The organism is Nonomuraea sp. NPDC003707, assembly GCF_053587055.1.
Genome location: NZ_JBSFNK010000019.1, coordinates 169,960 through 226,643, shown reverse-complemented (window position 1 = coordinate 226,643; position 56,684 = coordinate 169,960). Strand labels below are relative to the sequence as shown.

General features: G+C 68.7%; 52 protein-coding genes and 1 tRNA gene (1 of these 53 running past the window's edge). 23 read left to right on the top strand and 30 right to left on the bottom strand.

Going from position 1 to position 56,684, the window contains the following annotated elements; all coding sequences use genetic code 11:
* Window positions 1–89: 89 nt before the first annotated feature.
* A complete protein-coding gene (locus ACWDRB_RS39615; RefSeq protein WP_449902655.1) occupies window positions 90–2,852 on the bottom strand; it encodes a WD40 repeat domain-containing serine/threonine protein kinase in 2,763 nt (920 codons plus the stop codon).
* Between the two features lie 170 nt (window positions 2,853–3,022).
* Here ACWDRB_RS39615 and ACWDRB_RS39610 point away from each other — a divergent pair, with 170 nt between their 5' ends.
* The gene (locus ACWDRB_RS39610) at window positions 3,023–3,673 is read left to right on the top strand and encodes a hypothetical protein (RefSeq protein ID WP_350739655.1); all 651 of its coding nucleotides are present in this window, start codon (window positions 3,023–3,025) and stop codon (window positions 3,671–3,673) included.
* 42 nt (window positions 3,674–3,715) lie between these two features.
* Here ACWDRB_RS39610 and ACWDRB_RS39605 read toward each other — a convergent pair whose 3' ends face one another.
* Window positions 3,716–4,327, bottom strand: coding sequence for a response regulator (locus tag ACWDRB_RS39605; RefSeq protein ID WP_449902652.1), 612 nt, complete (start codon window positions 4,325–4,327; stop codon window positions 3,716–3,718).
* Complete coding sequence (locus ACWDRB_RS39600) at window positions 4,324–5,439, bottom strand: GAF domain-containing sensor histidine kinase (RefSeq protein ID WP_449902650.1); 1,116 nt, start codon at window positions 5,437–5,439, stop codon at window positions 4,324–4,326. Before ACWDRB_RS39600 ends, ACWDRB_RS39605 begins: the two co-directional genes overlap by 4 nt.
* 94 nt (window positions 5,440–5,533) lie before the next feature.
* Between ACWDRB_RS39600 and ACWDRB_RS39595 the strand changes: the two genes are divergently transcribed.
* The 4 genes from ACWDRB_RS39595 to serB all read left to right on the top strand — a co-directional run bounded on the left by ACWDRB_RS39595 (window position 5,534) and on the right by serB (window position 9,227).
* On the top strand, window positions 5,534–6,190 hold the full coding sequence (locus tag ACWDRB_RS39595) for an SDR family oxidoreductase (RefSeq protein WP_449902647.1): 657 nt from the start codon (window positions 5,534–5,536) through the stop codon (window positions 6,188–6,190).
* Window positions 6,187–7,197 (top strand): S-adenosylmethionine:tRNA ribosyltransferase-isomerase, encoded by a 1,011-nt coding sequence (locus ACWDRB_RS39590; protein WP_363976884.1) that lies wholly within the window; start codon window positions 6,187–6,189, stop codon window positions 7,195–7,197. Before ACWDRB_RS39595 ends, ACWDRB_RS39590 begins: the two co-directional genes overlap by 4 nt.
* Before the next feature lie 101 nt (window positions 7,198–7,298).
* A complete protein-coding gene (locus tag ACWDRB_RS39585) occupies window positions 7,299–7,835 on the top strand; it encodes a hypothetical protein (RefSeq protein WP_449902645.1) in 537 nt (178 codons plus the stop codon).
* A 168-nt stretch (window positions 7,836–8,003) separates the two neighbouring features.
* Window positions 8,004–9,227 (top strand): phosphoserine phosphatase SerB, encoded by a 1,224-nt coding sequence (gene serB, locus ACWDRB_RS39580; RefSeq protein WP_350739638.1) that lies wholly within the window; start codon window positions 8,004–8,006, stop codon window positions 9,225–9,227.
* Between the two features lie 122 nt (window positions 9,228–9,349).
* On the opposite strand, the gene ACWDRB_RS39575 is transcribed toward serB, so the two are convergent.
* The 4 genes from ACWDRB_RS39575 to ACWDRB_RS39560 all read right to left on the bottom strand — a co-directional run bounded on the left by ACWDRB_RS39575 (window position 9,350) and on the right by ACWDRB_RS39560 (window position 14,939).
* The gene (locus ACWDRB_RS39575) at window positions 9,350–9,823 is read right to left on the bottom strand and encodes a SixA phosphatase family protein (protein ID WP_397372685.1); all 474 of its coding nucleotides are present in this window, start codon (window positions 9,821–9,823) and stop codon (window positions 9,350–9,352) included.
* A 566-nt stretch (window positions 9,824–10,389) separates the two neighbouring features.
* Entirely contained in the window at window positions 10,390–12,705 is a 2,316-nt protein-coding gene (locus tag ACWDRB_RS39570; protein WP_449902642.1) for a sodium-translocating pyrophosphatase, read from the bottom strand.
* Window positions 12,706–14,167: 1,462 nt separating this feature from the next.
* Window positions 14,168–14,587 (bottom strand): ATP-binding protein, encoded by a 420-nt coding sequence (locus ACWDRB_RS39565; protein ID WP_350739630.1) that lies wholly within the window; start codon window positions 14,585–14,587, stop codon window positions 14,168–14,170.
* Window position 14,588: 1 nt separating this feature from the next.
* Window positions 14,589–14,939, bottom strand: coding sequence for an STAS domain-containing protein (locus ACWDRB_RS39560; protein WP_043629845.1), 351 nt, complete (start codon window positions 14,937–14,939; stop codon window positions 14,589–14,591).
* 409 nt (window positions 14,940–15,348) lie between these two features.
* On the opposite strand from ACWDRB_RS39560, the gene ACWDRB_RS39555 reads away from it, so the two are divergent.
* A complete protein-coding gene (locus ACWDRB_RS39555; RefSeq protein WP_449902639.1) occupies window positions 15,349–17,802 on the top strand; it encodes a DEAD/DEAH box helicase in 2,454 nt (817 codons plus the stop codon).
* A 272-nt stretch (window positions 17,803–18,074) separates the two neighbouring features.
* Here the strand turns inward: ACWDRB_RS39555 and ACWDRB_RS39550 are convergent, their stop codons facing one another.
* On the bottom strand, window positions 18,075–19,760 hold the full coding sequence (locus ACWDRB_RS39550) for a hypothetical protein (protein ID WP_449902637.1): 1,686 nt from the start codon (window positions 19,758–19,760) through the stop codon (window positions 18,075–18,077).
* Window positions 19,761–20,442: 682 nt separating this feature from the next.
* Between ACWDRB_RS39550 and ACWDRB_RS39545 the strand changes: the two genes are divergently transcribed.
* Window positions 20,443–21,183, top strand: a complete 741-nt coding sequence (locus tag ACWDRB_RS39545) for a class I SAM-dependent methyltransferase (protein ID WP_449902635.1) — start codon at window positions 20,443–20,445, stop codon at window positions 21,181–21,183.
* 29 nt (window positions 21,184–21,212) lie between these two features.
* Here the strand turns inward: ACWDRB_RS39545 and ACWDRB_RS39540 are convergent, their stop codons facing one another.
* From ACWDRB_RS39540 to ACWDRB_RS39520, 5 genes are all read right to left on the bottom strand, one after another.
* Window positions 21,213–21,569, bottom strand: coding sequence for an Rv3654c family TadE-like protein (locus ACWDRB_RS39540; protein ID WP_397372731.1), 357 nt, complete (start codon window positions 21,567–21,569; stop codon window positions 21,213–21,215).
* Between the two features lie 37 nt (window positions 21,570–21,606).
* Window positions 21,607–21,903 carry a TadE family type IV pilus minor pilin gene (locus tag ACWDRB_RS39535; RefSeq protein ID WP_449902665.1) on the bottom strand — a complete coding sequence of 99 codons (297 nt, stop codon included), beginning with the start codon at window positions 21,901–21,903 and terminating at the stop codon, window positions 21,607–21,609.
* Window positions 21,904–21,995: 92 nt separating this feature from the next.
* Complete coding sequence (locus tag ACWDRB_RS39530) at window positions 21,996–22,481, bottom strand: DUF4244 domain-containing protein (protein ID WP_449902633.1); 486 nt, start codon at window positions 22,479–22,481, stop codon at window positions 21,996–21,998.
* Between the two features lie 329 nt (window positions 22,482–22,810).
* The gene (locus ACWDRB_RS39525; protein WP_449902630.1) at window positions 22,811–23,143 is read right to left on the bottom strand and encodes a hypothetical protein; all 333 of its coding nucleotides are present in this window, start codon (window positions 23,141–23,143) and stop codon (window positions 22,811–22,813) included.
* 1,174 nt (window positions 23,144–24,317) lie between these two features.
* Complete coding sequence (locus ACWDRB_RS39520) at window positions 24,318–24,722, bottom strand: nuclear transport factor 2 family protein (protein WP_449902628.1); 405 nt, start codon at window positions 24,720–24,722, stop codon at window positions 24,318–24,320.
* Window positions 24,723–25,205: 483 nt separating this feature from the next.
* On the opposite strand from ACWDRB_RS39520, the gene ACWDRB_RS39515 reads away from it, so the two are divergent.
* The 3 genes from ACWDRB_RS39515 (at window position 25,206) to ACWDRB_RS39505 (ending at window position 28,973) form a co-directional block, all read left to right on the top strand.
* Window positions 25,206–25,925, top strand: a complete 720-nt coding sequence (locus ACWDRB_RS39515) for a hypothetical protein (protein ID WP_449902626.1) — start codon at window positions 25,206–25,208, stop codon at window positions 25,923–25,925.
* A 318-nt stretch (window positions 25,926–26,243) separates the two neighbouring features.
* Window positions 26,244–26,891: a hypothetical protein gene (locus ACWDRB_RS39510; protein WP_449902624.1), complete on the top strand. Its 648-nt coding sequence runs from the start codon at window positions 26,244–26,246 to the stop codon at window positions 26,889–26,891.
* Window positions 26,892–28,571: 1,680 nt separating this feature from the next.
* Window positions 28,572–28,973 (top strand): hypothetical protein, encoded by a 402-nt coding sequence (locus tag ACWDRB_RS39505; RefSeq protein WP_449902622.1) that lies wholly within the window; start codon window positions 28,572–28,574, stop codon window positions 28,971–28,973.
* 464 nt (window positions 28,974–29,437) lie between these two features.
* On the opposite strand, the gene ACWDRB_RS39500 is transcribed toward ACWDRB_RS39505, so the two are convergent.
* The 5 genes from ACWDRB_RS39500 to ACWDRB_RS39480 form a co-directional block, all read right to left on the bottom strand.
* Entirely contained in the window at window positions 29,438–30,232 is a 795-nt protein-coding gene (locus tag ACWDRB_RS39500; RefSeq protein ID WP_449902619.1) for a type II secretion system F family protein, read from the bottom strand.
* A 667-nt stretch (window positions 30,233–30,899) separates the two neighbouring features.
* Complete coding sequence (locus ACWDRB_RS39495) at window positions 30,900–31,607, bottom strand: type II secretion system F family protein (protein WP_449902617.1); 708 nt, start codon at window positions 31,605–31,607, stop codon at window positions 30,900–30,902.
* 22 nt (window positions 31,608–31,629) lie between these two features.
* Window positions 31,630–32,814, bottom strand: a complete 1,185-nt coding sequence (locus ACWDRB_RS39490; RefSeq protein ID WP_449902614.1) for a TadA family conjugal transfer-associated ATPase — start codon at window positions 32,812–32,814, stop codon at window positions 31,630–31,632.
* The gene (gene ssd, locus ACWDRB_RS39485; protein WP_449902612.1) at window positions 32,811–33,851 is read right to left on the bottom strand and encodes a septum site-determining protein Ssd; all 1,041 of its coding nucleotides are present in this window, start codon (window positions 33,849–33,851) and stop codon (window positions 32,811–32,813) included. Before ssd ends, ACWDRB_RS39490 begins: the two co-directional genes overlap by 4 nt.
* Window positions 33,852–35,104: 1,253 nt before the next feature.
* Window positions 35,105–35,887, bottom strand: a complete 783-nt coding sequence (locus tag ACWDRB_RS39480) for an oxidoreductase (RefSeq protein ID WP_449902609.1) — start codon at window positions 35,885–35,887, stop codon at window positions 35,105–35,107.
* A gap of 311 nt (window positions 35,888–36,198) precedes the next feature.
* Between ACWDRB_RS39480 and acs the strand changes: the two genes are divergently transcribed.
* A complete protein-coding gene (gene acs, locus ACWDRB_RS39475) occupies window positions 36,199–38,172 on the top strand; it encodes an acetate--CoA ligase (protein ID WP_350732726.1) in 1,974 nt (657 codons plus the stop codon).
* Between the two features lie 174 nt (window positions 38,173–38,346).
* Here the strand turns inward: acs and ACWDRB_RS39470 are convergent, their stop codons facing one another.
* Window positions 38,347–38,478 (bottom strand): hypothetical protein, encoded by a 132-nt coding sequence (locus ACWDRB_RS39470; RefSeq protein WP_350732724.1) that lies wholly within the window; start codon window positions 38,476–38,478, stop codon window positions 38,347–38,349.
* Between ACWDRB_RS39470 and ACWDRB_RS39465 the strand changes: the two genes are divergently transcribed.
* From ACWDRB_RS39465 to ACWDRB_RS39455, 3 genes are read left to right on the top strand one after another with little or no spacing between them, the layout of a single operon-like run.
* Window positions 38,477–38,917: a phage holin family protein gene (locus ACWDRB_RS39465; protein ID WP_449902606.1), complete on the top strand. Its 441-nt coding sequence runs from the start codon at window positions 38,477–38,479 to the stop codon at window positions 38,915–38,917. The two genes, ACWDRB_RS39470 and ACWDRB_RS39465, sit on opposite strands and share 2 nt — an antisense overlap.
* The gene (locus ACWDRB_RS39460; protein ID WP_363976932.1) at window positions 38,907–39,827 is read left to right on the top strand and encodes an alpha/beta fold hydrolase; all 921 of its coding nucleotides are present in this window, start codon (window positions 38,907–38,909) and stop codon (window positions 39,825–39,827) included. Before ACWDRB_RS39465 ends, ACWDRB_RS39460 begins: the two co-directional genes overlap by 11 nt.
* Window positions 39,824–40,267 (top strand): DUF309 domain-containing protein, encoded by a 444-nt coding sequence (locus tag ACWDRB_RS39455; RefSeq protein WP_355202715.1) that lies wholly within the window; start codon window positions 39,824–39,826, stop codon window positions 40,265–40,267. The genes ACWDRB_RS39460 and ACWDRB_RS39455 overlap by 4 nt, the downstream gene beginning before the upstream one ends.
* A 10-nt stretch (window positions 40,268–40,277) precedes the next feature.
* On the opposite strand, the gene ACWDRB_RS39450 is transcribed toward ACWDRB_RS39455, so the two are convergent.
* Window positions 40,278–41,468, bottom strand: coding sequence for a MarP family serine protease (locus tag ACWDRB_RS39450; RefSeq protein ID WP_350732719.1), 1,191 nt, complete (start codon window positions 41,466–41,468; stop codon window positions 40,278–40,280).
* Between the two features lie 81 nt (window positions 41,469–41,549).
* On the opposite strand from ACWDRB_RS39450, the gene ACWDRB_RS39445 reads away from it, so the two are divergent.
* Complete coding sequence (locus ACWDRB_RS39445; protein ID WP_350732717.1) at window positions 41,550–42,062, top strand: HEAT repeat domain-containing protein; 513 nt, start codon at window positions 41,550–41,552, stop codon at window positions 42,060–42,062.
* On the opposite strand, the gene ACWDRB_RS39440 is transcribed toward ACWDRB_RS39445, so the two are convergent.
* Complete coding sequence (locus ACWDRB_RS39440) at window positions 42,059–42,706, bottom strand: NUDIX hydrolase (RefSeq protein WP_397372667.1); 648 nt, start codon at window positions 42,704–42,706, stop codon at window positions 42,059–42,061. The two genes, ACWDRB_RS39445 and ACWDRB_RS39440, sit on opposite strands and share 4 nt — an antisense overlap.
* Before the next feature lie 40 nt (window positions 42,707–42,746).
* Window positions 42,747–43,469 carry an endonuclease III gene (nth, locus tag ACWDRB_RS39435; protein ID WP_350732715.1) on the bottom strand — a complete coding sequence of 241 codons (723 nt, stop codon included), beginning with the start codon at window positions 43,467–43,469 and terminating at the stop codon, window positions 42,747–42,749.
* Between the two features lie 85 nt (window positions 43,470–43,554).
* Here nth and ACWDRB_RS39430 point away from each other — a divergent pair, with 85 nt between their 5' ends.
* Together ACWDRB_RS39430 and ACWDRB_RS39425 are read left to right on the top strand one after the other, a co-directional pair.
* Window positions 43,555–43,995, top strand: a complete 441-nt coding sequence (locus ACWDRB_RS39430) for a hypothetical protein (protein ID WP_350732713.1) — start codon at window positions 43,555–43,557, stop codon at window positions 43,993–43,995.
* Between the two features lie 167 nt (window positions 43,996–44,162).
* Entirely contained in the window at window positions 44,163–44,843 is a 681-nt protein-coding gene (locus ACWDRB_RS39425; RefSeq protein WP_185069893.1) for a Crp/Fnr family transcriptional regulator, read from the top strand.
* Here the strand turns inward: ACWDRB_RS39425 and ACWDRB_RS39420 are convergent.
* Genes ACWDRB_RS39420 through ACWDRB_RS39405 form a run of 4 tightly spaced genes read right to left on the bottom strand, consistent with a single transcriptional unit; the run spans window position 44,825 to window position 47,045 of the window.
* Window positions 44,825–45,613, bottom strand: a complete 789-nt coding sequence (locus ACWDRB_RS39420) for an MBL fold metallo-hydrolase (RefSeq protein ID WP_449902598.1) — start codon at window positions 45,611–45,613, stop codon at window positions 44,825–44,827. The genes ACWDRB_RS39425 and ACWDRB_RS39420 overlap by 19 nt on opposite strands.
* Window positions 45,610–46,428, bottom strand: coding sequence for an NUDIX hydrolase (locus ACWDRB_RS39415; RefSeq protein WP_449902596.1), 819 nt, complete (start codon window positions 46,426–46,428; stop codon window positions 45,610–45,612). Before ACWDRB_RS39415 ends, ACWDRB_RS39420 begins: the two co-directional genes overlap by 4 nt.
* A gap of 6 nt (window positions 46,429–46,434) precedes the next feature.
* On the bottom strand, window positions 46,435–46,893 hold the full coding sequence (locus tag ACWDRB_RS39410) for a RidA family protein (RefSeq protein ID WP_355202730.1): 459 nt from the start codon (window positions 46,891–46,893) through the stop codon (window positions 46,435–46,437).
* Window positions 46,890–47,045 (bottom strand): hypothetical protein, encoded by a 156-nt coding sequence (locus ACWDRB_RS39405; protein WP_211370275.1) that lies wholly within the window; start codon window positions 47,043–47,045, stop codon window positions 46,890–46,892. Before ACWDRB_RS39405 ends, ACWDRB_RS39410 begins: the two co-directional genes overlap by 4 nt.
* A gap of 149 nt (window positions 47,046–47,194) precedes the next feature.
* On the opposite strand from ACWDRB_RS39405, the gene ACWDRB_RS39400 reads away from it, so the two are divergent.
* Window positions 47,195–48,196 (top strand): ArsA-related P-loop ATPase, encoded by a 1,002-nt coding sequence (locus tag ACWDRB_RS39400; RefSeq protein ID WP_449902593.1) that lies wholly within the window; start codon window positions 47,195–47,197, stop codon window positions 48,194–48,196.
* Window positions 48,193–49,320 carry an ArsA family ATPase gene (locus ACWDRB_RS39395; protein WP_363976962.1) on the top strand — a complete coding sequence of 376 codons (1,128 nt, stop codon included), beginning with the start codon at window positions 48,193–48,195 and terminating at the stop codon, window positions 49,318–49,320. Before ACWDRB_RS39400 ends, ACWDRB_RS39395 begins: the two co-directional genes overlap by 4 nt.
* Window positions 49,321–49,371: 51 nt before the next feature.
* On the opposite strand, the gene ACWDRB_RS39390 is transcribed toward ACWDRB_RS39395, so the two are convergent.
* Window positions 49,372–49,668: a WhiB family transcriptional regulator gene (locus ACWDRB_RS39390; protein WP_090771382.1), complete on the bottom strand. Its 297-nt coding sequence runs from the start codon at window positions 49,666–49,668 to the stop codon at window positions 49,372–49,374.
* A gap of 243 nt (window positions 49,669–49,911) precedes the next feature.
* Here ACWDRB_RS39390 and ACWDRB_RS39385 point away from each other — a divergent pair, with 243 nt between their 5' ends.
* Window positions 49,912–52,158: a transglycosylase domain-containing protein gene (locus ACWDRB_RS39385; RefSeq protein ID WP_449902590.1), complete on the top strand. Its 2,247-nt coding sequence runs from the start codon at window positions 49,912–49,914 to the stop codon at window positions 52,156–52,158.
* Window positions 52,159–52,391: 233 nt separating this feature from the next.
* Here ACWDRB_RS39385 and ACWDRB_RS39380 read toward each other — a convergent pair whose 3' ends face one another.
* Window positions 52,392–52,847, bottom strand: coding sequence for a GatB/YqeY domain-containing protein (locus ACWDRB_RS39380; protein WP_350732699.1), 456 nt, complete (start codon window positions 52,845–52,847; stop codon window positions 52,392–52,394).
* 98 nt (window positions 52,848–52,945) lie between these two features.
* Here ACWDRB_RS39380 and ACWDRB_RS39375 point away from each other — a divergent pair, with 98 nt between their 5' ends.
* From ACWDRB_RS39375 to ACWDRB_RS39365, 3 genes are all read left to right on the top strand, one after another.
* Entirely contained in the window at window positions 52,946–53,809 is an 864-nt protein-coding gene (locus tag ACWDRB_RS39375) for a metallophosphoesterase (RefSeq protein ID WP_449902663.1), read from the top strand.
* Between the two features lie 64 nt (window positions 53,810–53,873).
* Window positions 53,874–53,947: transfer RNA gene (locus ACWDRB_RS39370), tRNA-Pro, on the top strand.
* A gap of 1,086 nt (window positions 53,948–55,033) precedes the next feature.
* A complete protein-coding gene (locus tag ACWDRB_RS39365; RefSeq protein WP_449902587.1) occupies window positions 55,034–55,186 on the top strand; it encodes an LxmA leader domain family RiPP in 153 nt (50 codons plus the stop codon).
* Between the two features lie 53 nt (window positions 55,187–55,239).
* Here ACWDRB_RS39365 and ACWDRB_RS39360 read toward each other — a convergent pair whose 3' ends face one another.
* Both ACWDRB_RS39360 and ACWDRB_RS39355 read right to left on the bottom strand, forming a co-directional pair.
* On the bottom strand, window positions 55,240–56,559 hold the full coding sequence (locus tag ACWDRB_RS39360; RefSeq protein WP_449902585.1) for a M16 family metallopeptidase: 1,320 nt from the start codon (window positions 56,557–56,559) through the stop codon (window positions 55,240–55,242).
* A gap of 9 nt (window positions 56,560–56,568) precedes the next feature.
* Window positions 56,569–56,684: the 3' portion of a M16 family metallopeptidase gene (locus ACWDRB_RS39355; RefSeq protein WP_449902583.1), read on the bottom strand. 1,141 nt of this gene lie beyond the right edge of the window; the window shows 116 of its 1,257 coding nt (coding positions 1,142–1,257); its start codon lies beyond the right edge, outside the window — the gene reads right to left on this strand; the stop codon is at window positions 56,569–56,571.

Genomic DNA, 56,684 nt, shown 5'->3' with positions numbered 1-56,684 from the left:
GGCTCCGGAACGCAACCTAGGCTCCAGACATCTCGATGGCCATCGAAGCATGGATGCACGGCCGGTCAAGATTCACTTTGTTAGGACCTCTAAGAGCCGCTCGCGATCTTCCACAGCCTGACCACCTTGTCCTTGCCCGCGGACATGATGACCGCGTCCCCGTCGAGTGGGACGATGCCCACGGCGTACACGCCCTTCTTGTGGGCCTTGACCGGTTTGCCGAGCGTCTTGCGGGTCTCGGGGTCCCAGAGCCTGATCGTGCCGTCGGTGCCGCCGGACAGCAGCACCGTGCGGCCGTCGAGGGTGCCGAAGGAGAGCGAGTAAACGATCTTCTTGTGGCCGGAGAGGGTGGCGACGGTCTTGCGGCTCTTCGGATCCCAGAGCCTGATTTTTCCGTCTTTACCGCCAGATGCCACGACCACCTTCCCGCCCACCTTGCCGACCGCGACCGAGTACACGCCCCTGGAATGGCCCTTGTACGCCTTCCCGTACGCCTTGCGCCGGGCCATGTCCCACATGCGCACCGTCTCGTCCTCGCTGGCCGAGAAGGCGACGGCCCGGTCGCCTATGTGGGTGGCGCTGAGCCAGTTGACCGGCTTGCGGTGGGCTCTGATGATCTTGCCGGTGGACTTGCGCTTCTTCAGGTCCCAGAACCTCAGATAGCCGTCGGCGTCGCCGGTGACCGCGACGTACTTGCCCTTCACCTTGGTGACGGCGACCGAGTAGACGGCGTCGCCGTGCCAGCCGAGCACCTTGCCCTTGTGGGTCTTGAGGTTCCACAGGCGCACGCTGCCGTCGTACCCGCCGGAGACGGCCATGGGGGTCTTGCCGACCATCACGCAGGCTACGGCGTACACCTCCTCGCTGTGGCCCTTCATCGTGGCCAGCGACTTGTGCCCGGCCAGGTCCCACAGCCGCACCCGGCCGTCCTGCCCGCCGGTGACCAGCCACGCCTTGCCGCCCGCGGAGATCGCGGAGATCGTCTGGACGCCCTTGGTGTGGCCCTTGAATGACTTCCCGTCCTGCTTGCCGAGAACGGGGACGACCTTCTGCGTGGGGGTGACCGTCGGGGTCGGGGTGACCTGGGTCGGTGTCGGCGTCGGGGTCTCGGTCTGCGTCTGGGCCTGCGTCCGAGCCGGGCCCGCGCTCACGGAGGTGGTCGCCTGGGCCGCGTTCCCGCCAGTCGGCGCGCCGGTGCCGAACATCTTCGGCCCGAAGTACAGCACGCTCCCGGCCAGGGCCAGCGCCACGACGAGCGCGCTGGAGACCATGGCGGCCCGCCTGCGCCTGGCATGGGTCTCGTCGGGCCGTTCCTCTGCCTGCGCATGCTTGAAGAACGCGTCGTTGTCCCCCCGCCCGCCACCCTCCCGCGCCAACGGCTTCCGGGACGGGGACGGCTGCCCCTGCCGGGACGGGGACACCTGCCCCGGCCCTTGCCCCTGGCTCCCTTGGCCCTGGCCCGGCACCGACGGCGCACGCCCGGGCGGCCCCTCACCGCCCGCAACCGCCTCCGACCCCGGCGCCACCGGGCCAGGCGCCACCGGGCCGGGCGCCGGTGGACGGGGCGCGGCCGGGTGGGGCGTGGCGCTCATCGGATAGGGCGGCGGCACCTGTGACGGACCCGACGGAGGCTGCTGCCGAGGCACATAAGGCACACCATGCGGCCCGCCTCCAGGCTGCGGCCCACCTCCGTAGCCGGGCGTCGCACCCTGCCCAGGCGCGCCACCCTGCCCAGGCGCGCCACCCCGTCTCGGCCCGCCGCCCTGTTGCGGTGGCACGTACGGCGCCGCAGGTGGCCCGGCCGCTGGGCCCTGGGACGGCGGATATGCCTCCCCCGACGGGTTCGCCCACCCGTACCCGCCAGGAGGGGCGGACGACGGAGGGCCACCGGGATTCGCCCACCCGCTGCCGCCCGGCGGAGCCTCGGGCGCGGGCCCGTGGGGGCTCGCCCAGCCGGCGGCGGGCGAGGGCGGATCCGGCGGGGTCTGCTCGGCCGCGAGTTGCGAGCCCGTGTTGAGCGCGTCCTCGGGCCGCGGCGACTCACCCTCGTTCGCCAGCAGCGCGAACAGCACGTCGGCCGCCACGGGCCGCTCGTCGGCCCGCTTGCGCAGGCACGACCGCACGACCGGCCGCAGGGTCTCGGGCAGCGCCGAGAGGTCGGGCTCCTCGTGCATCACCCGGTAGACGACCGCGGGCAGGCTGTCCTGGCCGAACGCGGGCCGTCCCGTGGCCGCGAACACCATGGTCAGGGCCCAGCTGAACATGTCACTGGCCGGCCCCACCCGCTCGGCCGAGATCTGCTCGGGCGACATGTACGCGGGCGTCCCCACGACCCCGCTGCTGATCGTCATGGCCGAGTCCAGCGCCCGCGCGATGCCGAAGTCGATCACCCGCGGCCCGTCGTGGCCGAGCAGCACGTTGCTGGGCTTGAAGTCGCGGTGCACGATCCCGGCGCGGTGGATGGCGGCCAGCGCGGTGACCGTTCCGACGGCCAGGCGGTAGAGCGCGCCGCCCGTACGAGGCCCGTCCCGCTGCACCACCGCCTGCAGGGAGACCCCGTCCACCAGCTCGCTGACGATGTACGGGTGCTCGCCGTCCATGTGGGCCCCCAGCACCTGCGCGGTGCAGAACTGGGCCACCCGCCGCGCGGCCGCCACCTCGCGCAGGAAGCGTTCGGAGTCCAGTCCGGGCTTGTCCAGCCGGGTGCTCAACAGCTTGATCGCCACGCGCCGCCCGTCGGGCGACTCACCCTCGAAAACGATCCCCTGCGCCCCCTTGCCCAGGCGGCCGAGCAGCCGGTATTCGCCCAGTGTTCGCGGATCGGTCGGCTGTAAGGGGTGCGTTTCCGGCACCTGGCCCTCCCCGTTGTGCTAGACCCCCGTTCACAAGTGGGATAGGCGCGGGCAAAAACCCACAAACCACCCCAGGTCACGAAAGATCATCGCTCTTTGCGAAAAATTTGCCCTACGCAATAATCGTGGAGATGATCGGGGATTTCCAGCACCGTACGGGGAGCCGTCATATGCGCAGAAGCTTCAGCCTGTTCTTAGCCGGCGGTCTGGCCGCCGCGCCGCTGGCCGTACCCGCCCCGGCGAGTGCCGCCGCCGCTGCCTCCCCCACCACCGCGGCGGTCGCCCGGGTGAAGCCGTACTCCAGCTTCAAGATCTCCGTCACGCCCAGCGGCCGCACCAAGCGCGGCGGCAAGATCACGTATTACGTCCGCGCCAAGAACCTGGGCCCCTACTACGCCGACTACTACTGGATCGGCGGCCAGGTGCCCAAGGGCGTCGTGCCCACGCTGCGCTGGGGCGCCGCCAAGGGCACCAAGTGCACCTGGGAAGGCCGCTGGTTCTGGTGCTGGGGCCCGCTGCGGCTCGAGAAGGGCAAGACCGACTGGCTCAACTTCCAGGTGACGCTGAAGAAGGGCACCAAGGGCACGGCCACGGCGCGGCTCGGCGTGATGTCGTTCGACGTCGACCAGGGCATGGAGAACATCGACGAGGAAGAGCTCAAGCGCCTCGGCATCAAGGGCTACTACTGGCTCAAGAAGGTCAACACCAAGATCGTCTCTCCGCCGCGCCGGCCGGGCCGTAGCTGGTCGCCGCCCCCGCCGGTCAAGACGTACAACCCGCCTGCCAGCCACGAAGAGAGCAACAAGAAGAAGGACACCTGACCTTCACCCCAGGCCGCCTCCGCGGAGCGGAGGCCACAAGCACTACCCCAGGCCGTGCCGTACGGCGTACAGCGCGGCCTGGGTGCGGTCCTGAACGCCCAGCTTCATCAGCACGTTGGAGACGTGGGTCTTGACCGTCTTCTCCGCGACCGCCAGGCTCCTGGCGATCTCCCGGTTGGACCGGCCGGCCGCGATGAGCGCGAGCACCTCGCGTTCGCGGTCGGTCAGCGGCACCGGTGCCGGGCCGTCCGGCGCCGACAGCATCGCCTCGGCGGCCTCGGGCGCCAGTAACACCTGCCCTCCGTGCACGGACCGCACGGCCTGCACCAGCGCGGTCGGATCGACGTCCTTGTAGAGGAACCCCGACGCCCCCGCCCGCATGGCCGGGCCGACGTCGGACCGGTCGCTCACCGACGTCAGCACGACCACCCTGGTCGCCGACCCGGCCAGCCGTTCGAGCGTGCCGAGCCCGTCGAGCACCGGCATCTTCAGGTCCAGCAGCAACACGTCGGGCGACAGCTCCCCGACCAGCTCGACGGCCTGCGCCCCGTCGCCCGCCTCACCGACGACCGTGATGTCGTCCTGCAGGTCGAGGAACGTACGCAGCCCCTGCCGCACCACCGGATGATCGTCGGCGATCAGCACCCGGATCAAACGCCCACCTCCACACGTACCGTGGTCCCCCTGCCGTGGGCCGACTCGACGGTCATGGCCCCGCCCACGGACTCCGCCCTGTCGCGCATCGACACCAGGCCCAGGCCGCGCGACTCCGCCTGTTCGAAGCCGTTGCCGTCGTCGCGCACGATCAACACCAGCCTGCCGTCCGCGTACGCCAGGCGCACGGAGACGCTCGCGGCCTCCGCGTGCCTGAGCGCGTTGTGCAGCGCCTCCTGGGCCACTCTGAGCACCGCCACCTCGACCGCCGGGTCGACCGGCGGCAGCTCCACGCACTCGAACGTGACCAGGGACGGGTGGAGCCGGTCCAGCAGACGCACGTGCTTGCGCAGCGTCTCGGCCAGGCCGTGCCGGTCGAGCTCGGCAGGCCGCAGCTCGACGATCACCGCCCGCAGCTCGGACAGGGCCTCCCCGGCCAGGCGCTGGACGCGTTCGAGCTCGGCGGCGGCCTGCTCGGGCGCCCGGTCGAGCATGGCGGAGGCGGCCTGCGCGGTGAGCCTGAGCGAGAACAGCTTCTGCGTCACGGCGTCGTGCAGTTCGCGGGCCACCCGGTTGCGCTCCTCCAGCATGGCCAGCTCGCGGCCTCGCTCGTAGAGCCTGGCGTTGGTCAGCGCGATGGCCGCGTGCGCGGCGAACAGCGTCAGCAGCTCCTGGTCGGCCTGCGTGAAGCCGCCCGGCATGCGCTTGTTAGCCAAGAAGATGATGCCGAGCACCTGGTCGCCGTCGCGGATCGGGACGCCGAGGAAGTCCTTCATCACCGGGTGGGCCTTCGGCCACCACTCGAACCTCGGGTCCTTGCGCAGGTCGGGCAGCCTGACGGGGCTCCCCTCGCGGAGCATCGCGCCGAGCATGCCATGCTGTCTGGGCAGCGGCCCGATCGCGTCCCACTGCTTGTCGGTGATGCCCTCGGCGACGAACTCGCCGAACGACCCCTCGTCGTCGGGCACGCCGAGCGCGGCGTAGCGGGCGTCGAGCAGCCGTTGCGCCGAGCGTACGATGACCTGCAGCACCTCCCGGACCGACAGATGGCGGGTCACCGCGAGCACCGCGGAGCTCACCGCCTGCAGGATCTCGTCTCGGTCGGAGGTCACGGGACCCAGCTTATGGTCCTAGGACGATGTGCCCAGGCGGCGGCGGGACTTCGGCCCGATGTGCGCAGCCCGCGGCGTTCCTAACGTCGGCACCATGACGAACACCGCACTCATCACCGGCGCTTCCCGCGGTCTCGGACTCGCCCTGGCGAGGTCTCTGGCGGGCGCCGGCTGGGACCTCGTGCTCACCGCCCGCGGCGCGGACGACCTGGAGCGGGCCGCGGCCGAACTGGGCGCCGTCGCGATCCCCGGCGACGTGACGGAGCCCGCGCACGTCGAGCGGCTGGCCCGGGCGGCGCCCGAGCTGGACCTGCTGGTCAACAACGCCGGCGACCTCGGCGTGACGCCGCTGCCGCCGCTGGCGGGCTACCCGCTGGAGGCGTTCAGGGTGCTGCTGGAGACCAACGTCACCGCCCCGCTGGCGCTGATCCAGGCCACGCTGCCCGCCCTGCGCGCGGCGGGCGGGGCCGTCGTGAACATCACCTCGGACGCCGCCACGGGCGCGTACGAGGGGTGGGGCGGCTACGGCGCCACCAAGGCGGCCCTGGAGCAGCTCTCCAACGTGTTGTCGGCCGAGGAGCCCGCGGTCCGGGTCTGGTGGGCCGACCCCGGCGAGATGAACACCCGCATGCTCGCCGACGCCGTGGGCGCCGACGAGGCCGCCGGCGCCACCGACCCCGCCAAGGTGGCCGCCGCGCTGCACGACCTGGTGCGGTCCCGTCCGGCCAGCGGCAGAGTGAGCCTGCAATGACCGTCGCGCTCGACTTCGCGCTGCCGCCGGGCCTGTCGGCGAGCGAGCCGCCCGAGGCGCGGGGGATGTCCAGGGACGCGGTACGCCTGATGGTCTCGCGCGGCGACCTCGCCCCCTCGCACCACCACTTCGTCGACCTGCCGGGGCTGCTCGACCCCGGTGACCTGATCGTCGTGAACAACTCGGCGACCCTCCCCGCGGCCGTCCGGCTCGACCGCCTGGCCGTGCACTTCTCCACCGCCAGGGAGGACGGCACCTGGCTGGTCGAGCTGCGCCGCCGTACCGCCACCGCCTCCGAGCCCTACGGCGGTGGTGAGCCCGGCGAGTGGCTGCCGCTGCCGGGGCGGGCCACGCTGCGGCTGATCGAACGCGAGACGCCGCGTCTGTGGCGGGCGTCGCTGGACCAGGAGGTGGAGCCGTACCTGCGGGCGCACGGGGCGCCGATCCGCTACTCGTACGTGAGCGGGGACTGGCCGATCGAGGCGTACCAGACCGTGTTCGCGACCGTGCCGGGGAGCGCGGAGATGCCGAGCGCGGCGCGGCCGTTCACCGCGGAGCTGGTGACGGCGCTCGTGGCGCGCGGGATCGGGATCGCGCCGATCACCCTGCACACGGGGGTGGCCTCGCCGGAGAAGGACGAGCCGCCCTACGCCGAGCGGTACGAGGTGCCGGAGGCCACGGCGCGGCTGGTCAACCTGGCGCGCGAGAGCGGCAACCGGGTGGTGGCCGCGGGCACCACCGTCGTACGGGCGCTGGAGACGGCCGTGGGGGCGGACGGGCTGGTCAGCGCGGCCGCCGGGTGGACCAGGCGCATCGTCACGCCCCAGAGCGGCGTACGGGCCGTCACGGGGCTGATCACCGGGCTGCACGAGCCGCGCTCCAGTCACCTGCTGATGCTGACCGCGATCGCGGGCGAGACGGCGCTCGCGCGGGCCTACGGGGAGGCGCTACAGAACGCATATCTGTGGCACGAGTTCGGTGACACGCACTTGATTCTGAAGAAATAGTCTTTACATAGATTTTGCCAACATGATAGGAACAGCGGGCATTTACGGGGGCTTCAAGTGTGTGCGCCTCCCCGTGACCACTTCCTCACCGGAGACGTTTAATGCGTAACCTGACCAAGGCCGCGTCGCTGGCATTGCTGGCGGCGGCCCTGCTTGTCCCGGCTGTTCCTGCTTCCGCTTCCGCCACGACGGCCGCCGACGAGCCGTTCTCGGTCTTCGACGTCAAAGTGAAGGCTGCCAAGACGGCCAAGGCCGGCGGCAAGCTCAACTTCAGCATCGTCGCCACCAACAAGGGGCCCTACCAGGCCGACGCCTACTTTGTCGGCGGCGAGTTCCCCAAGGGGGTCGACCTCAGGCGGATCATGTACCGCACGAGCGTCAAGGGCACCGAGTGCGGCCTCGAGGGCCGTGCGTTCTTCTGCTTCCTGCCCAAGATCCTGGAGAAGGGTGACGCCATCTCCCTGATCTTCGAGACCAAGCTCAAGAAGACGGCGACCGGCACGCAGACCGCCAAGCTCGGCGTGATCTCCTACGACGTCCAGACGGGCATGGAGAACATGAGCAAGGAAGAGCTCGACCGGCTCGGCATCCCCGAGCACGGCTACGTGAAGACGGTCAAGACCAAGATCGTCCGCTAGCCCGACGCTCTTCGTGTCCCTTGGAACGTTACGGCCGATGAAATGTTGTCCGTACGTCCGCGGGACATTCACCTAGGCGTCACCTGCTAGGACACCACGGTCGCGCCCGCGCCCGAATGCCCGCCCTGCTTCGCGAGCATCGGGCCGGGCGCAGTACCGTGGCTGGATGTGGACCAGCGCAGCCTCCTGATCACCCTGACCGGCCCCGACCGGCCCGGCGTCACCTCGCGGCTTTTCTCCGTTCTTTCTGCCTTTCCAGTGACTGTGGCGGACATCGAACAGGTCGTCATTCGCGGCCGGCTCACGCTCGGCGTGCTCGTCACGTACGCCGGCGGCCCCCCGACAGGCACCGGCACGACCCTCGGCGCCATGTGGACCGCGGTCGAGCAGGTGGCCGAGGACCTCGGCATGGAGGTGGAGCTCTCCACCGGCTCCCAGACCAAGGAGCAGCGCCGCCGCGGCCGCCTGTCGGTCAGCGTGCTGGGCGCCACGCTCCAGCCCGCCGCCATCGCGGGCATCGCCGGGCGCATCGCCGCCGCCGGCGCGAACATCGACCGCATCGAACGCCTCGCCCAATGGCCCGTCACCTGCATCGAACTGTCCGTCTCCGGCGCCGACCCCAGCTCGTTGCGGGTCGAGCTGGCGGCAGAGGCGGCCGTCCTGGCGGTGGACGTGGCCGTGCAGCGCACCGGCCTGTCGCGGCGCGCCAAGCGGCTGATCGTCATGGACGTCGACTCGACCCTCATCCAGGGCGAGGTCATCGAGCTGCTCGCGGCCCACGCCGGATGCCTGGACGAGGTCGCCAAGGTCACCGAGCAGGCCATGCGCGGCGAACTCGACTTCGCCGAGTCGCTGCGGCGCCGGGTGGCGCTGCTTGAGGGGCTGCCGGCCGAGGTGTTCGAGGAGGTGCGCAAGGAGGTCGTGCTCACGCCCGGCGCCCGCACCCTGGTTCGCACGCTCAAGCGGCTCGACTACCGCTTCGCCATCGTCAGCGGCGGATTCACGCAGATCACCGACGGGCTCGTGGAGGAGCTCGGGATCGACTACTCGGCGGCGAACGTTCTCGAGGTCATCGACGGCCGGCTGACCGGTCGCGTCGTGGGCGAGATCGTGGACCGGCCGGGTAAGGCGCGGGCGCTGGAGCGGTTCGCGAAGGAGGCCGGCCTGCCGATCTCGCAGACGGTGGCCATCGGGGACGGGGCCAACGACCTCGACATGATCGCCGTGGCCGGGCTGGGAGTGGCGTTCAACGCCAAGCCGGTGGTGCGGCAGGCGGCCGACACGGCGGTCAACACTCCCTACCTCGACTCGATCCTCTACCTGCTGGGGATCTCCAGGGACGAGGTGGAGGCGGCGGACGCAGAGGACGGCGCCACCCTCACCGCAGGCTGACCCTCACCCGACAATGCCCATCCTGGGGCCCCAGGATGGGCCCTCCGGCCCTCCAGCCGGGTCCAGCACCCCCTGGTGGGCCCTCGGTGCTCCTGTGGGCCCTCCGTGCTCCTTGGGGTCCTTCAGCCCTCGTGCTCCTTAGGGTCCCAGAGCGTCACCAGGCGCCCCTCACCCATCCAGAGCTCATCCCAGTCGGGCTCCACCTCGATCACCGCGAACGCGCCCGGCCGGAACACGTACTCCCCTCCGGCCAGCCCCACGGCCAGCTCGTGCACGCCCGGGTTGTGCCCGCACAGCACCACGGTGCTCGCCTCGGGATCGACCCGGCGGACCAGCTCCAGCAGCTCATCGGGATACGCCTCGTAGATGTCCCGCTCGTAGCTGATCTCCACCTCGGGAAAGGCGATCTCGGCGGTGCGCTTGGTCCTGAGCGCCGGCGAGCACAGCACGACGTCCGGATTGAGCCCGGCCGCCCGTATCTCGTCGCCAGCCCGCTTGGCGTCCCGCTCGCCCCGCCCGGTCAGCGGCCGCTCCCGATCGGCCAGCCCGGGAACGTGGGCGGCCTTCGCATGCCGCAGCACAATCAAGGTCCGCACCAGATCACCCCGTCCTCGAAGCCCAGACGGCCAGCCCGACGATCACGGCCAGGATGACGAGCATCCCCAGCAGAATGAGGCCCAGGGTCTTCCCACCGCTGGGCTGGTTGTCACCTTTCACGCGCCCAGTTTCCCACCGAGCCACCCCGCCCCCACGCCCGCCTTCACCCCCACCACCCCACCCCCGCACGTCCTGCACGTCGGCACCCCGCAGACCCGGCACGCCGCACCACCGCATATCGCGCACGTCCTGCACGCCCGCACCCCGCGATACCTGCACGCCCGCCACCAAGACGCCCACTGTCCACGCGCCGCAGACCGCACCCACCCCGGCCCCGAATCGCCCGACGAGCCCGCTCATCCCGTCCGTCCGGGCAGGTCCCACATCGACGTCCGAGCCCTCACCTCACCTCATCCCACCCGACGAGACACCCTCGACCGCGTCGCCCGCCGCAGGAGCCGACGACCAGCGGCCCGGGACGTCCGAAGGCCCGGAGGACCCCGGAAAGACGAGACGCCCGCCCCTACGCAGTAGGGCGGGCGTCTCTCCAGGGTATTGCGGCGTGCTACGAGGCCACGGGCTGGTGCTCGCGGTTGTCGTTGTTGGCCGCTTCGTTGGTCACGGAGCGCCGCTTGGACACCATGATGGCCCCGACCACCACGGCCACCGCCACCACCGTGACGCCGATCCGCAGGACCGGGTTGCCCGCATACAGCACCACCGAGGGCGCGATCAGCAAGGCCACCAGGTTCATCACCTTGATCAGCGGGTTGATGGCAGGCCCGGCCGTGTCCTTGAACGGGTCGCCGACGGTGTCGCCGATGACGGTGGCGGCGTGCGCCTCCGAACCCTTGCCGCCATGGTGACCGTCCTCCACCAGCTTCTTGGCGTTGTCCCAGGCGCCACCGGAGTTCGACAGGAAGACGGCCATCAGCGTGCCGCACGCGATGGCCCCCGCGAGGAAGGCGCCCAGCGGCGCGTACCCGAGGGCGAACCCGACCGCGATCGGCGTCATGACCGCCAGCAGACCGGGCGTGGCCAGCTCGCGGAGCGAGTCACGGGTGCAGATGTCCACGACCCGGCCGTACTCCGGCGTCTCCGTGCCGTCCATGATGCCCGGCTTGTTGCGGAACTGGTCGCGTACCTCGAAGACCACACGCATCGCGGCCCGTCCGACCGCCATGATCGCGAGCCCCGAGAAGAGGAACACGACCGCGGCCCCGATGACCAGGCCGACCAGGACGTTCGGCTGGTCGACGCCGAGGGTGAAGGTGGAGAACGCGCCGAGCGCTGACTTGACCGCCCCGTCCGCCTCGGCCAGCGCGCCCTCCACCGCGGTGCGGAAGGCGCCGAACAGCGCGGTCGCCGCCAGCACGGCGGTGGCGATCGCGATGCCCTTGGTGATGGCCTTGGTGGTGTTTCCGACGGCGTCGAGGCTGGTGAGCACGCGGGCGCCCTCGCCCTCGACGTCGCCCGACATCTCGGCGATGCCCTGGGCGTTGTCGGAGACCGGCCCGAACGTGTCCATGGAGACGATGACGCCGACCGTGGTCAGCAGGCCGGTGCCCGCCAGCGCCACCGCGAACAGCGCGATCGTCACGTTCCCGAACCCAAGCAGGAACGCGCCGTAGACCGCGCCGCCGATGACCAGGGCGGAGTAGACGGCCGACTCCAGGCCGACGCTGATGCCGGCCAGGATGACGGTGGCCGGGCCGGTGGCCGAGCTCTCGCCGATCTCGCGTACGGGACGGCGGTGGGTCTCGGTGAAGTAGCCGGTCAGCAGCTGGATGGCGCTGGCCAGCACCAGGCCAATGAGCACCGCGCCGATGGCGATGAGCCGCGGGTTGGCGTCGGACTGCTCGGTGGCGCCGGTCAGGGCGCTGAAGCTGTCGGGCAGATACAGGAACGCGGCCACGGTGACGAGCACCGCGGAGATCGCGGCCGAGATGAAGAAACTGCGGTTGATCGCCGACATGCCGCTGCGGTCGCGGTCGCGCATTCCGGTGACGAAGATGCCGATGATCGCCGTGATCACGCCGATCATGGGGACGATCAGGGGGAAGATCAGCCCCTGCTCGCCGAAGGCCACCTTGCCCAGGATGAGGCTGGCGACCAGCATGACCGCGTACGACTCGAACAGGTCGGCCGCCATGCCCGCGCAGTCACCGACGTTGTCGCCCACGTTGTCGGCGATGGTCGCCGCGTTGCGCGGGTCGTCCTCCGGGATGCCCTGCTCGACCTTGCCGACCAGGTCGGCGCCGACGTCAGCGGCCTTGGTGAAGATGCCGCCGCCGACTCGCATGAACATCGCGAGCAGCGCCGCCCCGAACCCGAATCCCTCGAGCACGCCAGGGGCGTTGCCCTGGTAGATGAACACGACCACGGCCGCGCCGAACAGGCCGAGGCCCACGGTGAACATCCCGGCCACGCCGCCGGTGCGGAACGCGATGCGCATGGCGCGCTTCTCGCCCGAATCGTTGGCCGCGGCGGCGACACGGACATTTCCGCGCACAGCCAGCCACATGCCCATGAACCCGGTCAGCGCGGAGAAAACCGCACCGACCACGAAGAAGATCGAACGTCCGACGACTACGTCCGTTTCCCCCGGTAGCAGGAGCAACAGGATAGGTATTGCGACGACGAAGATCGCCAATGTGCGAAACTGGCGCGCCAGATAAGCGGCGGCGCCTTCTTGTACGGCACGCGCGATGTTCTGCATGCGCTCCGTGCCTTGGCCGGCGGACAGCACTTCGCGCACCAGGCCGCCGGCGACGGCTAGTGCGATCAGTGCGACCGCGGCGACCACGATCACGATGGTGAGATTGTTTCCACTCAGGGCCAGATTGGACGCTGGCTCCGCTGCCAGCATGTGCCTGCTCATCGTTCTCCTCGGCAAGACCGGTCGTCCTGCCCGGGCGGTGCTGCAGTTTTCCTCGGCGGGTGTTGCGGCACCATCCGGGTTGTGGGTGCCGCTTCCGGTTGAATCCGCGTTCCGCCGGATCACCTTGGCCGGTGCCGGGAGTCTACGCAGGCACTGAACGGATATGAAGGCTCTCGAGGTGGCTATTTGTGCGCGCGTCCAGTAATCCCCTGACAGCGGGCCGGTTTGCGGCCTGACAGGCGAAATTTCCCCGGGTTTAAGGTCATGAAAACCTCCGGATAGTGCCGGACCGAAACTTGGGCCGCCTGGACCGATGCTGGAGGGACCTGAGAGGCGGAGGCCGACCACCGAAACGACCGCCCACCATGGTCACCGCCACCTGCCACCGCCACCCGACCACGGCACCACCGCCCAGGACACGGCACGCGGGCCCTCTACCCGCGACCACCCCACCGGGCCCCTGCGGACACGGCCACATCAAGGGCCCGCCCGCGCCGCGAACCGCACCTCATCCGACGACCGGAATCGCCCACCGCTCCCGTCGCCTGGACCCGCCACGCGACGACCGGAACCGCCGTCCGCCTTGTGCGCTCATTCACCCACATGGCCACCCACACCGCGGCCGCGTTCCCGCCACAGGCTCCATTCACCCCACATGACCGCCCACGCCACGGGCGTGTCCACGCCATACGACCCCCCACGCTGCGGGCGTGTTTCACGCCATATGACCGTCCATGCCGGGACCGTCCACGCCGGGAGCATGTTCTCCCCATACGACCGTCCACCCCAGGGGCATGTTCATCCCACTGACCGCCCCACGCCATGGGCGTGCTCACGCCATACGACCGTCCATGCCATGGGCGTGTCAGCCCCAGGAGCCGGTCCACGCCGCTGGGGCCTTCGTTCCGCGCGGCCGTCCGCGCTATGGCCGGCCTCGTCGCATCCCGCAGGGCCGCTCGCCTCGCGAACCCGCTTGCCACGCGACCGCCCCACCACGAACCTGCCCACTCCGCGAAGCCGCCTGCCCGCCCACCGAGCCCACCCAGAGGACCGTCCTCCCCGCGAACCGTCCGCCCCGCGCGACAGCTGGCCCACGAACTCCGTCCGCACGTCGGGGCCACCCGTAGCGACGACTCCGCCCCACGAACCCACTCGCCCCACGCGACAGCCCACCCACTAACCCGGTTTGCCCGTCGGGGCCACCAGTGGGGCCGACTCCGCTCCACGAACCCCGCTCGCCCCTAGGGCCGGCGGAAGGCGGAAGCCACGGTGCCCGTGCGCCGTGACGGTGGCCGGTCACGTGCGGGTCAGCGGGCGTCTCCCTGGAGGCGCTCAGCCACGTGCGGCGGGTGGCGCCGCCCGTGCTCCGCCGTACAAGATGGGGTTTTTGAGCACAGAACAGCCGCACGCCGGGCGCCACAAAGGGACGCCCGGCGGAACGAGGCGGGACGGCGGAGCCCGCTCAGACCTTGGCGGTCGCGGGCCAGCTCATGCGGATGTTCGTGCCCTTCGGGCTGGGGAAGATCTCGACGTCGTCGGCCAAGCCCTCGATGACCGCGAGGCCGAAGCCTGACATGAACGAGTCAGAGAGCATGCCCAGATCGAGGGGTTGCTCCTGCTTGATCTCATCGCTGGGGGCCTGGTCGCTGACCGTGACTTCGAAACGCCCGGAGTCGTCACGCAGCTCGATGCGGATGGGCTCGCCCGGACAGTGGACGCGGTGCGCCTCGACTGCCCGGGAGCAGGCCTCACCCACAGCGAGCCTGACCTCGTCCAACAGGGACTCCTCCACGCCGGTGCGGCGAGCGATCGCCGTCGCCACCAGCCGCGCGGTCCGCACATGGGCGGGAAGAGCGCTGAACGTCAGCTCGACGGTAGCCATGCTACTTGTCTTTGCCGTGAGCTTCCTTGGCCTCGTCGACCGAAGCGTAGATCCCGAAGACCTTGGTCAGACCGGTAATCCGGAAGATCTTCAGGATGCGCTCCTGCGTGCAGACAAGCTCGAGCGAGCCGTCGTGCGCACGAACCCGCTTGAGCCCCCCGACCAGGACGCCAAGGCCCGTGGAGTCGAGGAAGTCCACCTTCTCCATGTTGACGAGCAGGTGGAAGTTGCCCTTGTTCACCAGGTCGATGAGGAGCTCACGCAATCTCGGCGCCGTGTAGACATCGATCTCACCCTCGACCTCCACGATGGTGAGTCGGTCTTCGGTGCGGTGATCCAACTTCAGATCCACAGATCCTCCAGCGCCTCGCCTGCGAAACTACTCTCTTGGGACTGGCAATCTGGAGCGTGGCCCCAGATCGTCCGACCCTGACGCGCGGCATTCAACCATGCGTCTGGCTTGTGTCTATACGAAATCACGATTCCCGGCGACTTTGCCCATCGATGCAAGACTGGAAACAGTGACTTCCTCCGCATCCTCCCCACAACAGGCGGGTCCACTCCTCCGCCACCTGCTCGGTGTTCCCGCACGTCATGAGCGTGTCACCCATGTGGAGCATGTTCCAGCACGTCGGGCGGGTCAAGCGGGATGGCCCAAATGGACGCCAGAAGTACTTGTTACGCGCTTGGCGAACCGCGGGGTGACAGGGCTCTGGCCTCACCAGTACGAGGCCGCCGACCTGGCATTTCGTGGCCGAAACGTGATCATCTCAACGGGTACGGCGTCCGGGAAGTCGCTGGCGTACCTCACTCCCGCCGTCGCCTCCTGCCTCGACGGCGGCACGATCCTCTACCTGACCCCGACCAAGGCCCTGGCCGCCGACCAGCTGCGCGGCCTGCGCGAGCTGCGCATCACCCAGCTCCGCGCGGCCTGCTTCGACGGCGACACGCCGTTCGAGGAACGTACGTGGGTGCGCCAGCACGCCAACTACGTCCTGACGAATCCGGACATGCTGCACCGCAGCATCCTCCCCCGCCACGCTCAGTGGTCCTCGTTCTTCCGCCGGTTGCGCATGGTCGTCATCGACGAGTGCCACGGCTACCGCGGCGTCTTCGGCTCCCACGTCGCGCAGATCCTGCGCCGCCTGCGCCGCGTCTGCGCCCGTTACGGCTCGCGCCCCACGTTCCTGCTCGCGTCGGCGACCGCCAGCGAGCCGGGCGCGTTCGGGATGAGGCTGACGGGGCTTGAGATGGACGAGGTGACCGTGGACGCCTCGCCCAAGGGTTCCACCACCATCGCGCTGTGGGAGCCGCCCCTGACCGAGCTACGGGGCGAGGGAGGGGCTCCTGTGCGGCGGACGGCCACGGCGGAGGCGGCGGATCTGCTGGCGGACCTCGTCCTGGCCGACGTCCGCACGCTCGCCTTCGTACGTTCCCGCCGCGGCGCCGAAACGGTCGCCCTGACGGCCCGCGCCAAGCTCGCCGACGTGGCCTTCTCCCTCTCCACCCGCCACCCCCGCCCCTCCACCCCCCGCCGGCCGAACCCAACCCCGCCGGAATCGGACCCCGCCCTCAACCACCAGCCAGGCACAGCGGAGCCGGCCGACACCACCCAGCCGGACCTGCTGGAAACGGACCTCACCACCCACCACCGACCACCCGCCCGCGCCACCCCGCCGGAAGCGGATCCCGCTCTCAGCCACCAGCCGGGCACAGCGGAGCCGACGGACCCCGCCACGCCGGAACCATCCCGGACCACCAGCGGACTCTCCGCGACAACCCCGGCGGCCAGCACGTCAAAGCATGAGGGCCCGGCAACCGACCCGGCCTCGGAGAGCTCCCTCAGGTGGGCACTCCCAGACGCCCCCGCCCAGCCGGACTGGACCGACCTCCCCAACAAGATCGCCGCCTACCGAGCCGGATACCTCGCCGAAGACCGCAGGATCCTGGAGAAGGCCCTCCGCTCGGGCACGATCATGGGCCTGGCCACCACCAACGCCCTCGAACTCGGCGTGGACGTCTCAGGCCTGGACGCCGTGCTGATCGCGGGCTGGCCCGGCACCCGCGCCTCCCTCTGGCAGCAGGCGGGCCGGGCGGGCCGCGACGGCCAGGACGCGCTCGCCGTGCTGATCGCCAGGGACGACCCCTTGGACACCTACCTCGTCCACCACCCCCAGGCCCTGTTCGGCCAGCCCGTCGAGGCGATCGTCCTCGACCCCGACAACCCGTACGTCCTGGGCCCCCACCTCTGCGCCGCGGCCGCCGAGATCCCGCTGACCGACGACGACCTGCCCGTCTTCGGCACCACCACCTCAACGGTCCTCGATGACCTGGTCTCCCAGGGGCTGCTCAGGAGGCGCCCCGCGGGCTGGTTCTGGACCAAGCGGGAGCGTGCCACCGACCTCGCCGACATCCGAGGCGGCGGAGGCGCTCCCATCCAGGTCGTGGAGTCGTCCACCGGCCGCCTCCTGGGCAGCGTGGACGAACCGTCCGCGCACACGACGGTGCACACGGGCGCGGTCTACCTCCATCAGGGCGAGACCTTCCTGGTGGAGCTTCTGGACCTGGAGGCCGGGGTCGCCCTGGTGTCCAGCGCGACTCCGGATTTCACGACGTTCGCTCGCGACATCACCGACATCTCCATCCTCGCCACCCAGCGCTCCCATCCCCTGGGCCCCGGCACGCTCCACTTCGGCGAGGTGGAGGTGACCCGGCAAGTGGTCTCGTACCTCAAGAGACGCCTCCAATCTGGCGAGATGCTCGGCGACGAGCCCCTGGACCTGCCACCCCGCACCCTCCGCACCCGTGCCGTCTGGTGGACGCTCCCCGCCTCGGCGGTCGCGCCGCTCGCCGAAGCGGGCATCGACCTCGGTGGTGCCGCCCACGCCGCCGAACACGCCTCCATCGGCCTGCTCCCCCTCTTCGCCACCTGCGACCGCTGGGACATCGGCGGCGTCTCCACCGAACTGCACGCCGACACGGGGCTGCTCACCGTCTTCGTGTACGACGGCCACGAGGGCGGGGCGGGTTTCGCCGAACGCGGCTACGCCCGTGCGGCCGAGTGGCTGACCGCCACGCGCGAAGCCATAACCTCATGCGAATGCGAACGCGGCTGCCCCTCCTGCATCCAATCCCCGAAATGCGGCAACGGCAACGAACCCCTCGACAAACGCGGTGCCGTCCGCCTCCTCAACACACTGCTGTCGCCTCAGTAAAACGCCAAGACATCCACGCAAGAACTGCCACCGATCGCGCGCCATCTGGCGCGCATTTTTCCGCGCGAGCGAGCGCCTGCCGCCCGTAAAATCGGGTCCGCCGGACCCGTTGGCCCGAGCACCCGGAACCCTCCGAAGCTGCCGTCCCGAGCACCCCCGAAATCCTCTGGACCTGCCGTCCCGAGGACCCCGAACCCATCTCCACCTGCGCTATCGCACGCCAACCCAGACCTCGGGCCCGGTCGATCGATAAGCCGAATCAAATAGCCGATTTAGCTTTCGCCGTCTCTATGCCGAGGACCCACAAAAGCGCGTGCCTCGCCTTCACCCTTGCCATCATCTTCGCCGGACCAGAAATCGGCCGCCCCCGGCTTCGGACGTTCCCAAAATCCGCTGTCCTCCATTGACCGAGGAGACGGCGGCAGATAATCATCCCAGCGATCCTCCATCCGCGCGGCGGGCCGAACGGGGGATACGTCGGGCTCGGGGACATCCGTGACCGCGGAACTGGGCAAGGTGATGCGAACTGGCCCCTGGCGGGTTTCCGGAACGTCTCGCACCTCCTCCACCGCCCCGAACGCGGCGGAAGCCTCCTCACGCCTCCGGTCGAGCGCGGGCGGCGCCGACGACCGTTCCGGAGTGACCCCTTCGGAACTCTCATCTGACACCAGCCGCTGATCCCGGGACTGATCGGGAACCCGAGTCTTGGCGACGGCCAGGATCACGGCGGGCCGCCGTCGGGGCGGGGCCGTGGTGACCGAAACGCTTTCGTTCGCGTGAGCGGCCTGAACCCCGCCGACCGGAGACGTGCTCACACCCGTGGCCGCTGCGGCCGTACCAGGCGTGGAGCTCTCACCCGTGGCGAGCGCCCGCCGCCGTGCCCAGGCCCCCGCATGAGCGCCGAACAGCAGCAGGAGGACACCCGCTGCGACGTAGAGGCCGTACTGGCCGAGGTTCCCGATCGGTGACTCGCTCGACTGCGCCTTCACGTCGGGCTGGACGGGAGCGGTGTCCGCGCCACTTTTCGCGTCGGATGGGCGCGGACCGCCCGTTTCGTCGGCCGTGGGGATCGGCAGGTTCCCGTTCGGGTCGGCGTCGGGTATTTCCGGAAGCTTGGCTGTCGTCCGCTTGTGTGTCGTCGGCTTCGTCGTCGGCAGGGTCTGTCTCTTGGCGGGCAGCGTGGGGAGCGGGTCGACGTTCTTGGTGGTCTTCGGGGTCCGGGTGCCGGCGGTCTTCTTCTTCGTCGGCGTGGGCGTCGGCGCGGCGGGGAAGGCGACGTACGCGGCGGCCGAATTGCCCGAGCCGATCGACCCGCCGTCGCCGTCACCCCTGAACGCCTTGACCGTGAACCCCACCTTCTGGCCCTTCGCCTTGGCCGGCACGGCGAGCACCGCCTGGCACGTGGACCCGGCGCACGCGCTGTCGGCGGGCAACCGTCCCACGATGCCGGACTGGCTGTTGGAGACCTCGTACGACTGCAGGTCAGGCTCCGAACCCTTGCTCCAGGTCAGCCGAACCTTGGCGCTGCCCTGCCGGGTCGCGTTCACGTTGCCCGGCGCCTCGGGCGGCCGCCGGAGCTTGAACGTGCTGCTCGCGTACCGGCTCCCCGTGAGCTCTCCCTTGAGGGTCACGCTGAAGGTCCCGTTCGGGGCGTCGCCGGCGTCGAACGTGCCGGAGATCGTCTGACTCGCTCCCCCTCCGGCGACCTTCCGGCTGGGTGTGGAGGGCCCCTCGACGTAGAGGCCCATGGTCAGCTGCATCACGCCTGTTTGCGCGGAAACGGTCACAGACGAGCTCGAAAGCACCTGGCCGTCAGCGGGCGAGGTGATCTGCCCGGACGTGTCGGCCCGCCAGGTCACCGCAGCGGCCTGAGCGGTCCCGCCAAGCGCGATGGAGCCAGCCACGATCATCCCTGTGGCCACCACTCTGCCGACTACCGTCACGACGCTTCCCTCCATCGAGAGCCTCGCGCCGCCTGACCACCCCTGGGGCGTTCACGCGACGACCGGAAGTGCAGTCCGCCCGGCCGATACGGTCACCGACCGTCCCCGTCCCCGCACCCTAGCGACTTCGCTCCGGCGCTCACAGGCGCCTTGTCACATACGGCATGGACTGAGGGTAAGCGGAACCTTACGGTACATACACAACTCTTGGACACCACGTCTAAGAACTCGTGACTGGATCGCGACCTAGCCCCGCAATCCCCAACCGCCGCACCCGTTTCAGCCGATCAGTCGATTCATTCGCGCGTTTCGCATCAACCGAAATGTCGCCATTCACCACATTTACGCCACAGCGACCATGCCACCCATTCGCCAGCAAAGCACCCACGGTCGACCGGCCCACGACCGCGACAAGGACGGTGCAACGGGGCAACTCACCTGAAGCGGACCTCAAGCACAGACTGACCCCAGACACAGACCAACCTCGGGCACAGACTGACCTCGGGCTCAGACCGAGTGCGACCTCGGCCCTCACCACCTGCTCCTCAGCCAACATCGACACCCATCCACCTCCCTCCTTCGCTATCAGCTCCCACGCCAGATCAACTCCCACGCCAGCCAGCCCGCCCCCACCCTCCGCCACTAGATCCTCGGCAACGAGGCCTTCGACAGGGTCACCGATCTACACTTCGGGGCCGTGGCTGAAACCAAGCGCGGTGGGTCCTTCTACGACGCACCCCAAGTCGTCGGGCGGTACCTCGGTCATCGGCATAGTGGCGTGTCGAGCCCCAACCATGTGATGGAGGAACCGGCTTTCCTGGCGGAACTGGGCGAGGTCGCGGGGCTTCGGGTGTTGGACCTCGGGTGCGGGGATGCGGCCATCGGACAAGTCCTGTTGGATGCCGGTTGTCGTAGCTACCTGGGATTGGACGGCTCCGCGGCGATGGTCGAGGCCGCCAACGCGGCGTTAGGCGGAACAGCCGGCCGCGTCGAACTGGTTGATATCGAGGACTTCTCCGCTCCGCCTTCTTCGTTCGATCTGGTTGTTTCGCGGCTGGCTTTTCACTATGTCGAGGATGTCGAGCCGGTGCTGGCCGCCCTCCACGGATGCCTCTCACCCGGCGGACGCATCATTTTCACGGTCGTTCATCCGGTTCTGACCTCGCACGACTCCGGCGTTCGGGAGAAGCGAACGTCTTGGGTTGTGGATGACTACTTTCTCCAAGGGCCGCGGGAAAGGGAGTGGATGGGCAGCACCGTCACGTGGTTCCACCGCACTGTAGAAGATTATATTGTCGCGCTCACGAAGGCAGGATTTTCGCTGACCTCGCTGCGCGAGTGTGCACCTTGCGAGGATCGCTTTGCTGGGGATGCTGATGAGTTGGCCCGTCGGCGTCGCGTTCCGTTGTTTCTCTTGCTTTCCGGCATGCGCGCTTGATCACTAGGCGTGTACGCCACCGACGACGATCAAGGAGCCATTTCCGCTGGACCGGCCCGAGATCTGGCCATGAGTGTACGGGGGCCTAATACCGGTAGTGAGATCGACAGCGAGGTCCAAACATCGGCGATTTCGTCAGTGATTTTGCATTGGGTCAGCTTCACGCCGTTCTGGCTGGCCAGGGTAGCGGCTCGGGCGCAGGCGGTTTCTGGATTGATTATCGCTAGTTTGGCCGCGGCAAGGGCGCTCAGGTCGGCAGCACTGTTTACGCGATGGCGTGCCACGCGTACCGATCCCAGCGTGGCGAACGCCGTGGCCACCGCCATCAGAAGACCCATGAGAGCAACACCCCAGAGTGTGGCTGAGCCCTTTTCTTTAGTATTGATGGGGACCTCCTCGCCTGCCGGGCTCGTTTGCCTGTGGTTATGGGGAATATCCGGGCTCGGTGTCGGCGACAGCCGTGGCGGATATTTGTACTGCGGGCAATGATTGGGCCCAGGGTGGTCGTACTTCCACAGTGATCTGAACCTTTGTGGTTTCCGTGTCGCGGGTTACGGCTACCTGCGCCCCCGGGCGGGTGGCCGTACGGGCTCGGATGGTGACCTGGTCGAGGGGTTCGCCCCTGGCCGCGGCTCGCGCTGCCGCGCGGGCCACGTCCACGCACTCGAGCTGGGCACTTACGGCTTGGACGGCCCACAGCGCAGCCGCGAGGACGGCCATGAGCGCGGGCAGCATCGCGGCGGTCTCGGCCGTGACCGAACCCCGCGATGCCGACCGCTTCCTGCCCAGGGAGGTCCGCGCTTGGCGGACGGTCATCCGGTGGTGGTATTGAGTGCTCGATCGATAAGGGCTTTCAGCATTTCCTGGACCTCTGGACTGCTCACCACCTTGAACAAAAGTGCGGCGAATGCGCAGGCCGCAATCGTGCCTACTGCGTATTCGGCTGTGGACATGCCGCGCTCACGGTTGACCGTCGCGTAATGAAGCCATCGGTTGGCTCGCGTCGGAGCGAGGCGGGTGGCGAGCCCGGCCGCGGCCGGCTCGGATGATCCGTTTTGCATGCTCGCGCTGCTCTTGAGCGGGGTCGAGGTTTCCCTCAGAGACTTGGTCGAGGTCTCCCCTGACGGCCAGGCGGTCTGAGCAGTGGCGTCTGCGGCGGTGTTGAGGGCTGACGGGGCGCTTCGGGTGATGTGGATGCGGCTGAGTGAGAACTTGCCGACTGTTTTGTTGCTCGATGTGGTGTGACTGCGTTCTGGGGTGGCTTTGATGGCGTCTGGCATGGTGGCGGGACTGTGCATCGTGCCTCCAGGTAGTGCTCGGAGCCGGGGTCTTGTCCGGCGGGAGTCCTTAGGTTGGCCGAAGCAGGGTCGCAGGAGAGGAACCGAACGGCATTCTGTGGAGGGCGTTGAGTTTTCCACAACCAGGGGGTAGACCTGGGCCTTTGCGGTTACGCAGTCACGTACTGGACTAGTTGGCCCGCGAGTGGCCCGTTGTTCACGTTTTCGCAGGTCGGATCACTATCGGTGATCGTTTGCCCCGATAGGGCCGCCTCGATGCAGCGGCCAGCGGTGCGGTAAGCGCCAGGCGTGCACCCGCGCGTTCTCGCTCGAAGCGATGACCAGATCCATCAGCCCTCGCCCTCGGACTCACCCACCGCCGAGGCGACCGAGTGGCGCGCGACCCCGAGCGGGTTACGCCCCCGCGTACCCGCCATCGACTCACCGGCCGCCGAAGCGACAGGGGCGGCCGCCGCCCCGTTGATCGGGACCACGGCGGTCGCGCTCCAGCAGCGCACCCCACCGTCCTTGGCCATGCCGTAGGCCAGGCCCTCCACCCGCACCGGCATGCCCGGCACCAGGTGATGCTGCGCCCCCTCCAGGTTGAACTTGATCATGGTGGAGTCGTTGCCGTCCATCGCCAGCAGCTTCACCACCATGACCGGCTGACCGCCCTCGGTCACCTTGACCTTCTTGGTGGCGGAGTCCTTGGCCGCAGCGGGCGCGGACGTGACCGTGAACCCGAGACCGCTCGTGTCGATCGGGAATCACATCCGTACCTCCCAGCATCTGGGATGTCCCGGTGACACCCACGATGCCGGACCATAATCAAACATGTGTTCGATTGATTCACTGCCATACATACCAGCGGCCCCGGGCATGCTACGGCCGCCCCTCCTCCCGGACCGGAGCCGCTCATCACCGTTCCAGCATGGCCCGCGCCACCGAGCCGCAAAAGTTCGGCCACGAACCCCTCTGAGGGGAAATCCGGGGAAGGTGTCGAGGACTCATTGGGTTTACGGTTGCGAGGAGGGGTGCCTATGTAGATATCCATCCGGCATCGGGCGCTCTCCCCAGCCGCGATTCGCATGGGGGATCACTATGGCTATCCGCAACTATCTCGTCGGCACGTCTATCCGCCTGATGCAACCCGGGCCAGGAGACGACTGGACGCACAGGCAGTCACGCCGCCGCGCCCGCCGACGCGGCTACCGCCGCTGAGCGAACCAACAAGTCAGGGCGCCCACAGGGCGCTCTGACAGCTTGAGCGCCCCGAGCGCTGTGTGATGACCTTCCCTACTACATCAAGCCCGCCCGGCCGAGCCGGGCGGCACTCCCGCGGGGATGATCTTGATGGGGCGACAGCCCGCCACCCACCCCCTCACCCTCCCGCGTAGCCACCCGCATTACTGGACTGTGAACACACCACACCGCAGCACTTGCCACCCCAACACGCCCGCGTGCTTTGGGGCGCCTGCAAGACTGCTGTCATGCAGTACACGCGATTGCGTTAGAGCAGGTCAGGAGGCATACGTCGATGCTCGGTGTGCGGACGATCCGCTGTGACCTGCCGGACGTACGGTGGAAACATGGCTAGGACCCGCCGGGGCCAGCAGTGCGGGCGGCCGTTGCACGTCACGACCAGAGCCGACACACGCTACTGCGGCCCCTCCATGATCAGATGTCGCGCCACTCAACCACAGCACGGTTGGCGTGGCCGATCGTGACGCTCTCCCACAGGCGGCGCGGCCCGCTCGCGCCGCCGAGGAACGGCCGGCCGCCCCGCTCATCAACACCGAGCAGCAGCGGATCCGGCCTCGGGGCCCTGAGGAGGAACTGAACTCACCAGCACAACAACTAATCGGCACGATGAGTATCTGAATAGGCGACATCCACCAGATCGAAGATGTCACGGGCGACGTAGTACGAGCCGCCATCCTGCATGAGCACGAACGTCTCAGCGAAGAGCAGGGGGCTACGCCCATCCGGCCATGTGAGCGCCCCTGTTGCCAAAACGACTATGGTGCCGCCTGCCAGGGGCGCCGCGCTGAAGGTGTGGAGCGCGTGCTCAAGCCCGTCGCCAAGGTAAAGGTTGCTGCCCAAGTACTCTACGATGGCCGCCGGGCCTACTACGACGTCAGAGCTAGAGGTCAGAACCGAGCTCTCCCGGTACAGGCTCCCGATACCCGGGAGATTTGTATTGGCCGTTGAGTAATAGGACTCGATGAACTGTTTGGCAACGGATGCATAGTCTTCGCCCACGGTCTTCCTTTCAATTACGCCTCAGTAGGGAGCCTCATGCGTTGAGGGCTGGAGAGTTCTGACAGCACAGCCTCGGCTAGACGTCACCCCGCCCCTACCGATGGTAACGATCATCCTTCGACACCCCAGCCCCCAGCCGCTCACGCCGTAGCGGGTACACGCCGACACCCCGGTTCCCGCCCGGATGGCCACGGCCACGGGACGCGCCGGCCGGACCGCCATCGGGACTGCGCGCGGCGCTGACGCGCCGTGCTCGCCCTCGCCGTCCGTCAGGCAGCCTGAACCTAGTACGGCGCCGTCGCACGGCTTCGGGATGCTCTTATCCCGACTGCGCCAACTTCTCAGGCAGCTACAACCGCAGCATCGCTTTCCCGCTCACTCACACGTGCTCAGCGCAACTTCGCCGCTGCTCGCTACCTACCGCTGGCAGACAAACTCGCCACGCTCCTCCCCGTTGCCTCAACCGCCTCAACCCCTGCCGACATGGCCACCGCCGCACGCATCTACCACCTCACCACACGCACCCTGATCAAGCTCAGTGCTCCCCCCTACGCGTGGATCTCCGCCCACAAAGGCGTCGAAGTCGCGCAAGCAAGTTCCGATCTCCAAGCCATAGGGGAATACCGGCGCGATCTGATCAGCCTGTTCCATCGCGCCGCCGAGTATCGCAAGGCTCGCGACGTCGCTATCTCAGCCGCAGAATCCCTCCGGCCCCAGCTCGCTGAAGCAACACCTCACGCGTGGGGGGCCTATGGTGCTCTGCTCTCTACCAGCGCTATTGCCGCCGCTCGCCTTGAGGACCGACACTCAGCGCTCGACATGCTCACCGAAGCCGACGAGGCCGCCCATCACGCCTCGAATCTCACTCTGGGCTTTGGACACGTACCCATCTACAAGATGGGAGTCTCCATCGTGCGGGGAGATGCAGGCACAGCCATCGAACACGCCAAGGCAGTCATCCCCAACCAAATCCCGACGCTAGAGCGACGAGGCAGCTACTACACCGGCATAGCCGAGGCATACGCACTCTGGGGCAAGACCGACCGCGCAATACGGGCCCTGCTCATCGCCGAGAAGATAGCGCCCTCCGAAGTACGGCGCTCCGGTACCCGTCAGGTCATCACTGAGCTGCTTCGCCGGGATCCTCACAGCAAGCTCTCCGGCTTGCGAGGACTCGCCCGGCACGTCGGCGTCACCCTCTAAGTTACTCAAGAGACACTTCGCGATCATCGCTCAGATCTGCGCTGGTAGCGGCAGCGCGGCCCTTCTTCTTGGGGGGTTGCACCTTCATCAAGGAGAGTCGCTGGGGCATCCATTGGGCACTCCTTGCAATCCTCGATCGGACTGGGCACGATCACGTAAGCCCTTGGGCATACGAGAGAACGGCTCTTGCCGTTCACGGAGCCTGGGGGTTGGCTTCATCGGCATCGTCAGGCCTGTCTGGCACGGTCCAACGCCAGATGGGCTACTGGATGCCGACCGTAGGACGCGCTTCAGACGATTTCCTGATAGGAGAAGCTCATGGCAGAGTCGAACGACAGGCAGAAACGTGTCACCATCACGCTGGAATACGTGGCCACCGAGGACACCGATTACGACTATGGCAGCGCGTTCTACGTCGCGGGCGGAGCGGCCACCGGCCCCCGGTCCGGCTCCAAGCGTAAGGCACTTCTGACCTATCCGGTCACGCTTGACGACGTCGGTCGTGACACTGCGGGTTCTGGCCGTTTCGAAGGTGGAGATTGTATAATATTCGACGACAACGTATATGTCGATGACTTCGTCGAATTTGGCCTCCAATTCCGCACGTACACCACCGACTTTGGTGACGAAGACAGGCTGCGGTCGTTGGCTTCTACGCTTACTGCACACATCGAAACTGCGGTCGAATCCCTGCCCTCCGTCGCCGACGGCGTGGTTGCCGGGGCTATTCTTGCCGCCACGCCACTGGCGCTGGCCGTTCGGCCGACCCTCGGTGAGGGTGACACTATCTTTGGGACGGTGCAAAAGAGAGTGAACGTAGCCGACTGGCCGGATGGGGACAACGAATATATGTGGACGCTCGCAGATCAGAGTTGGAAGCACGATAAAGAAAGAGGGGAATTCGCGAGCCGTCAGTGGACCTACCACATCACCTACAAAGTCGATGTGCAACCTGTGCTGACGTGAGCCTCGGACAGCTTCGGACCTGCTCGCAATGACCGCGTAACAGATAGCGGTATCGGTTGAGCAGCTTAGTACTCCAGTGACAGGATCACCAGCGTCCTACGCGGGTCACACTGGTACCGCGACCATCAAATAGCACGGGACAGCCACTACAGTATCAGCGCAGTCCCTACCATGATCGCGAAGTGTCACTGGAGCGCCAAGCCCACAAACGCAAACTTAAAAGCGTTTTTGGAAACCCCCTCGGGCTGGCCGCACTGCGTGCCTCTGGCCCGCTGGACTCGTCGTAGCCCTACGCAGACCATTAAGGACCCGCCTCCGGCGGGGGCTCCGACTCCGGGATGGCCATGATCGCTTAGCGCAGGTAGCAAGTGGGTGCGGTGGGACCGCCTTCCCGTCAGCCATCACCCAGGGCTAAGCCAACCATGTCATGGCCAGGGGGGAAGGCTAGGAGGCGAACCCTTGTCGCCAGGAAACCCCTCCACACCACCCGAATAGCTTGGCCCGTGTATGGCCCGCGAATGGTCAGCGACAGTGAGCATCCGTGAGACTCTACGGGACACCCTGATTTCGCCTTTCCCGCCTTTCCCCAGGTCAGACAGCCGACAACCCCCTGATCAGGGCCGCAACAGTCTCTTTTCAGTGTCCACAGACGACCCTGTGTTCTTCTGTGGATGGACGAGGTTCCGCGGCCCAGCGTTTGTGGATGAAGCGTCTCGGAGCGGGTCGCGGCGTGGAGTTGGGCCCGAGAGCACCTATTTGGAGCCTGGGGGTCGAGTCACTTCCTTGGAGACGGTGCTGGCGGCATAGAGAGCCCAAGCAATAGGTTGCGGGCTCGGCGCGACGCTGCCTGAGCTCGAAGACGGCACTATCTGGACTCGGCGCTGCCTGAGCTCGAGGACACCGCTGCCGGAACTCGGACGCGGCGCCGCCTGGACCCTGGGGACGGCGTTGCCCGGACCCAAAGACGGCGTTGTCCGTCAGGAGCGGCATTGGGTGGACGCGCGGCGACATAGAGAACCCTGAGGAACGAGTCGGCGGCGGCGTTGTCTGAGCCCGGAGACGGCGCTGTCCGGACTCGGCGCTGCCTGAGCTCGGACGCGGTGTTGCCCGGACCGGAGACGGTGTTGCCCGGGCCCAAAGACGGCACTCTCTCATCAGGAGTGGCATTGGGTAGACGCGCGGGGACATAGCGAGCCCTGAGGAACGAGTTGCCCATTCAGAGGGGGTGTTAATTGCGCGGAGAGCAACGCAAAAGGGCAGATGAATGGATTTGCCCGCTAGAGGAAGCGTTAAGTGATCAGAAGGCGATACAGAGGACGCGAGAAGCGTCGTTGCGTCCTTAGAGGCGGGGTCGGACGCGCGGGAAGTATCCAGAAAGGGCGTTGCAAAGATCCGTGGGCGGGTGGCCGCTCCAGCACTGGCCCTGCGTGTCTCGCCATCGACAATGTGCCAGTGAGTTCTCCGCGTACACCGGTCTTCAAGGTGTCGGCGAGGTCTTCGGCAGATGAGTCTCTTGCTCCTTGACGTATCCGAAGCAGACCCTTCTTGTTGTGAATCTTCGATGCGCCGCCAGTCTACGAGTTCGTCACTTCTCTCCGCTTTCGCCAGTCATGGGCCTATTTACGTCCGCACCTACGGTGTCCGATTATCTCCTGCGGGAGAAACAACAGCAGCTTGCGCATGAAGAACTCCGCCTTTGCTACAGGCGATGGCTGTCGTGGGCGTGGGCTTTCTGTCATCGTATGCTCATACAGCCAAATCCGGCCCGTCACCAGACCCTACAATCCGTCTGAGCTGGCACAAAGGCAGGAATTCATGGACCTAGAGGCACAGATCCTCGAGTTGCTGTTGCACCTCCGCACGCTCAAAGCGGGCCAGTGCCACAGCAACGACGGCACCGCGACCAGCATGGCTCAGTTGAAGGCCGAGATCAGCAACGTCCAGATCGTGATAAGACAAGACCTCGCTGCTCTTGGCAGCGAGGGCGACGAGATGGCAGCTCTACGACGGCATATGAATGAGCACGTCACATCCCACCGACCACGATGCTGCAAAGACCTCACTCACGATCGAACGCAGTGATCGATTGACGGCTCAGGCTCAATCGCTGGCCGAACCTGCATGCGGATTGGCCTGATCTCTCCGGTCTGCACCGAAAGCTCAGGCCGTACTCGATATAGGGGTGGTTGCGTTTGGTTGGCTGCCCATTCGACGGCGGGCCCGCCGGGAAGGATTCTTCGGCAGTCGCTGCGTTGGCGAGGACTCCATGCCGGTGGGTGATGTGGAGGCGGCCTGGCGTGGTCGTTTGTCTGGATGGCCTTGTGTTCCTCGATCACGAGGCTCGGTGCTGGGCCGTAGGTGTTACCCCTCATTGGTGATCAGCGACCCCGTGGTCCGGGGAACTCGGAAGAGGGGTGGGGTTGTGTGGGCCTTCTTCCGGTGTGCTGAGCGGACTTGATGTTGAGGGTTGATTCTCGCGAGTCCGGGGTTGACGAGGGTGATTCGTCGGCTCTCCTTGATCAGCTTGTTCTGGCAATGTAGGAACTTCAGGGGATGATGATTGTGGAGGCCAGGCCGGCTATTACGGGGATGATTCCCAGCAGGACGAATGCCGGGAGGAAGCAGAGGCCGAGCGGGGCTACTGCTTTTACGCCGACGCTTCTGGCTGAGGCTACGGAATCGGCTCTGGCGGCTTCGCGGGCGTCGTCGGCCAGGCGGGTTAGCACGTCCGCTACCGGTGCGCCGCTTTGAGCCGCTCGGCTCATGGCTCGGGAGAGTTGGGCCGTGGCTGGGTCCTTGGCGAGCGTGGCCCAGGTTGGGTCAGGATCGGCGCCCAGGCGTAGTTGGGTGCTGACCCATTTCAGCCGCTGGCTGAGAGGCCCGCCGATCACGTTGGCGGCGATTTCAGTGGCGTCGCTCGCCGGGCGGCCGGCGAGCAGGCATGCGGTCATCAAGTCGGCGGCGAATGGGAGGTCGGCCGCGATTCGGCGGCGGTCGTGGTGGGTCTGCTGGGGTTGTCTCTTGTGGAGGAAGGCTGCGGCGACTGGGGTGATCAGGAGGCCGGCGATGGTTCCGGGGATGCCGCCGATCAGGAGTGCGGTGAACAGGCCGGTGCAGGTGGCGATGGTGATTGTCTTGCGGGTGATGTCGGCTGGAGAGGGATCTTGCCAGAGTGGCTCGTCAGTGCGGGCTTGCGTTTGCTGGTTTGGATGTGGCCCTTGAGGGTGGGGCTTGGGCTTGGCTGGCGGGCGTAGTCGGGAGAGGCGTTCTGTTGGGGTTCGGGGAGAGGCCCACAGCCATATAGCTAGGCCGGCGAGCAAGGCGGAGAGCCATTCGAGCATTGGGCGGGGTCCGATCGGTTCAGTGGGGTGGGGCTTGGTGAGTGACCACCGTGACCACCTTGGTGGGTGACGCGCTTGGTGGGTGACGCGCTTGGTGGGCGGAGCGCTTGGTGGGTGACGGGCCTGGTGAGTGGCCAGGCCTGGGCGATGGCGGACCTGATGAGTGGCCTGGTGGGTGGGGCTCTTGGTGATTGGGCCTGGCCGGTGGCCAGCCTGGGCGGTGGCCAGCCTGGGCGGTGGCCAGCCTGGGCGGTGGCCGGCCTGGGCGGTGGCCAGCCTGGGCGGTGGCCAGCCTGGGCGGTGGCCTGGTGGGTAGGGCGCTTGGTGGACAGCTGGGCCTGGTGGACGCAGCCGCTGGGCCGGTGGTCGGGACTGGGCGGTGGTCGGGACTGGGCGGTGGCGGGCCTGGTGAATGGGGATTGGTGGGCGGTGGGTTCTGCTGGGCCTTTCCAGCTGGGGGAGGAAGGTGAGTGGTCGGTTGCGAGTGGGCGGGGGCTTCCCAGCGTGTGGTCGGTTCTGAATGGGTGATGGTGGTGTGTGATTGGCGATGCCCTGGGGCCTGTTCCGTGTAGGTGGCGGTGTTATACGGGTGGGTGGCTGTTCGGCCTGTGCTTGGGTTGCTCGCTTGGGCTTTGGTCGGTGGTTGGGGCTGTGATTGGGGTGTTGGTTAGGTTTGCGCTTGGGTTGCCATGTGGTTGGTCCACCACAGGCCACAAGCGTCGAGGGCGATGCCTGCTATCAGGCACATGAGGCCGGGGAAGCTGCCCAGGAGGAAGTCCAGAGGGTGCATGTTGAGGGCGGCGGCCATGAGGAGGCCGAGGGCTGGGAGTACGGCCAGGAGGCGGGCTGTGGTGCGGGGGCCCGCGAGTTGGGCGGCGACGTCCTGGCGGTGGGTTTGGGCCGCACGCAACGTCCTCGCGACTCGCTCGACCAGTGCGGCCAGGCCCGCGCCTACCGTGACGCCTACTTCCCAGCAGGCCGCCAGTTGGCGGAGGCCCTCCCCGCCCTGCTGTGGGGCCGATGAGGTGAGGGCCGCGGAGACGTCGCCGCCGTCTCTTGCCGCGGCGATGACCGGGCGCAGGGTTTCTGCGGCTGGGAAGTCCACTGAGGCGATTGCCCTGGTCAGTGCCTCTCCTGGCGTGCGGCCGGCCGACAGCTCTGCTGACAGGGACTGACACAGCTCGATTGATGCGTGTCGCCAGAGCTGCGCGCGGCGGGCGGGGGTAGGGCGGGTGAGGCGGGTGCTCAGGGACGTCCCGCGGGGTTTGTCCCTGCCTGTGACGAGCCTGGTCAGGCGAGTGGTGGGGGTGTCCGGGGCCGTCCACAGCCATACAGCGCAGGCTGTGGACAGTGCTGTTATGAGGGCGCCGGTCATCGCGTGGCCTTGGTGGTGGGAATCATGGCTGGGCTCTTTGGGAGAGGGCGTCGTAGGCGGGGCCGGGTCGGGAGTTGCCCTTCGCGTCGAAGGTCAGGGCCGGGATCGACTCGACGAAGCCGGCTGACGTTCGGGAGAGCAGGCAGATCTCGGCTATGCGGCGTCGGCCGTCCGGGCGGCCGCGGGTCAGGTGGATGACCGCGTCGAGCGCCGCGGCCAGTTGGCTGTGTACGGCTTCCCTGGTCAGACCCGCTGCGCAGCCCAGCGCTTCCAGGCGAGGGGGTACGTCGGCGGCGGTGTTGGCGTGAAGGGTGCCGCAGCCGCCTTCGTGGCCTGTGTTGAGGGCGGCCAGCAGATCCACCACCTCGCTGCCCCTGACCTCCCCCACCACCAAGCGGTCCGGGCGCATGCGCAGCGCTTGGCGTACCAGCTCGCGCAGGCTCACACCGCCTGCGCCCTCCAGGTTCGCCGGGCGGGTTTCCAGGCGGACGATGTGGGGGTGGAGGGGGCGGAGCTCGGCTGAGTCCTCTACCAGGAGCAGGCGTTCTGCCGGGTCGGCGAGCGAGAGCAGGGCGGACAGGAGTGTCGTTTTGCCGGTGCCTGTGCCGCCCGTGACCAGGAACGCCAGCCTGGCGGTCACCATGGCGGTCAGCACCGGGATGGCGGATGGGGTGATCGTGCCCGCCGACACCAGGTCGTCCAGGGTGAACGTACGGCGTGGCGGAAGGCGTAGCGAGACGCAGGTGCCACCGGACGCCACCGGCGGAAGCACGGCGTGGAGGCGGACGCCGCCGGCGAGTCTGGCGTCCACGTACGGGGAGGCGTCGTCGAGTCTCCTGCCCGCGACGGACGCCAGGCGCTGGGCCAGCCGGCGTACGGCCCCGTCGTCCGCGAAGGTCACAGCGGTACGGCGTAGGCCGCCGCCATCGTCTATCCACACCTCACGCGGGCCGTTGACCAGGACGTCTGTTACGTCTGGCCGGGCCAGGAGCGGCTCCAGAGGGCCGGCACCGATGAGGTCGGCGCAGAGTGCCCTGGCCACCGCGAGGATCTCCGCGTCGCCGTACACGGATTTCTCGGCTCGCAGGGCCACCGCCACCTGGGCGGCGCTGGGTTCCACGCCCGCTCTCGCCAGGCGTACGCGGACTGCTTCGACCAGTTCCTGGGACACCGCCCCTGCGGGTGTGGGCGATTTCAGGGTGCTCATGTCGGGAGGAGATCTTGTAGGAGTGTGCTGCACAGGGCGCCCATCACGGTGCGGGGGCCCAGCTTGGGCAGCTCGCCCCGGTTGAGGGTGGCGGTGAGTCTCGGCTGGTCGGGCAGGGTGCCGGCGGACGGGATGCCCAAGGCGCCCGCGGCCATGTCGTCGTCCACCACGCCTGGGCGGAGGATCGCGCGAATGTCCGAGGTGTGCTTGCGGGTCTCGCCCAGCACCTGTACGGCCGAGAGGATGCCGCGTACGTCGGCCGTGGCGACCATCAGCGTGGTCTTCGCCCTGGTGAGAGCCTCGATCGTGGCTGGGTCGAGGTGGCGGGGGAGGTCGACGACTATCAGGTCGAAGCCTCGCTGGCCTGCCTCGAGGACGGAGCGCATGGCTTGGGCGGGGATCGCCGCCACCTCCCCTCTGTGGAAGGAGAGGACCGCCAGATCGCCGAACGACGGCAGTGCGGCCTGAAGTGCGCTGGAGTTGATCCGGCCCTCTCTGGCGACCAGGTCTCCCCAGCGGGCGCCCGATGCCTCCTCGTGGCCCAACAGGGCGTCTATGCCGCCGCCCAGCGGGTCGGCGTCCACCAGCAAGGTCCGGAGACGGTCTCCCGAGGCGCGCAGGGACAGGCACGCCGACAGCACGCTCGCGCCTGCCCCGCCTCGGCCGCCGATCACGCAGATCACGGATCCTGAGCGGGGGTCGGGCTCCATGGCGTCCGCCAGCCGCTCCACCAGGTGGCGCTCGTCGGTGGGGAGGGTCACGACGGCCTGGGCGCCCACGGCCACGCATTTTCGCCAGGTGTCCGGGTCGTCGGGGGCCCGGGTCACGAGGACTACCTGGTCTCGGGTGGGGGGTGAGCTCGCGGCCACGGCGTCTGCCTGGTCGGCGCCTACCGCTATCAGCGGGGCCAGGTTCCAGAACGGGCGGGCGTGGGCGGGGACGTGGGCCACGTCGAGTTGGGCGCCTGCTGCGGCGGCTATGCGGACCAGGTCGTCGAGCAGGGCGTGGTCTTCGGTGATGACCAGGGGGCGGTGCATGTCGGCCTCTCCGGGGGTGGTGTCGGGAGGCTCACCTTGCTGGAGGTGGGTGGGGTGGGGAGAGGGTGAACGGGGTTCTGGGGATTGTTGGGTGGGGGTTGTGGTGGGCCTGTGGATAAGTGGCCTGGCCTGGAGGCGTCGGTGGGGATTGTGGTGCTGCTGTCGCGAAGGCGGTGAGAGGTGTCCGCAGGAGGGTGCGGGGTGTGCGGGAGGCGCTCGGTTAGCGGCATCCGCAAGAGGGCGCGGTGGAGGGTGCGATTGGTAGAAGCGCCTCGTAGAAGGGCGCAGTGGTGGAGACGCGCCGTAGGAGGGTGCGAGGCGTGCGGGGTCGCTCGGTGCGAGTCATCCGCAAGAGGGCCCGAGGCGTGCGGGGTCGCTCGGTTGGCGGCGATCCGTGGGAGGGCGCAGTGACGGGGGCACGGTGAGGTACGCCGTGAGAGGGCGCCGTGTCGGAGAGCGCTCGGTGGGAGGCGCTGGCGAAGGCCCGTAGCGAAGTGCGCTTGGCGAGTGAGACGCCGTGGGAGGGAGCGCGGTGGTGGCGGCGCTCGGTGAGAGGCAGGCCGTGGGAAGGCGCCGGGGCCGTGGGAGGGCGAGTGGCGGTGTGGAGGGCGTGGTGTACGGACTTGGGGTGGAAAAGGGGCGACCCCCGCCGGGGGGGAGAGCGGGGGTCGCCTGATCGGTCCGGCTCCGGGGGGGTAGAGCCGGTCCCGTTTCAGAAGAAAGCTTTCATCACTTCACCAGAGCCTGGCAAGGGACTGGCAAAGGTCCCCGTGCACGGTTGCTCCAGTTTCGGGCGATACCCCCGTATGCTGCCCGATGGACTCGAGTTTCGTCGAGGAGCAATCTCGCATTTTCGCCAAGTTTTTTGTCTGCGCCATAACGATCACATAAAGACGGTCACTCTCTGTAATCATCACAGGTTGGTAACCAGATCACGGAGGGTGGCGATGGCGACGCATGCCGGGGCCCTGCTCATAGGCGGGTAAAGGTCTTGGTCCGAGGGCTTCCCATCAGGGCGGATCCGACGTAGAAAGGTGTCACGGACCTCTTGTCCGGGCGCATCAGCCGGGTACCCACGCGCGACCAGCCGCGGGAGGCGCGTCGTGACGGGCTTGACCCGCTCCGACGAATAGAGGTGCACGCTTGGTAACCCGGTGTGATGTGCCAGCAGACGGCGTCTCTTGACTGAGACGCCGTCAGCTATGTCGGCGGCCCGGCCCAACGCTCCCACCTGCGCTTCCGCCGCCGCGACCTCAGCCTCGTTGCATCGCCTCGCAGATGGCGGTCGCTTCGCGCACCCCGAGACTTACTGCGGAGGCACACTGTTGTACCCACTGGGCGACGCCCTCCGGGGTCCCGCTCAGGTACGCACTCAGGCCCCCGGCGTACGAGGCGTGCTCCAGGTGCCCCACCTCCACGGCCACGAGGGACTTCGGGTCCAGGCCGTACTCGACCAGGGTCAGGCGCTCGGCCGCGCGCGCCACGATCCCGTCCGCCGCGCCGAAAGGACGCAGTACGGCCAGCTCGGCGTGCATGACGGCGGCCAGCACGATCGCGGGCGCCTTCGTGGGCCGTTCGAGCAGCCCGAGCAGCCCCTCCATGCGCGTCGCCGCCTCCGAAGCGCCCGGCGCGGGCCCCAGTCCCAGCGGGTCCGGCGCCTCGTCCACCGCCCGCGGACGGCCCAGGGCGGACTGCGGCGCCAGGCCGGCGGCCGCCACCGTGTGCAGGCGGGCCAGCACCTGCCTCGGCGCCGTCCGCCACAACGAGCCCAGGCGGCCCAGCTCCGCCGACGCCCGGAGGGCTCCCTGGACCAGCGGGTCGTGGACCTCGTCCCGGCGCAGGGCGTCGAGGGACACGTCCACGCCTTCCAGGGATGCCGAGGCCCGGGCGCCGCGCAGGGACGACTCCGTCGAGACGGCCGGGCTGGCCCGGCGCAGGACACGGTGGCGGTACAGCCGGTCGACGTCCTGCCTGGCGGCGTCGACCGCCTCGGGGACGCCGGGGAACTCCGCGATGACAGCCAGTGGGTCACTCACGGAAACCGACCTTACCGGCGGGTACGACCGCTCTCGCTCCACCGGGTGACGACCGTACCAGCGCCTCGAGGGGAGGCAGGGCGCGCTCAAAAGGTGACCGTGGGTTGAGAAATCACCGGGCGCCGAATATGCGGAGCCCTTTATGGGCCCCCGCCAGATTGCAAGATGACAACGTTTCAATAGCGGTTGTCATGCGACCTGATAATCGGGGACCCCTCGGTACAGACCTGTCTAGACCTCTTGTGTGTGGAGGCCGTGAGCTGGTGAAGTGGGACACGACCTATCCAATCTGGCCATAGAAGGAGCACGAGGTGGCCCCGGAGACCCCCGGCAACGAGACCCAGGCGCTGTCGAACCTGCTACAGGAGAACCGCCGGTTCGCACCGCCGGCTGACCTGGCGGCGGCCGCGAACGTGACCGCCGCCGCATATGACGAGGCCGCCGCCGACCGTCTCGCCTTCTGGGAGCGTGCGGCCGAGAGGCTGGCGTGGGCCAAACGGTGGGAGACGACCCTCGAGTGGAACGCCCCCTTCGCCAAGTGGTTCGTCGGCGGCGAGCTCAACGTGGCCTACAACTGCGTCGACCGCCACGTCGAGGAGGGCCGCGGCGACAAGGTCGCCTACTACTGGGAGGGTGAGCCCGAGGGCGACACCCGTACCCTGACCTACAGCGACCTCCAGCGCGAGGTCAGCAAGGCCGCCAACGCCCTCCAGGAGCTGGGCGTCGGCAAGGGCGACCGGGTGGCCGTCTACATGCCGATGATCCCCGAGCTGCCGATCGCGATGCTGGCCTGCGCCCGCATCGGGGCGATCCACTCCGTGGTGTTCGGCGGCTTCTCGGCCACGGCGCTGAAGAGCCGGATCGACGACGCCGACGCCAAGCTCGTCATCACCGCCGACGGCGGCTACCGCAGGGGCAACCCGTCGGCGCTCAAGCCCACGGTGGACGAGGCCGTCGCCGAGTGCCCGCAGGTCGAGAACGTCCTCGTCGTACGCCGTACCGGCCAGGACGTCGCCTTCGGCGAGAAGGACGTCTGGTGGCACGACCTGGTCGACCGGCAGAGCGACCAGCACACCGCCGAGCCCCACGACGCCGAGGACCCGCTGTACATCCTCTACACCAGCGGCACCACCGGCAGGCCCAAGGGCATCCTGCACACCACCGGCGGCTACCTCACCCAGACCGCCTGGACGCACCACGCGGTCTTCGACCTCAAGCCCGACACCGACATCTACTGGTGCACGGCCGACATCGGCTGGGTGACCGGCCATTCCTACATCGTGTACGGCCCCCTCGCCAACGGCGCCACCAGCGTCATCTACGAGGGCACCCCCGACACCCCGCACCGCGGCCGGTTCTGGGAGATCGTGCAGAAGTACAAGATCACGATCCTCTACACGGCGCCCACCGCGATCCGGACGTTCATGAAGTGGGGTGACGACATCCCCGCGAAGTTCGACATGTCCAGCCTGCGCATCCTGGGCTCCGTGGGCGAGCCGATCAACCCCGAGGCATACGTCTGGTACCGCGAGCACATCGGCCACGACCGCTGCCCCGTGGTCGACACCTGGTGGCAGACGGAGACCGGCGCCATCATGATCAGCCCGCTGCCCGGCGTCACCGCCGGCAAGCCGGGCGCAGCGATGCGCCCGCTCCCCGGCATCGCCGCCGACGTGGTGGACGACCAGGGCAACAGCGTCCCCGACGGGGGCGGCGGCTTCCTCGTCGTACGCGAGCCGTGGCCGTCGATGCTCCGCACGATCTGGGGCGACGACCAGCGCTACATCGACACGTATTGGAGCAGGTTCGACGGGATGTACTTCCCCGGCGACGGCGCCAAGAAGGACGACGACGGCGACCTGTGGCTGCTCGGCCGCGTGGACGACGTCATGCTCGTCTCCGGCCACAACATCTCCACCACGGAGGTGGAGAGCGCGCTGGTCAGCCACCCGAAGGTGGCCGAGGCGGCGGTGGTCGGCGCGACCGACCCGGTCACCGGTCAGGCGATCGTGTCGTTCGTGATCCTGCGCGGCTCGGCGGAGGAGAGCGACGACATCGCCGCCGACCTGCGCAACCACGTGGCCAAGACCCTGGGCCCGATCGCCAAGCCGCGCCAGATCCTGGTCGTGCCGGAGCTGCCCAAGACCCGCTCCGGCAAGATCATGCGCCGCCTCCTGCGCGACGTCGCGGAGAACCGCAGCGTCGGCGACGTCACCACGCTGGCCGACAGCACGGTGATGAACCTGATCTCGGAGAAGCTCCCGTCCGCCAAGTCCGAGGACTGATCCCACATCCCAGGCGCATGTCCCGAAATACGGGGACATGCGCCTGGCTCTTGAGAGCCTGGGGCGAAGCCCGGAGTACCCGGCGCGGGCGCTATCTTGTTCGATCGGGTAGTTCTGGGAGTGATAGCGGGACTCGCGCTCGACAAGTTTCGGCGTGTTCGGGGCGCCTGGCTGTCAGCGCGGCTCGGCCTGGCGAAACTGTCGGAAGAGCTCCTGGCGGCGGTACCGCTTCACACGGTACGCGAGCGTCGCATCGCGCTGGATGATGTTTGACACGGCCACCAGGCCTCGATAGGAGACGTTCATGCCGCAGACTCCCGAGGAAGAATCCCTGGGCTCGCTGGTCGCCCAGGCGAGCAGTCAGATCTCGGACCTGGTCCGCTCGGAGATCGAGCTGGCCAAGGCCGAGCTCAGGTTCGACGCCAAGCGGGTCGGCACGGCGGGCGGCCTGTTCGCCGCCGCCGCCTTCATGGCGCACCTGTGCCTGATCCTCGCCTCGTTCACGATCGCGTTCGTGCTGGCGCAGTGGCTGCCCAACTGGCTGGCCTTCCTCATCGTGACCGTGTTCTACCTGGTGGTGGCGGGTCTGCTGGTGTTCATCGGGGTCAGGCGGCTCAAGGGACTGGCCGGGATGAAGCGCACCGCCAGGTCGATCAAGGGGCTCAAGGAGATCGCCACGCCCGAGGACGAGACGCTGCCGGCGGTTCGTCCCGATCGTGAGCCGGTGACACGTGATGGCACCTGACGAGTCGGTCGTACAGATCGAAGGACCCTGGACGCACCGCGCGGTCCACGCGGGCGGCACCCGCTTCCACGTCGTCGAGGCGGGCGAAGGGCCGCTGGTGCTGCTGCTGCACGGGTTCCCGCAGTTCTGGTGGACGTGGCGCAACCAGCTCGTCTCGCTGCCGAAGGCGGGTTACCGGGCCGTCGCGGCCGATCTGCGCGGCTACGGCGGCAGCGACAAGCCGCCGCGCGGCTACGACCTGCCCACCCTGGCCGCCGACGCGACCGGCCTGATCAGGGCGCTGGGCGAGACCGGCGCGATCGTGGTGGGGCACGACTGGGGCGGGCTGCTGGCCTGGACGATGGCCGTGCTCGATCCCAAGTGCGTGCACCGGCTGGTCGCCGTGTCCGCCCCCCATCCCCTGCGCCTGCGCAAGGCGCTGCTGGGCGACCCGTTCGGCCAGCTCAGGGCCAGCCGGCAGTCACTGGGCCACCAGCTGCCGCTGCTGCCCGAGCACCGGCTCAGGCGCCGCGAAGGGGCCCTGGTGGGCCGGTTGCTCGACGACTGGTCGCGGCCCGGCTGGCCCGATCCCGAGACCGCGCGTACGTACCGAGAGGCGTTCCGCATCCCCGCCGTGGCACACTGCGCGCTGGAGTACCACCGCTGGTTCGGCCGCTCCCAGCTGCGCCCGGACGGCCGCCGCTACGCCAGGGCCATGCGCACCGCGGTCGAGGCCCCCACACTCCACCTGCACGGGGCGCTCGACCCGCGCGCCCTGCCGCGTACGGCGCACGGCTCGGGCCGCTACGTGGCGGCCCCGTACCGGTGGCGGCTGCTCGAAGGAGCCGGCCACTTCCCCCATGAGGAGATCCCCGACGTGTTCGACACCGAGTTGCTCGGCTGGCTGGCCGATCCGGAGCCCGACCGATGAGAGACCGCGATCCCGAGGGCAGGCCCCGTAACGCCAGGCCGCGCGACGCGTACGGCAGGCCGCTCCCCTACGGCGAACCCGGCGTGCCCCGGGTCCCCGACGACTACGCCCCCACCACCGAACAGGCTCTGGCCGACGCCCGCGGCTTCCTCGGCGAGGGCCTGCCGTTCAACGCGCACGAGGTGTTCGAGGGCCGCTGGAAATGCGCGCCGGAGGACGAGCGCGAGCTGTGGCAGGGCCTCGCGCAGATCTGCGTCGGGCTGACGCACCTGCAGCGCGGCAACGGGCGCGGGGCGCTGACCCTCTTCGGCCGTGGCGCCGCCAGGGTCCAGGGGTACGGCGGCGCGTACGACGCGGTCGGCAAGGCGGCCTCGGGGTTCGGCCAGGACAGCGACCCCGACGAGGCCGTCGCCGCGATCCTGGACAAGCTGCCCGGCTGAGGGCCGGGCGTCAGTCGCACTTCTGGGTGCTGGCCGGGGTGGTGTCGTTGCGGCCCTGGGCCGCGTCGGGGGCGACCTCCTCGGCCGTCAGGACGTAGCCGGTCTCCTCTTCGTTGATCGCGGCGGCGAAGATCACGCCGTAGACCCGGCCGTCCACCGTGAGCAGCGGGCCGCCCGAGTTGCCGGGCAGCACCTTCCCGCGGATCGCGTACACCTTGCGCCTGACCGTGGCGTCGCGGTAGATGTCGGGCCCCTCGGCGTCGAGCTGCCCGCCGATCCTGGCCGGCTCCGCGGTGAACCCCTTGCTCTTGGGGAACCCGGCGATGATGGCGCTGTCGCCGCGCGAGCCGTCGCCGTCGAAGGAGAGCTGCGGCAGGTCGAGGCCGGGCACGTAGAGGACGGCGATGTCGCGGCGCGGGTTGTAGCGCACGACGGTGGCCGCGTGCGGCGTGTTGTTGGAATCGATGACCTGCAGGTCGCGGGTCACGCCGGCGACCACGTGGGCGTTGGTCATGATCCGGCCGGGGGCGTAGACGAAGCCGGTGCCCTCGATGTGCTTGTTGCAGCTCTCCGCGTTGCCCTGCACCTTGACGATGGCCCGCCGGGCGCGGCTCAGCTTGGAGCCCTGCAGCACGCTCTGGTCGGGCGGCGGCACGTCGACGATCGTGCCGCCGCCGATGGCGTCGAAGACGGGCGGGAACTCCGACCGGTCGATGAACTTCTTGAACGGCTGCTGCCAGTTGCGCGCGGCCTGCGGGATCACGTCGTCGACGGTGGTCAGCAGCGCGGAGTTCTTCACCTGGTCGACGAGGGGATTGAAGGCCGTGGAGACGATCAGCGAGCCGATCAGCCAGGCGATCACCAGCACGGACAGCGCGCTGGAGAACGTGCCGCCGACCGCGTCGGCCACCTTGGCGGGCTCCCACGTGACGTGGCTGCGCACGACGGCGCCGAGCGTCGAGGACGCGAACTGGCCGATGGTGGCGGCCAGGAAGACGATCACGATCGCCAGCAGCGCCTGCGGCGTGTCGCCGCTGACCAGGGCCTTGGAGATCGGTGGCGCGATGAAGACGCCGAGCACGGCCCCGCCGACGAACCCCACGAAGCTCATCGCCCCGATGATGAAGCCCTGCCGGTAACCCGAGACGCCGAAGGCGATCACGAGGCCGATCAAGATGAGGTCAAGCAGATCACCGCGCACGCTTCAAAGCTAACCAGGGATACGGTCAAGTGTGCACGTCTTCCGCCAGGACGGCGTCACCGCGTGGCTACCTTGAGCGGTATGCCGTCGGCCGAGGAAACAGTGCGCGATCTCATCGAGGCAGCTCTGTGCGACACCGACCCCGACGGCCCCCTGCGCTGGCACGTGATCTCCGTGCTGCGGCAGCGCGGTGATCTGGAGTCCTTCATCGAGGCGCGCCGGCTGTGCGCCGCGGACACGGTGGCGGAGCGGCTGCTCGGCGTGGACATCATGGGGATGCTGCAGCCGTTCGTGGACCGTACGCTGCCGGTGCTGCGCTACCTGGCGGCCAGCGAGGACGACGCCATGGTGCTCTACTCGGTGCTGATCGCGTTCGGGCACCTGGCCGACCCGCGGTCGCTGCCGTCGGTGATCGAGCTGGCCGGTCACGACGACGCGAGGGTGCGCTACGGCGCCGCGTACGCGCTGCAGCACGTGCTCGGTGATCCCCCCGACCGGGCCGGCCTGGAGACGCTGCGCGCGCTGGCGGCCGACAGCGACAAGGACGTGGCGGGCTGGGCCTCCTTGGGCGTGGCCCTGCGCTCGTCCCGCTAACCCCTGGACGCCAGGTCGATCACTTCCTGCGGGAGGTCCTCCACCTGCGCGGAGTCCCACGGGCGCGCCAGCCCGCCCTCGCGCAGCACGGTGTCGAGCACCATCGCGGTGAACCCCCACACCAACATCCCTCGCACCCGGAACGCGGGCCCCGCCGACCCTCTCGGATGCCGCAGCGTGACCCGGTTGGCGGGGTCGACCAGCTCGGCGATCGGCACCCGCTCCACGGACTCCACCTCGCTCGGCGAGGCCGCGTGCACGGCCGACGGCTCGCGCCACCAGGCGATCACGGGCGTGACCCGGTTGTCGCTGTGGCTGAGGTACAGCTCGGGCATCGTGCACAGCACGTGGACGCCCGCGGGATCGACCCCGGTCTCCTCCTCGGCCTCGCGCAGCGCCGCCGCGACGGGTCCTCCGTCGTCGGGGTCGACGCCGCCGCCGGGGAAGGCGGGCTGGCCCGCGTGCCTGCGCCCGAGCGTGCTGCGCTGGATGAGCAGGACGTCGGGGCCGAGCGCCCCCTCGCCGAACAGCATCAGCACCGCGGCGGCCCGCCCGCTGCCGTTGGGGGGCGTCCACCACCGCGGTACGTCGAAGCGCTGAGCCTGCGCCGCCAGTCGGTCGAGCCAGTCGGGCACTTGGGTCACGCATCCTCCAACACGCCGGGACACCGGGGACTTCCCGCGATCACGAGAAGGGGCCGGGCCTGACGAGCTTCTCGGCCTCGGCCGCCGCCGTGGGACCCGTGCCGTACGACGGGCAGAGCGCGGCCAGCGGGCACACACCGCACGCGGGCCGCCGTGCGTGGCAGATGCGGCGGCCGTGCCAGATCACCCGGTGGGAGAAGATCGTCCACTCGCGTTTGGGCAGCAGCTCCCCCACGACGTGCTCGATCTTGACGGGGTCGGTCTCCTCCGTCCAGCCGAAACGCCGCACCAGCCGCTGGAAGTGGGTGTCGACGGTGAGCCCCGGCACGTCGAACGCGTTGCCCAGCACCACGTTGGCGGTCTTGCGGCCCACGCCGGGCAGGGTGACCAGGTCCTTCAGCTTGCCGGGCACCTCGCCGCCGTACTTCTCGCACACCGCCTGCGCCATGCCGATGATGCTGTTGGTCTTCGCACGGAAGAATCCGGTCGAGCGGATGATCTCCTCCATCTCGGACCGGTCGGCGGCGGCGTAGTCCTCCACTGTCGGATATTTCGCAAAGAGGACGGGGGTGACCATGTTGACCCGCTTGTCCGTGCACTGGGCGGAGAGGATGGTCGCGACCAGAAGTTCTAACGGGTTGCCGAAGTCGAGCTCGCAGTGGGCCTCTGGATAGGTGTCCGCGAGGATGCGGTTCATCTTGCGGGCCCGCCGTACCAATGCGAGCCGGGTCTCCGGCTTGCGCCCCGCCGCGTTCGTGGCCATGCCGCAAGACTAGAAGCTTCCGCGAACCGTTGAACCCAGGACGGCCCTGCTCGCGTACAAGGGGGCGACACGGGAGGCGGTGGCCATGAGCGGTCAGGGTGCGGTGCTGTCGGACTTCGTGCGTACATCGGGGCCTTTGCGGGGGCAGGCGCTGCATCGCCTGGCCCTGACCTGCGCCTCCGCGGTGGCCAAGCTGCACGCCCGCGGCAACGTGGGGCTCCGGCTCAGCCACGAGAGCGTCGCGCTCGGCGCCCACGGCCAGGTGCTGATCGGCTGGCAGCCCGGCGTCACGCCGGGCTCGGCGGCCGACGACGTGCTGGCCTGGGCCGACCTGGTGGTCTTCGCGGCCACGGGCCGCACGGACGGCGACCCCGCCGTCCTGCCTCCCGCGCTGCACCTGGCGGTACGGCAGTGCCGCCAGGCCGACCCCACGGCCCGCCCGCGCGCGGCCGACGTGCTCCGCGTGCTGCTCGGCCAGTCGGTGGCGGCCGCGGTGGCCTCCGTCGACGGCCTGCTCGCCTCCTGAGACTCTTCTGCGACACAGGGGAGGGTCGATAAGCCCTGAAACCAGGGCATCAGGTACCTTTCCCCTGGATACGACTCATCCGAAAAGCGCAGAACACTCCAGCATTCCCATAACCTGTGTGTGCCACGCAGAGTGGGGTGAGTCACAATGGCAGCAGAGGAGGCAGAGTGAACACCGAAGACGTGCTGGGCAAGGCCCCCCTGTTCGCCGCACTGGACCGCGAGAGCGCCGCGGCGCTGCGTACGAGCATCACGGAGGTCCAGCTCTCCAAGGGACAGACGCTCTTCCACGAGAACGAGACCGGCGACCGGCTCTACGTCGTGCTGGAAGGCAAGATCAAGCTGTCCCGCACCTCGCCCGACGGACGGGAAAACCTGCTGAGCGTGCTAGGGCCGAGCGAGATGTTCGGCGAGCTGTCGCTGTTCGACCCGCGACCGCGTACGGCCTCGGCGACGGCGCTGACCGACGTGCGGCTGGCCGGGCTCGGCCACGACGACCTGCGCCCCTGGCTGACCGGCCGCCCCGAGGTGGCGCTCCACCTGCTGCGCGCGCTCGCCCAGCGGCTGCGCCGCACCAACGACGTGCTGGCCGACCTGGTCTTCACCGACGTGCCCGGGCGCGTGGCCAAGCAGCTGCTCGACCTGGCCGAGCGGTTCGGCACCAAGACGGACGACGGCCTGCGGGTGCACCACGACCTGACGCAGGAGGAGCTGGCGCAGCTCGTCGGCGCCTCGCGCGAGACGGTCAACAAGGCGCTGGCCGACTTCGCCCAGCGCGGCTGGCTGCGGATCGAGGCCAAGGCCGTGGTGATCCTCGACATGGACCGGCTCTACAACCGGTCCAGGTAGTCGAGCTGGGCCACGACCGACATCTCGGCGGCGGCCCAGAGCGAGCGGTCGACGTCGGCGTACACGATCTTGACGATCTCCCGCGGCGTGCGCGCGCCCTGGGCGCGCGCCGCCCTGATCTGGTCGAGGCGCTGCCGCCGGTGCGCGATGTAGCCGTCGAGCGCGGCGATCGGGTCGGGTAGCACGGGGCCGTGGCCGGGCAGCAGCGCCTGCGCCTCCAGGCCCTCCGCGGCCGCCCTGAGCCGGTCGAGGCTGCGGAGATAGTCGGCCAGGCCGCCGTCGCGGGCGATGATCGTGGTGCCCCGGCCGAGCACGGTGTCGCCGGTCAGCATCGCGCGGTCCTGCGGCAGCCAGAAGCAGAGCGAGTCGAACGAGTGGCCCGGCGTGCCGTACACGTGGATCTCCAGGCCCGCCACGCTCACCACGTCGCCGTCGTCGAGCCCCTCCTCGCCCAGCCGGTGCCGCGGATCGAGCGCCCGGACGGGGGCGCCCACCATCTCCGCGAAGCGCCTGGCGCCGCCGCTGTGGTCGAAGTGCCCGTGGGTGAGCAGGATCTCGGTGACGCGCCGCTCCCCGAGGTGATCGCGTACGCGGCGCAGATGCGACTCGTCCTCCGGCCCCGGATCGATCACCACCACCTCGTCCCCGCCGATGACCCAGGTGTTGGTGCCGTCGAGCGTCATGGCGGACGGGTTGGGCGCGAGCAGGTTCTCGGCGTGCTCGGTACGGGATCCGTCGGGCGTCCCGATCGGGATGTGCAGCCCGCTCACCGGGTCACCAGCCGCATCTCGCCCTGGATCTCCACGGCCTTCGGCATGATCGGCACGATCTCCCTGGGCTCGGCCAGGATCCCCGCCATGCCGTCGTGGGCCGCCAGCTCGCTCAGTGTGTGGTACGTCGGCGGCATCAGGAAGATCTCCCCCCGGCGCGCCAGCTCGATCGCCTCCGCGGGGCGCTTCCAGGCCACCTGATCGGCCTCACCGCCGACGTCACGGGTGCGCTGGCCCTCGGGGAGCACGGCGACGAAGAACCGCGTGTCGAAGCGCCTGTGCTCGATCTCCGGGGTGATCCAGTGGGCCCACGGTTTGAGCAGGTCGGACCGGAGCACCAGGCCGCGCCTGGCGAGGAAGTCGGCGAAGCCCAGGCTCCTGTCGATCAGCGCGAGCCGGTCGGACTCCCAGTCGTCGCCCGTCGTGTCGGCGACCACGGAATCGGGCCCGGGACCGGCCAGCAGCACGCCGGACTCCTCGAACGTCTCGCGTACGGCCGCGCACACCAGCCCGCGCGCGACCTGCTCGCTCGCGTTGAAGACCGTGCCCCACTCGGCTGGTGACGGGCCGGCCCAGGCCACGGCCTGGTCGGTGTCGCGGGCGTCCACCGAGCCGCCGGGGAAGACGTACGCGCCCGCCGCGAAGGCCATCGTGGCCTTCCGCCGCAGCAGGTAGACCTCCGGCGAGGCGCTCCCTCGCAGGATCACCACGGTGGCGGCGTCGCGGGTCGGGACCGGCTCGACCCGCCCCTCGAGGAGGTCCCGCGCCCGCGCGGCTAGCTCGGCTGGAAGCGGCAATCCGGTCACATCGGTCATAGTGCCTCAGGCTACTTCGGCGATCAGCTCCACTTCCACCGGCGCGTCCAGCGGGAGGACGGCCACGCCCACGGCGCTGCGGGCATGCCTGCCCGGCTCGCCCAGCACCTCGGCGAGCAGCTCGCTGGCGCCGTTGCCGACCTTGGGCTGCTCGGTGAAGGACGGATCGCTGGCCACGAACACCACGACCTTGACGATCCGTACGACCTTCTGCAGGTCACCGACCTCGGCCTTCAGGGCCGCAAGCGCGTTGAGCGCGCAGATGCGGGCCTGCTCCGCGCCCTCCTCGGTGGTCAGGTCGGCCCCGAGCTTGCCGGTCCGCAGCAGCTTGCCGTCGACGAACGGCACCTGGCCGGAGGTGTAGACGAGGTTGCCCGTGCGCACGGCCGGCACGTAGGCGCCCGCCGGCGCCGCCACCTCGGGCAGCGTCAGGCCGAGATCCGCGATCTTCTGCTCGGGGGTCACTGCTTCTCCCTCTTGAAGTAGGCGACGAGCTGCTCCGGCGAGGCACCCTGAACGATCTGGACCAGCTCCCAGCCGTCGGAGCCGAAGTTGTCCAGGATCATCTTGGTGTTGTGGATCAACACCGGGGCGGTGAGGTACTCCCATTTCTTCATGAAGGTCAGCTTCTCATAAGAAACCCGCCCGCCGGCCTGCCTTGTGCCTGCTCAAGACCGTGGTCGCCGTTAAGTTCCCGTCTGGGTGTGAGGAATCTCAAACGGTGGTCGTCGGCTTCCGGCAAGTGACCCTTCGGTAGCCTCGAATAGTGGACTCTCCGGACACGGATTGGGCCGGTGTGCGGCTGCACGTCGTCACCGGCAAGGGCGGCACCGGCAAGACGACCGTGGCCGCCGCTCTCGCGCTCGCGCTGGCCGCGGGCGGTCGCAAGGTGCTCCTCGTCGAGGTCGAGGGCAGGCAGGGCATCGCGCAGATCTTCGACCTGCCGCCGCTGCCCTATGAGGAGCGCAAGATCGCCGTGGCGCCCTCCGGCGGCGACGTGTACGCGCTGGCCGTCGATCCCGAGGAGGCCATGCTCGAGTACATGGAGATGTTCTACGGGATGCGCCGCGCGGGCCGGGCGCTGACCAAGATGGGCGTCGTCGACTTCGCCACCACCGTGGCCCCCGGCTTCCGCGACGTGCTCGTCACGGGCAAGACGACCGAGGCCGTGCGCAGGCGGGGCAAGAACGGCCGCAGGATCTACGACGCGGTCGTGCTCGACGCGCCGCCCACGGGCCGCATCACGCGCTTCCTGAACGTCACCCAGGAGGTGGCGGGCCTGGCCAAGGTCGGGCCGATCAAGAACCACTCCGACCTGGTCAACGGGGTCGTGAAATCTCCTGAGACGGCGGTGCACTTCGTGACGCTGCTGGAGGAGATGCCCGTGCAGGAGACGCTCGACGGCATCACCGAATTGCGTTCGGCCGGGATCCCCGCAGGGGGAATTTTCGTCAACATGGTGCGCGAATCACTGATCCCACAGGCCGCTCTTGACACAGCTGTCAAGGGCCGCTTCGACCCCGGGGAGCTCGTGCTCGGGCTGAAGGCCGCCGGGGTGGCCGACGGGGCGGAGGCCTCGGCGATCGCCGAGGCGCTCGCGGAGGAGATCTCCGAGCACGCCCACCGCACCGAGCTGGAGCGCGCCGAGCGCGAGTCGCTGGGCGAGGCCGGGCTGAAGAGCTACGAGCTGCCGCTGCTGGCCGACGGCGTCGACCTGGCCGGCCTGTACGAGCTGGCAGAGAGCATGCGCACCCAAGGAGCAGCGTGAAGAAGCCCGCCGCACTCGACATCGACGCGATACTCGACGACCCCGGCACCAGGATCATCGTCTGCTGCGGAGCCGGCGGGGTGGGCAAGACCACGACCGCCGCGGCGCTCGGGCTGCGGGCCGCCGAACGCGGCAGGTGTGCCGTCGTGCTCACCGTGGACCCCGCGCGCCGGCTGGCCCAGTCGATGGGGCTGACCGAGCTCGACAACACCCCGCGCCTGGTCAGCTCGCCCGAGGGCGGCGGCCAGCTCTACGCGATGATGCTCGACATGAAGCGCACGTTCGACGAGATCATCGAGGCGCACGCCGATCCCGTACGGGCCCGCCAGATCCTGTCGAACCCCTTCTACCAGTCCCTCTCCTCCAGCTTCGCCGGCACGCAGGAGTACATGGCCATGGAGAAGCTGGGCCAGCTGCGCCGGTCGGACGAGTGGGACCTGATCATCGTGGACACGCCGCCGTCGCGGTCCGCGCTCGACTTCCTCGACGCGCCCGAGCGGCTCGGGCGCTTCCTCGACGGACGGTTCATCCGGCTCCTGACGGCACCGGCCAAGGCCGGCGGACGCAGCGCCTTCCGGCTCCTCAACGCCGGGTTCGGGTTGATGGCCGGAGCGATGACCAAGCTGCTCGGCGCGCAGGTGATCAAGGATCTGCAGACGTTCGTGTCCGCGCTCGACGCCGTCTTCGGCGGCTTCAGGCAGCGGGCCGAGATGACGTACCAGCTGCTGCAGGCCCCCGGCACGGCCTTCCTCGTGGTGGCCGCGCCCGAGCGGGACGCCATGCGGGAGGCGTCGTACTTCGTCGAAAGGCTCGCCGAAGAGCGCATGCCACTGGCCGGCCTGGTGGTCAACCGTGTGCACATGTCACCCGCCTCGGTCCTCTCGGCCGCCCGTAGCGCCGCGGCCGCCGAAGACCTGGAGGCGCGGGGCGAGCATGAGCTGACCGCCGCCGTGCTGCGGCTGCACGCCGGGCGAATGCAGCTCACCGCTCGCGAGCATCGCGAGCAGGAGCATTTCGTCTCGGCCCACCCCACGGTGCCCGTGGTGCAGGTTCGCGCCATGTCCGAGGACGTTCACGATCTCACTGGTCTGCGGCAGATCGGGGACTTGCTGGCGAGCGCATGAAAGTACGGCCGGCGGACGGCGCCGGCCGTACTACGGCTCGCCGGGCTTGGATCAGCCCGCGATCAGCTCGTTGGTTCGTTCGTACTCTTCCTTGGCCGACTCGAGCAGGTCTCGCCACGAGTCCACGTCAGGCCGCCGTCGAAGCAGCGCACGCCGTTCGCGCTCGGTCATACCGCCCCACACCCCGAACTCGATGCGGTTGTCCAGAGCATCGGCGAGGCATTCAGTACGAACCGGGCAACCCCGGCAGATGAGCTTGGCCCTGTTCTGCGCGGCGCCCTGCACGAACAGGGCATCCGGATCCGCACCCTTACAGGCGGCACGGGAGGTCCAATCCGTGATCCACATTGTTCGACCCCACTCCCCTTAGGTGGTCAGTCGTCATTTGGGGCCGACGGGCGCGGGCGCCGAGCCTCCGTATTCAGTTGCCGCAGAGGAGAACGTACGCAACTTCACGTTCGGGCCGACAGACCCCAGAGGACCAATTTCTCGCGGCCATCTTGACCGGGAATGACTAGTCACCCCCATCAGTCAAGGTGAAATGGTGTCGCGCTACCGATTCGGTCAGTCTTTCCACGTACTCTTGGTAGCGTGCAAGCGCAGCGCAAAGATCGCTCCAACCCCGTCCTCGCCATCCTGCGTCTGATCATCGCCGGATCGGTCGCCGGGGTGCTGGCCGCGGCCGTGGCCCTGCCCGCGATCGGAGGGGCCGGGATCTCCACGAAGAGCGCTGTGGAAAGCCTCAACCTCAAGCCCGAAGAGCTTGACGAACCCCCTCTTCCCGAGCGCACCATCCTGAAGGACGCCAACGGCAAGCAGTTCGCGCAGTTCTACTTTGAAAACCGGCAGTCTGTCCGCCTTGACCAGGTCGCCCCGATCATGCAGACGGCGCTGATCGCGATCGAGGACTTCCGTTTCTACCAGCACGGGCCGATCGATGTTGAGGGAACGGCCAGAGCGCTCGTGAAGAATTTGTCGGGCGGCGGCGTGATGCAGGGCGGCTCGTCGATCACCCAGCAGTACGTCAAGCAGGTGCTGGTCAACGCGGCCGAGACTCCCGAGGAGCAGGCGGCGGCCATCGCCCCGACGCTCTCCCGCAAGCTGTCCGAGTTGCGTAACGCGATGGCGATCGAGAAGAAGTACTCGAAAGACCAGATTCTCGAGAAATATCTGAACATCGCCTACTTCGGCGCGGGCGCCCACGGCATCCAGGCCGCGGCCCGACGCTTCTTCGACAAGCCCGCCTCCGAGCTCAGCCTCGTCGAGAGCGCCACGCTGGCCGGCGCCGTCCAGAACCCCGCCCGCACCGACCCGAGCGTCGGCCCCGAGTCGCGGGCGCGGCTGCTGCAGCGGCGTAACATCGTGCTCGACCGGATGGCCGAGATCGGCAAGGTCTCGCGGCAGGAGGCCGACGAGGCCAAGGCGAAGAAGCTGGGCTGGAAGAACATCAAGGCGCCCGGCGGCTGCGAGGCCAGCAAATATCCGTACTTCTGCCTCTACGTCCAGTACGAGATCCTCAACAACGAGGACTTCGGCAAGAACCAGGACGAGCGCAAGAAGCTGCTCCAGCGGGGCGGCCTGACGATCAAGACCACGATCGACCCGAAGATGCAGGCCGCCGCCGACAAGGCGATCAAGAAGTACGTCTCCAAGAAGGACAAGCCCGTGGCCTCGCAGGCCATGGTCGTTCCCGGCACCGGCGAGATCAAGGCCATGGCCGCCTCGCGGAAGTTCGGCGGGAGCAAGAAGAAGAACGAGATGAGCTACAACATCGTGGCCGACGCGGCACACGGTGGCGGTCGCGGGTTCCAGCAGGGCTCGACGGCCAAGGTCTACACGCTGGCCACGGCGCTGGAGGAGGGTCTGAAGTACGGCGACGGCTTCCCGGCGCCGGCGGGCTACCAGGCCGGCGGCTACAGCACGTTCAAGAACTGCAAGGGCGAGAACGTCGGCGACCCGTCCCACACCGTGCACAACTCCAGCGAGGGCGGCGGCGGCTTCAAGACGCTGCAGACCGGCACCTGGGGCTCGGTCAACACGTTCTTCCTCAAGCTCGAGGAGAAGGTCGGGCTCTGCAGCGTGGTCAAGATGGCCAAGAAGCTCGGGGTCAAGCGGGCCGACGGGCAGAAGCTGTCGGAGGTGGAGACGTTCACGCTGGGGGTCAACGAGGTCGACCCCGTGACGATCGCCAGTTCCTACGCCGTCTTCGCCTCGCGCGGGCAGTACTGCAAGCCGCTGGCGATCACGGAGATCAAGGACAGGAACGGCAAGGCGAAGCAGTACAAGCCGAAGTGCTCCCAGGTCCTGGAGGAGGAGGTCGCCGACGCGGTCAGCGGCATCCTGTCCGGCGTGTTCACCAAGGGCACGATGACGGAGGTGGGCGGCATCGGGCGCGACGCGGCCGGCAAGACCGGCACGACCGACAACTACGCGTCGGCCTGGTTCGCCGGTTACACCCCCAACATGTCGTCGGCCGTCAGCCTGGGCGACCCGCGCGGCACCAGGGGCAACGAGCTGATCGGGGTCACGATCGGGGGCCGCTACTACTCGTACGTGTACGGGGCCTCCATCTCCGGGCGGATCTGGAAGGACGCGATGCTGACCGCCCTGAAGGGGGTCGAGGCCGCGGAGTTCACGCCGGTGGACCAGTCGCGGTTCGGCGGGTGCACGGAGAACTGCGCGCCGAAGAAGCCCGAGAAGAAGGACAAGGACGAGGAAGGGCCGCCCACCGGGGACGGCGACCCGTTCGACATCTTCGACCCGCCGAACGGGGACCGTGGGGACGGGCCCGGTAACGGTCGCGACGACGGCGGCCCGGGCAACGGCCGCGGCCGCTGACTCCACCACTTCGGGTCCCCGCCGTGTGACGGGCGTGAGGCTCGCTCCGGGCCCCGCCGCCTACCCGTGCGGCGGGGACCCGCCTCCCGGCCCGCTGAGACCGCCTACAGGCCTTTCTGAGGGCCCAGCAGTCCGAGGGGCCTCCAGGACCCCACGCAAGCCGCCAACCCAAGCCCTGGGCCCTCTGGGGCGCCACGCCCGGCAGCGGGCGATGGAACACCCGGGAGGCTGCTCTACCCCGCCAGTCGGGCGCGGACGATGGCGGCCACGCGGCCACCCTCGGCCCGCCCGGCGATCTTCGGGTTGACCGCCTTCATGACCTGCCCCATGGCCTGCGGCCCGGCGGCGCCCGTCTCCGCGATGGCGGCGTCGACGATGGCGCCCAGCTCCTCGTCGCTGAGCTGCGCCGGCAGGTACTCCTCCAGCACCGCCTGCTCGTCCAGCTCGGCCTGCGCCTGCTCGGCCCGCCCCGCGTTGCCGAACGCCTCGGCGGCCTCCTTGCGCTTCTTGGCCTCCTTGGTCAGCACCTTGATGACCTCGTCGTCGGTCAGCTGCCTGGCCTCCTTGCCGGAGACCTCCTCGACGTTCACCGCGGCCAGTGCCATCCGAATCGTCCGGAGACGCAGCTCGTCCCGGCTCTTAAGCGAGGCCGTCAGATCGGCCTTCAGCTTGTCCTTCAATGCGCTCATGCGCTCCATCTTGCCGTCTGCGCGGACTGTCCGGACGCCGCGCACCCGATGTCGGGCATCATGAGTAGGTGAGGAAAGCCGTCGCAGTGCCATTGTCCATGCTCGGTCTCGGCCTGGCCGGGCTGGGTTACGCCTCTGTGGTGGAGCGCAACTGGTTCCGCCTGCGCCGCTTCGACGTGCCGGTGCTGGAGCGCGGTCAGCGTCCCGTACGCATTCTCCACCTGTCGGACCTGCACCTGACGCCGCGCCGGACGATGCTGATCAACTGGGTCCGCTCCCTGGGCTCGCTGAAGCCGGACCTGGTGGTCAACACCGGCGACTCGATCGCGCACCTGGACGCCGTCCCCTCGCTCCTGCACGCCCTGGAGCCCCTGCTGTCCCGCCCGGGCCTGTTCGTCTACGGCTCCAACGACCTGTACGCGCCCAAGCCCAAAAACCCGGCCCGCTACCTCTGGCGCACCTCCAAGAACGACCGCCGCCAGCACGTGCCCTCCCTGCCCTGGGAGGAGTTGGGGGCCGGCATGGCGGCCGAGGGCTGGCTCGACATGAACAACACCACAGCCCGCATCAAGGTGGGCGACCTCGACGTGGCGGTGGCGGGCATCCACGACTCCCACATCAACCGTGACCGCTACGACCTCGTCGCTGGCCCGGCCCCCGCCGACGCCGACCTCCGGCTGGGGGTCATGCACTCCCCCGAGCCCCGCAACATGACCCGCTTCGCCGCGGACGGCTACCAGTTCCTGCTGGCCGGCCACACCCACGGCGGCCAGCTCTGCATCCCGTTCTACGGCGCCCTGGTGACCAACTGCGGCATCGACCGGGCCCGCGTGAAGGGTCTGAGCCGCCACGACAGCGCCTGGCTCCACGTCTCGGCCGGCCTCGGCACCTCCCCTTACGCCCCCGCCCGCTTCGCCTGCTTCCCGGAGGCGTCACTGCTTACCCTTGTTCCTCGGCGTTGAGGCGGTCACAAGTACCTCGGGAGTCCGCTAGACTTTTCCAAGCACGCGCAAGACCGGCGTGCACCGGGGTGTAGCGCAGCTTGGCAGCGCGCTTCGTTCGGGACGAAGAGGTCGTGGGTTCAAATCCCGCCACCCCGACCGGGTAGTTACAGGTCAATGGCCTGATCACTGGAGACAGTGGTCAGGCCATTGATCGTTTGACCGTCGGCCTGAACGGCGCCAGAGGTCACTGGCGGGTTCGAACGAGTTCTCCTGGGCACCATGATCACCTGACTCGGGCCACAGCTCATCGGGCGGCGGTTCACTCAGGCATGACTCTTTGTGTTGATTGCAACACAAAAGGTTGCCTTCGTTTCACTGCCGGTGTGCGCTGACGTCATGCACCGTTGGGACCCTCCCAGTCCCCGGCAGTTCGCCCTCCTAGAACGACGCTCAGCACACGCGCTTCGAGACCGAGGGCTTGTCGAGATCTCAAAGCGCGGCGAAACATGGAGAGCTTTGATCAATGAGGTGGGCCGCTTCTGTCTGGAGCACGGGCACCACCCCGATCACCCCAACCGAACACCCGAGACAGGCGACACCGGAAAGCAGAAGGCAGCCAGAGCGGGGCCGCTTCGGCAATCAGGCACACCCACGAGCTTGGAGTCGCCGGCAACCGCGATACCAACCAAACGATCGGCTCCATACGCCACAGTCGCCACGACCGGCAAAAGACGCGAGGCGGCGACGCACCTCATGGAACGTCTGACTGCCGAGCGCGCCGTGACCATCAGTAGGCCGAGCGAGGAAGAAATCGGCGAGTGGCGACGCGTGGTGGACTTCGCGAAGCGAATCGTCGATACGCCTTGAGCTCAAGGCCCATAGTGGCTCTTTCGATCCCCGTACTGCAGCGCCGCCCTGCTGGTCACCTACTGCTCGGCACGGACCGGGCACATCAGCGAGCGATCGGCGGCCGGGCGCCTAGGGCGAAATGCGCCCGTTTGCGATATCCCCAGCTCCCACAGCACAAAACCGGGTTCCGACCGGGACATCTGGGGCTATGGAAGAGCCTCGAGTTAATTTTCTTCCGGTCCGGCCTCGCGCGCAATAATGAGTTCCTGAGCTGCGTTCTCTTGCCGGTCAACACATAACTCTGGCCTGGCCGGCCAAGTTTGCATAAGTTTTCTCAGGAGAAACGTGTTTGACTCTCTCCCAAGTCGGTATCGCCGAAAATGGAAGGCACCCATGGAGAATGCAGATCGGCTCATCGCCGGGTACACCGCGTACACCGATGCCCAGGAGATCGGCCCAATGGTCGAGGGCCAGGCTCCGGCGACGTCGGGGACGACGACTCCCGTATGTCTGACCATTGCCACGACCATCATCATCGGATGCTGATTCCGTGACATGTGGGCGCGGGCGCACCCGCGCCCGTGCCCACATGTCTCTTCTCAGGCGTCGAGAATGCCGGAAAGGCGTGCGCCGTCGCCGACCACCACCCCGGTGAACTGGGGCGGCTGATAGAAGTCCGCCACGGCCGCGCATACGTCGGCGGCGGTGACCTCGCGTAGCGCCCGGGGGTAGGAGACGAGCCAGTGCGGCTCGTGACCGAACCCGACTGCGTTTGACAGGGCGGTGGCCAGGGCGGCCTGCGAGCTGAGGCCGATGTCGGTCATGCCGACCATGTGCCGGCGGGCCCCGTCGATTTCGGCCGAGGTGAGGTCACCTTCGGCCAGGCGCGCCAGCTCCACGTGTAGTTCGCCAAGGGTGGTCGAGGTGGCTTCTGTCGCGGTGCCGACCTCTATGAGCGCCGACACGTCGTCGTGAAACTCCTCGAAGCGGGAGTTCAGGCGGTAGGCCAGCCCCAGTTCCTCACGCAGGCGGCCTACGAGCCTGGCCGAGAAGTAGCCGCCGACGAGGGCGTTGGCCACCTCGAGCGCCGGGAAGCGGGGGTCGGTCCTGGCGGGCGCGGGCGCGGCCAGGACGATCTGTGACTGGACGGCGCCGGGCCGGTCGACCAACTCGATCCCGGAGCCGACTAGCGGTGGGCGGTACCCGCGGCGCGGTGCGACGGCGGCCGGGCGCCAGGCGGAGGCCAGGTCCCGCAGTTCCCCGGCCAGGCGGCCGCCGTCGAGGTCGCCGACCAGGACCAGCAGCGCGCCTCGGGGCTGGACCGCGCGCTCGTGCAGCTCGCGCACCTGCGTGGCGGTGACGGCAGACAACGCCTCGCCGCTCGGCACCAGCCGGACGGAGTCCCCGTGAAGGTGCTTGCGCAGGGCCTGGCGGGCGAGCACCTGCGGGTGGCCCAGTTCGATGGCGGCCTTCCCGACGGCGCGCCGCCGCTCCGACGCGACCTCGTCATCGCGGTAGTCCGGGCTGGTCAGGAGATCGAAGAGCACCTCCAGAACAGCGTGCGTCATAGGCGCGGCGGCGGTGCCGGAGACCCCGAGCCAGCGCTCGTCGCCGGCGGATTGGAGGCTCGCGCCTGCCCTGCCCAGGACATCGGCGACCGCCTCAGGAGCGCGGCTCATGGAGCGGCGCAGGATCAGCGAGGAGAGGATCCGTGTAGCGGCGTCCGGCTCGGGCGTCGTCCCAGGTAGAGGGACGCGCAGGCGGATCTCGACCAAGGGGACCGACGGCGCTCGCACGGCGAGCATACGCAGCCCGTTGGCCAGCACGACGTCGGTGATGTCCGGCATGCGCAGCTCGCGCTCGGGGCCCGACCGGGGGGCGCGGCGGGCGGGCGGGGTCCGCCCGGCAGGGGTGACCATGGGACTCCTCTATGCGGTCACGGGCAGCGCCTCAGCCAAGGCCGGGGCCGGGGTCAGGGGAAGGATGGCCCGGGAGGCCGAGTGGAGTGCGGCGGCCGCCTGCCGTACCTGCTCGGCGGTCACCG

Bases quoted from the DNA above. Each gene is read 5' to 3' on its own strand.
- ACWDRB_RS39610 (WP_350739655.1), top strand. From the start codon at position 3,023: ATGCGCAGAAGCTTCAGCCTGTTCTTAGCCGGCGGTCTGGCCGCCGCG.
- ACWDRB_RS39595 (WP_449902647.1), top strand. From the start codon at position 5,534: ATGACGAACACCGCACTCATCACCGGCGCTTCCCGCGGTCTCGGACTC.
- ACWDRB_RS39590 (WP_363976884.1), top strand. From the start codon at position 6,187: ATGACCGTCGCGCTCGACTTCGCGCTGCCGCCGGGCCTGTCGGCGAGC.
- ACWDRB_RS39585 (WP_449902645.1), top strand. From the start codon at position 7,299: ATGCGTAACCTGACCAAGGCCGCGTCGCTGGCATTGCTGGCGGCGGCC.
- ACWDRB_RS39570 (WP_449902642.1), bottom strand. From the start codon at position 12,705: ATGAGCAGGCACATGCTGGCAGCGGAGCCAGCGTCCAATCTGGCCCTG.
- ACWDRB_RS39565 (WP_350739630.1), bottom strand. From the start codon at position 14,587: ATGGCTACCGTCGAGCTGACGTTCAGCGCTCTTCCCGCCCATGTGCGG.
- ACWDRB_RS39550 (WP_449902637.1), bottom strand. From the start codon at position 19,760: ATGGAGGGAAGCGTCGTGACGGTAGTCGGCAGAGTGGTGGCCACAGGG.
- ACWDRB_RS39535 (WP_449902665.1), bottom strand. From the start codon at position 21,903: ATGGCCGTCCTCGCGGCTGCGCTGTGGGCCGTCCAAGCCGTAAGTGCC.
- ACWDRB_RS39530 (WP_449902633.1), bottom strand. From the start codon at position 22,481: ATGCACAGTCCCGCCACCATGCCAGACGCCATCAAAGCCACCCCAGAA.
- ACWDRB_RS39515 (WP_449902626.1), top strand. From the start codon at position 25,206: ATGGCCACCGCCGCACGCATCTACCACCTCACCACACGCACCCTGATC.
- ACWDRB_RS39510 (WP_449902624.1), top strand. From the start codon at position 26,244: ATGGCAGAGTCGAACGACAGGCAGAAACGTGTCACCATCACGCTGGAA.
- ACWDRB_RS39505 (WP_449902622.1), top strand. From the start codon at position 28,572: ATGAAGAACTCCGCCTTTGCTACAGGCGATGGCTGTCGTGGGCGTGGG.
- ACWDRB_RS39500 (WP_449902619.1), bottom strand. From the start codon at position 30,232: ATGCTCGAATGGCTCTCCGCCTTGCTCGCCGGCCTAGCTATATGGCTG.
- ACWDRB_RS39495 (WP_449902617.1), bottom strand. From the start codon at position 31,607: ATGACCGGCGCCCTCATAACAGCACTGTCCACAGCCTGCGCTGTATGG.
- ACWDRB_RS39490 (WP_449902614.1), bottom strand. From the start codon at position 32,814: ATGAGCACCCTGAAATCGCCCACACCCGCAGGGGCGGTGTCCCAGGAA.
- ssd (WP_449902612.1), bottom strand. From the start codon at position 33,851: ATGCACCGCCCCCTGGTCATCACCGAAGACCACGCCCTGCTCGACGAC.
- ACWDRB_RS39465 (WP_449902606.1), top strand. From the start codon at position 38,477: ATGCCGCAGACTCCCGAGGAAGAATCCCTGGGCTCGCTGGTCGCCCAG.
- ACWDRB_RS39470 (WP_350732724.1), bottom strand. From the start codon at position 38,478: ATGAACGTCTCCTATCGAGGCCTGGTGGCCGTGTCAAACATCATCCAG.
- ACWDRB_RS39460 (WP_363976932.1), top strand. From the start codon at position 38,907: ATGGCACCTGACGAGTCGGTCGTACAGATCGAAGGACCCTGGACGCAC.
- ACWDRB_RS39455 (WP_355202715.1), top strand. From the start codon at position 39,824: ATGAGAGACCGCGATCCCGAGGGCAGGCCCCGTAACGCCAGGCCGCGC.
- ACWDRB_RS39445 (WP_350732717.1), top strand. From the start codon at position 41,550: ATGCCGTCGGCCGAGGAAACAGTGCGCGATCTCATCGAGGCAGCTCTG.
- nth (WP_350732715.1), bottom strand. From the start codon at position 43,469: ATGGCCACGAACGCGGCGGGGCGCAAGCCGGAGACCCGGCTCGCATTG.
- ACWDRB_RS39430 (WP_350732713.1), top strand. From the start codon at position 43,555: ATGAGCGGTCAGGGTGCGGTGCTGTCGGACTTCGTGCGTACATCGGGG.
- ACWDRB_RS39415 (WP_449902596.1), bottom strand. From the start codon at position 46,428: ATGACCGATGTGACCGGATTGCCGCTTCCAGCCGAGCTAGCCGCGCGG.
- ACWDRB_RS39405 (WP_211370275.1), bottom strand. From the start codon at position 47,045: ATGAAGAAATGGGAGTACCTCACCGCCCCGGTGTTGATCCACAACACC.
- ACWDRB_RS39390 (WP_090771382.1), bottom strand. From the start codon at position 49,668: ATGTGGATCACGGATTGGACCTCCCGTGCCGCCTGTAAGGGTGCGGAT.
- ACWDRB_RS39380 (WP_350732699.1), bottom strand. From the start codon at position 52,847: ATGAGCGCATTGAAGGACAAGCTGAAGGCCGATCTGACGGCCTCGCTT.
- ACWDRB_RS39375 (WP_449902663.1), top strand. From the start codon at position 52,946: ATGCTCGGTCTCGGCCTGGCCGGGCTGGGTTACGCCTCTGTGGTGGAG.
- ACWDRB_RS39365 (WP_449902587.1), top strand. From the start codon at position 55,034: ATGGAGAATGCAGATCGGCTCATCGCCGGGTACACCGCGTACACCGAT.
- ACWDRB_RS39360 (WP_449902585.1), bottom strand. From the start codon at position 56,559: ATGGTCACCCCTGCCGGGCGGACCCCGCCCGCCCGCCGCGCCCCCCGG.